This window comes from Pseudomonas sp. Tav-5-1A (assembly GCF_055755055.1).
In genome coordinates, this window is sequence record NZ_CM146901.1 from 4620497 (window position 1) to 4671854 (window position 51358).

General features: G+C 61.0%; 72 protein-coding genes and 2 tRNA genes (2 of these 74 cut by a window edge). 24 read left to right on the forward strand and 50 right to left on the reverse strand.

Translation table 11 applies throughout. The features are described from left to right. The 18 genes from AC0J42_RS20920 to AC0J42_RS21005 all read right to left on the reverse strand — a co-directional run. On the reverse strand, positions 1-296 hold the 5' portion of the coding sequence (locus AC0J42_RS20920) for a hypothetical protein (RefSeq protein ID WP_473003529.1). Its footprint begins 79 nt before the window's first position; the window shows 296 of its 375 coding nt (coding positions 1-296); it begins with the start codon at positions 294-296; its stop codon lies beyond the left edge, outside the window. Next, positions 293-751 (reverse strand): structural protein P5, encoded by a 459-nt coding sequence (locus AC0J42_RS20925; protein ID WP_473003530.1) that lies wholly within the window; start codon positions 749-751, stop codon positions 293-295. Before AC0J42_RS20925 ends, AC0J42_RS20920 begins: the two co-directional genes overlap by 4 nt. A gap of 61 nt (positions 752-812) precedes the next feature. Beyond that, on the reverse strand, positions 813-1028 hold the full coding sequence (locus AC0J42_RS20930; RefSeq protein WP_473003531.1) for a hypothetical protein: 216 nt from the start codon (positions 1026-1028) through the stop codon (positions 813-815). Positions 1029-1102: 74 nt separating this feature from the next. Continuing rightward, positions 1103-1378, reverse strand: a complete 276-nt coding sequence (locus AC0J42_RS20935) for a tail fiber assembly protein (protein ID WP_473003532.1) — start codon at positions 1376-1378, stop codon at positions 1103-1105. Continuing rightward, a complete protein-coding gene (locus AC0J42_RS20940) occupies positions 1375-1692 on the reverse strand; it encodes a hypothetical protein (protein ID WP_473003533.1) in 318 nt (105 codons plus the stop codon). Before AC0J42_RS20940 ends, AC0J42_RS20935 begins: the two co-directional genes overlap by 4 nt. Beyond that, complete coding sequence (locus tag AC0J42_RS20945; RefSeq protein WP_473003534.1) at positions 1692-2240, reverse strand: hypothetical protein; 549 nt, start codon at positions 2238-2240, stop codon at positions 1692-1694. The genes AC0J42_RS20940 and AC0J42_RS20945 overlap by 1 nt, the downstream gene beginning before the upstream one ends. Before the next feature lie 9 nt (positions 2241-2249). Continuing rightward, positions 2250-2933 carry a hypothetical protein gene (locus tag AC0J42_RS20950; RefSeq protein WP_473003536.1) on the reverse strand — a complete coding sequence of 228 codons (684 nt, stop codon included), beginning with the start codon at positions 2931-2933 and terminating at the stop codon, positions 2250-2252. After that, on the reverse strand, positions 2933-3268 hold the full coding sequence (locus tag AC0J42_RS20955) for a hypothetical protein (protein ID WP_473003538.1): 336 nt from the start codon (positions 3266-3268) through the stop codon (positions 2933-2935). The genes AC0J42_RS20950 and AC0J42_RS20955 overlap by 1 nt, the downstream gene beginning before the upstream one ends. Then, the gene (gpJ, locus tag AC0J42_RS20960; RefSeq protein ID WP_473003540.1) at positions 3265-9057 is read right to left on the reverse strand and encodes a TipJ family phage tail tip protein; all 5793 of its coding nucleotides are present in this window, start codon (positions 9055-9057) and stop codon (positions 3265-3267) included. Before gpJ ends, AC0J42_RS20955 begins: the two co-directional genes overlap by 4 nt. Positions 9058-9066: 9 nt before the next feature. Further along, positions 9067-9681: a tail assembly protein gene (locus AC0J42_RS20965; protein ID WP_473003541.1), complete on the reverse strand. Its 615-nt coding sequence runs from the start codon at positions 9679-9681 to the stop codon at positions 9067-9069. After that, positions 9674-10444: a C40 family peptidase gene (locus AC0J42_RS20970; protein WP_473003542.1), complete on the reverse strand. Its 771-nt coding sequence runs from the start codon at positions 10442-10444 to the stop codon at positions 9674-9676. The genes AC0J42_RS20965 and AC0J42_RS20970 overlap by 8 nt, the downstream gene beginning before the upstream one ends. 8 nt (positions 10445-10452) lie before the next feature. Continuing rightward, positions 10453-11151, reverse strand: a complete 699-nt coding sequence (locus tag AC0J42_RS20975; protein ID WP_473003544.1) for a phage minor tail protein L — start codon at positions 11149-11151, stop codon at positions 10453-10455. Beyond that, entirely contained in the window at positions 11151-11489 is a 339-nt protein-coding gene (locus AC0J42_RS20980) for a phage tail protein (RefSeq protein ID WP_473003547.1), read from the reverse strand. The genes AC0J42_RS20975 and AC0J42_RS20980 overlap by 1 nt, the downstream gene beginning before the upstream one ends. Beyond that, positions 11489-14854, reverse strand: a complete 3366-nt coding sequence (locus tag AC0J42_RS20985) for a phage tail tape measure protein (RefSeq protein ID WP_473003549.1) — start codon at positions 14852-14854, stop codon at positions 11489-11491. The genes AC0J42_RS20980 and AC0J42_RS20985 overlap by 1 nt, the downstream gene beginning before the upstream one ends. Positions 14855-14864: 10 nt before the next feature. Beyond that, positions 14865-15086, reverse strand: coding sequence for a DUF1799 domain-containing protein (locus tag AC0J42_RS20990; RefSeq protein WP_473003551.1), 222 nt, complete (start codon positions 15084-15086; stop codon positions 14865-14867). 89 nt (positions 15087-15175) lie between these two features. Next, a complete protein-coding gene (locus AC0J42_RS20995) occupies positions 15176-15565 on the reverse strand; it encodes a phage tail assembly chaperone (RefSeq protein WP_473003554.1) in 390 nt (129 codons plus the stop codon). Positions 15566-15574: 9 nt separating this feature from the next. Next, entirely contained in the window at positions 15575-16225 is a 651-nt protein-coding gene (locus AC0J42_RS21000; protein WP_473003556.1) for a phage tail protein, read from the reverse strand. Positions 16226-16292: 67 nt separating this feature from the next. Next, positions 16293-16703, reverse strand: coding sequence for a phage tail terminator-like protein (locus tag AC0J42_RS21005; protein WP_473003557.1), 411 nt, complete (start codon positions 16701-16703; stop codon positions 16293-16295). A gap of 110 nt (positions 16704-16813) precedes the next feature. Here AC0J42_RS21005 and AC0J42_RS21010 point away from each other — a divergent pair, with 110 nt between their 5' ends. After that, the gene (locus AC0J42_RS21010; protein ID WP_455923273.1) at positions 16814-17353 is read left to right on the forward strand and encodes an NUMOD4 domain-containing protein; all 540 of its coding nucleotides are present in this window, start codon (positions 16814-16816) and stop codon (positions 17351-17353) included. Here the strand turns inward: AC0J42_RS21010 and AC0J42_RS21015 are convergent. The 13 genes from AC0J42_RS21015 to AC0J42_RS21075 form a co-directional block, all read right to left on the reverse strand. Continuing rightward, on the reverse strand, positions 17350-18006 hold the full coding sequence (locus AC0J42_RS21015) for a hypothetical protein (RefSeq protein ID WP_473003559.1): 657 nt from the start codon (positions 18004-18006) through the stop codon (positions 17350-17352). The genes AC0J42_RS21010 and AC0J42_RS21015 overlap by 4 nt on opposite strands. A gap of 1 nt (position 18007) precedes the next feature. Continuing rightward, positions 18008-18397, reverse strand: a complete 390-nt coding sequence (locus AC0J42_RS21020; RefSeq protein ID WP_473003560.1) for a hypothetical protein — start codon at positions 18395-18397, stop codon at positions 18008-18010. A gap of 2 nt (positions 18398-18399) precedes the next feature. Continuing rightward, positions 18400-18777 (reverse strand): hypothetical protein, encoded by a 378-nt coding sequence (locus tag AC0J42_RS21025; protein WP_473003562.1) that lies wholly within the window; start codon positions 18775-18777, stop codon positions 18400-18402. A gap of 10 nt (positions 18778-18787) precedes the next feature. Further along, on the reverse strand, positions 18788-19225 hold the full coding sequence (locus tag AC0J42_RS21030; protein WP_473003564.1) for a HeH/LEM domain-containing protein: 438 nt from the start codon (positions 19223-19225) through the stop codon (positions 18788-18790). Between the two features lie 47 nt (positions 19226-19272). Beyond that, complete coding sequence (locus AC0J42_RS21035; protein ID WP_473003566.1) at positions 19273-20256, reverse strand: major capsid protein; 984 nt, start codon at positions 20254-20256, stop codon at positions 19273-19275. A 3-nt stretch (positions 20257-20259) separates the two neighbouring features. Then, complete coding sequence (locus AC0J42_RS21040) at positions 20260-21033, reverse strand: hypothetical protein (RefSeq protein ID WP_473003568.1); 774 nt, start codon at positions 21031-21033, stop codon at positions 20260-20262. A gap of 85 nt (positions 21034-21118) precedes the next feature. After that, a complete protein-coding gene (locus AC0J42_RS21045; protein WP_473003569.1) occupies positions 21119-21385 on the reverse strand; it encodes a hypothetical protein in 267 nt (88 codons plus the stop codon). Between the two features lie 72 nt (positions 21386-21457). After that, positions 21458-21943, reverse strand: a complete 486-nt coding sequence (locus AC0J42_RS21050; protein WP_473003570.1) for a DnaT-like ssDNA-binding protein — start codon at positions 21941-21943, stop codon at positions 21458-21460. Positions 21944-21967: 24 nt separating this feature from the next. Beyond that, on the reverse strand, positions 21968-23065 hold the full coding sequence (locus tag AC0J42_RS21055; protein ID WP_473003572.1) for a minor capsid protein: 1098 nt from the start codon (positions 23063-23065) through the stop codon (positions 21968-21970). Further along, the gene (locus AC0J42_RS21060; RefSeq protein ID WP_473003573.1) at positions 23001-24446 is read right to left on the reverse strand and encodes a DUF4055 domain-containing protein; all 1446 of its coding nucleotides are present in this window, start codon (positions 24444-24446) and stop codon (positions 23001-23003) included. The genes AC0J42_RS21055 and AC0J42_RS21060 overlap by 65 nt, the downstream gene beginning before the upstream one ends. Next, positions 24446-25771, reverse strand: a complete 1326-nt coding sequence (locus AC0J42_RS21065) for a phage terminase large subunit family protein (RefSeq protein ID WP_473003574.1) — start codon at positions 25769-25771, stop codon at positions 24446-24448. The genes AC0J42_RS21060 and AC0J42_RS21065 overlap by 1 nt, the downstream gene beginning before the upstream one ends. Further along, positions 25746-26222 carry a DUF2280 domain-containing protein gene (locus AC0J42_RS21070; protein ID WP_473003576.1) on the reverse strand — a complete coding sequence of 159 codons (477 nt, stop codon included), beginning with the start codon at positions 26220-26222 and terminating at the stop codon, positions 25746-25748. Before AC0J42_RS21070 ends, AC0J42_RS21065 begins: the two co-directional genes overlap by 26 nt. Positions 26223-26255: 33 nt before the next feature. Beyond that, positions 26256-26864: a putative metallopeptidase gene (locus AC0J42_RS21075; protein ID WP_473003577.1), complete on the reverse strand. Its 609-nt coding sequence runs from the start codon at positions 26862-26864 to the stop codon at positions 26256-26258. Between the two features lie 160 nt (positions 26865-27024). On the opposite strand from AC0J42_RS21075, the gene AC0J42_RS21080 reads away from it, so the two are divergent. Beyond that, complete coding sequence (locus AC0J42_RS21080; protein ID WP_473003579.1) at positions 27025-27495, forward strand: hypothetical protein; 471 nt, start codon at positions 27025-27027, stop codon at positions 27493-27495. A gap of 213 nt (positions 27496-27708) precedes the next feature. Here the strand turns inward: AC0J42_RS21080 and AC0J42_RS21085 are convergent, their stop codons facing one another. The 15 genes from AC0J42_RS21085 to AC0J42_RS21155 all read right to left on the reverse strand — a co-directional run bounded on the left by AC0J42_RS21085 (position 27709) and on the right by AC0J42_RS21155 (position 35200). After that, the gene (locus tag AC0J42_RS21085; protein ID WP_473003582.1) at positions 27709-27915 is read right to left on the reverse strand and encodes a hypothetical protein; all 207 of its coding nucleotides are present in this window, start codon (positions 27913-27915) and stop codon (positions 27709-27711) included. Then, positions 27912-28199: a hypothetical protein gene (locus AC0J42_RS21090; RefSeq protein WP_455923291.1), complete on the reverse strand. Its 288-nt coding sequence runs from the start codon at positions 28197-28199 to the stop codon at positions 27912-27914. Before AC0J42_RS21090 ends, AC0J42_RS21085 begins: the two co-directional genes overlap by 4 nt. After that, positions 28196-28510 carry a peptidase M48, Ste24p gene (locus AC0J42_RS21095; protein ID WP_455923292.1) on the reverse strand — a complete coding sequence of 105 codons (315 nt, stop codon included), beginning with the start codon at positions 28508-28510 and terminating at the stop codon, positions 28196-28198. The genes AC0J42_RS21090 and AC0J42_RS21095 overlap by 4 nt, the downstream gene beginning before the upstream one ends. A gap of 45 nt (positions 28511-28555) precedes the next feature. Then, positions 28556-28631 (reverse strand) — tRNA-Met (locus tag AC0J42_RS21100). Between the two features lie 102 nt (positions 28632-28733). Then, on the reverse strand, positions 28734-29033 hold the full coding sequence (locus AC0J42_RS21105) for a hypothetical protein (RefSeq protein ID WP_473003584.1): 300 nt from the start codon (positions 29031-29033) through the stop codon (positions 28734-28736). A gap of 55 nt (positions 29034-29088) precedes the next feature. Beyond that, positions 29089-29164: transfer RNA gene (locus AC0J42_RS21110), tRNA-Thr, on the reverse strand. Between the two features lie 359 nt (positions 29165-29523). Beyond that, positions 29524-29724, reverse strand: coding sequence for a hypothetical protein (locus AC0J42_RS21115; protein ID WP_473003586.1), 201 nt, complete (start codon positions 29722-29724; stop codon positions 29524-29526). 387 nt (positions 29725-30111) lie between these two features. Continuing rightward, on the reverse strand, positions 30112-30714 hold the full coding sequence (locus AC0J42_RS21120; RefSeq protein ID WP_473003587.1) for a hypothetical protein: 603 nt from the start codon (positions 30712-30714) through the stop codon (positions 30112-30114). Beyond that, positions 30711-31286, reverse strand: a complete 576-nt coding sequence (locus AC0J42_RS21125) for a recombination protein NinG (protein WP_473006889.1) — start codon at positions 31284-31286, stop codon at positions 30711-30713. Before AC0J42_RS21125 ends, AC0J42_RS21120 begins: the two co-directional genes overlap by 4 nt. Beyond that, positions 31286-31705: a recombination protein NinB gene (locus AC0J42_RS21130; RefSeq protein WP_455923297.1), complete on the reverse strand. Its 420-nt coding sequence runs from the start codon at positions 31703-31705 to the stop codon at positions 31286-31288. Before AC0J42_RS21130 ends, AC0J42_RS21125 begins: the two co-directional genes overlap by 1 nt. Positions 31706-31707: 2 nt before the next feature. After that, on the reverse strand, positions 31708-32223 hold the full coding sequence (locus tag AC0J42_RS21135; protein WP_473003588.1) for a hypothetical protein: 516 nt from the start codon (positions 32221-32223) through the stop codon (positions 31708-31710). After that, a complete protein-coding gene (locus tag AC0J42_RS21140) occupies positions 32220-33008 on the reverse strand; it encodes a hypothetical protein (RefSeq protein ID WP_473003590.1) in 789 nt (262 codons plus the stop codon). Before AC0J42_RS21140 ends, AC0J42_RS21135 begins: the two co-directional genes overlap by 4 nt. Continuing rightward, the gene (locus AC0J42_RS21145; RefSeq protein WP_473003591.1) at positions 32998-33900 is read right to left on the reverse strand and encodes a helix-turn-helix domain-containing protein; all 903 of its coding nucleotides are present in this window, start codon (positions 33898-33900) and stop codon (positions 32998-33000) included. Before AC0J42_RS21145 ends, AC0J42_RS21140 begins: the two co-directional genes overlap by 11 nt. Then, entirely contained in the window at positions 33897-34715 is an 819-nt protein-coding gene (locus AC0J42_RS21150) for a phage antirepressor KilAC domain-containing protein (RefSeq protein WP_473003592.1), read from the reverse strand. Before AC0J42_RS21150 ends, AC0J42_RS21145 begins: the two co-directional genes overlap by 4 nt. Before the next feature lie 62 nt (positions 34716-34777). Then, positions 34778-35200, reverse strand: coding sequence for a phage regulatory CII family protein (locus AC0J42_RS21155; protein ID WP_473003594.1), 423 nt, complete (start codon positions 35198-35200; stop codon positions 34778-34780). A gap of 86 nt (positions 35201-35286) precedes the next feature. Here AC0J42_RS21155 and AC0J42_RS21160 point away from each other — a divergent pair, with 86 nt between their 5' ends. After that, positions 35287-35502 carry a hypothetical protein gene (locus AC0J42_RS21160; RefSeq protein WP_473003596.1) on the forward strand — a complete coding sequence of 72 codons (216 nt, stop codon included), beginning with the start codon at positions 35287-35289 and terminating at the stop codon, positions 35500-35502. On the opposite strand, the gene AC0J42_RS21165 is transcribed toward AC0J42_RS21160, so the two are convergent. Further along, positions 35499-35711: a Cro/CI family transcriptional regulator gene (locus AC0J42_RS21165; RefSeq protein ID WP_473003597.1), complete on the reverse strand. Its 213-nt coding sequence runs from the start codon at positions 35709-35711 to the stop codon at positions 35499-35501. The two genes, AC0J42_RS21160 and AC0J42_RS21165, sit on opposite strands and share 4 nt — an antisense overlap. 51 nt (positions 35712-35762) lie before the next feature. Between AC0J42_RS21165 and AC0J42_RS21170 the strand changes: the two genes are divergently transcribed. The 17 genes from AC0J42_RS21170 to AC0J42_RS21250 all read left to right on the forward strand — a co-directional run bounded on the left by AC0J42_RS21170 (position 35763) and on the right by AC0J42_RS21250 (position 45656). Next, positions 35763-36458, forward strand: coding sequence for a LexA family protein (locus AC0J42_RS21170; protein ID WP_473003599.1), 696 nt, complete (start codon positions 35763-35765; stop codon positions 36456-36458). A gap of 247 nt (positions 36459-36705) precedes the next feature. Further along, a complete protein-coding gene (locus AC0J42_RS21175) occupies positions 36706-36915 on the forward strand; it encodes a hypothetical protein (RefSeq protein ID WP_473003601.1) in 210 nt (69 codons plus the stop codon). 45 nt (positions 36916-36960) lie between these two features. Further along, entirely contained in the window at positions 36961-37473 is a 513-nt protein-coding gene (locus AC0J42_RS21180) for a BRCT domain-containing protein (protein ID WP_473003603.1), read from the forward strand. Between the two features lie 58 nt (positions 37474-37531). Further along, positions 37532-38113: a hypothetical protein gene (locus tag AC0J42_RS21185; RefSeq protein WP_473003605.1), complete on the forward strand. Its 582-nt coding sequence runs from the start codon at positions 37532-37534 to the stop codon at positions 38111-38113. A gap of 167 nt (positions 38114-38280) precedes the next feature. Continuing rightward, positions 38281-38532: a DUF1654 domain-containing protein gene (locus AC0J42_RS21190; protein ID WP_473003608.1), complete on the forward strand. Its 252-nt coding sequence runs from the start codon at positions 38281-38283 to the stop codon at positions 38530-38532. A gap of 654 nt (positions 38533-39186) precedes the next feature. Further along, positions 39187-39366: a hypothetical protein gene (locus AC0J42_RS21195; protein WP_473003610.1), complete on the forward strand. Its 180-nt coding sequence runs from the start codon at positions 39187-39189 to the stop codon at positions 39364-39366. Between the two features lie 61 nt (positions 39367-39427). Further along, positions 39428-39601: a hypothetical protein gene (locus tag AC0J42_RS21200; RefSeq protein WP_473003613.1), complete on the forward strand. Its 174-nt coding sequence runs from the start codon at positions 39428-39430 to the stop codon at positions 39599-39601. A gap of 416 nt (positions 39602-40017) precedes the next feature. Then, entirely contained in the window at positions 40018-40296 is a 279-nt protein-coding gene (locus AC0J42_RS21205) for a hypothetical protein (protein ID WP_473003615.1), read from the forward strand. Then, positions 40293-40496, forward strand: coding sequence for a hypothetical protein (locus AC0J42_RS21210; RefSeq protein WP_473003617.1), 204 nt, complete (start codon positions 40293-40295; stop codon positions 40494-40496). Before AC0J42_RS21205 ends, AC0J42_RS21210 begins: the two co-directional genes overlap by 4 nt. Further along, complete coding sequence (locus AC0J42_RS21215; RefSeq protein WP_473003620.1) at positions 40493-40687, forward strand: hypothetical protein; 195 nt, start codon at positions 40493-40495, stop codon at positions 40685-40687. Before AC0J42_RS21210 ends, AC0J42_RS21215 begins: the two co-directional genes overlap by 4 nt. Next, the gene (locus AC0J42_RS21220) at positions 40684-41055 is read left to right on the forward strand and encodes a hypothetical protein (RefSeq protein WP_473003621.1); all 372 of its coding nucleotides are present in this window, start codon (positions 40684-40686) and stop codon (positions 41053-41055) included. The genes AC0J42_RS21215 and AC0J42_RS21220 overlap by 4 nt, the downstream gene beginning before the upstream one ends. A 228-nt stretch (positions 41056-41283) precedes the next feature. Then, on the forward strand, positions 41284-42093 hold the full coding sequence (bet, locus tag AC0J42_RS21225; RefSeq protein WP_473006890.1) for a phage recombination protein Bet: 810 nt from the start codon (positions 41284-41286) through the stop codon (positions 42091-42093). Next, complete coding sequence (locus AC0J42_RS21230; protein WP_473003623.1) at positions 42090-43715, forward strand: YqaJ viral recombinase family protein; 1626 nt, start codon at positions 42090-42092, stop codon at positions 43713-43715. Before bet ends, AC0J42_RS21230 begins: the two co-directional genes overlap by 4 nt. Then, the gene (locus AC0J42_RS21235; protein ID WP_473003625.1) at positions 43712-44227 is read left to right on the forward strand and encodes a hypothetical protein; all 516 of its coding nucleotides are present in this window, start codon (positions 43712-43714) and stop codon (positions 44225-44227) included. The genes AC0J42_RS21230 and AC0J42_RS21235 overlap by 4 nt, the downstream gene beginning before the upstream one ends. Then, positions 44224-44439 (forward strand): hypothetical protein, encoded by a 216-nt coding sequence (locus tag AC0J42_RS21240; RefSeq protein WP_473003627.1) that lies wholly within the window; start codon positions 44224-44226, stop codon positions 44437-44439. Before AC0J42_RS21235 ends, AC0J42_RS21240 begins: the two co-directional genes overlap by 4 nt. A 27-nt stretch (positions 44440-44466) precedes the next feature. Beyond that, a complete protein-coding gene (locus AC0J42_RS21245) occupies positions 44467-44814 on the forward strand; it encodes a hypothetical protein (RefSeq protein WP_473003628.1) in 348 nt (115 codons plus the stop codon). A 26-nt stretch (positions 44815-44840) separates the two neighbouring features. Continuing rightward, the gene (locus AC0J42_RS21250; RefSeq protein ID WP_473003629.1) at positions 44841-45656 is read left to right on the forward strand and encodes a DUF2303 family protein; all 816 of its coding nucleotides are present in this window, start codon (positions 44841-44843) and stop codon (positions 45654-45656) included. Positions 45657-45698: 42 nt separating this feature from the next. Here the strand turns inward: AC0J42_RS21250 and AC0J42_RS21255 are convergent, their stop codons facing one another. Continuing rightward, entirely contained in the window at positions 45699-46484 is a 786-nt protein-coding gene (locus tag AC0J42_RS21255; protein ID WP_473003631.1) for a toll/interleukin-1 receptor domain-containing protein, read from the reverse strand. Positions 46485-47892: 1408 nt separating this feature from the next. Between AC0J42_RS21255 and AC0J42_RS21260 the strand changes: the two genes are divergently transcribed. Further along, a complete protein-coding gene (locus AC0J42_RS21260) occupies positions 47893-48843 on the forward strand; it encodes a phosphoadenosine phosphosulfate reductase domain-containing protein (protein ID WP_473003632.1) in 951 nt (316 codons plus the stop codon). 28 nt (positions 48844-48871) lie between these two features. Here the strand turns inward: AC0J42_RS21260 and AC0J42_RS21265 are convergent, their stop codons facing one another. Beyond that, entirely contained in the window at positions 48872-49423 is a 552-nt protein-coding gene (locus AC0J42_RS21265; RefSeq protein WP_473003634.1) for a hypothetical protein, read from the reverse strand. 50 nt (positions 49424-49473) lie between these two features. Between AC0J42_RS21265 and AC0J42_RS21270 the strand changes: the two genes are divergently transcribed. Next, on the forward strand, positions 49474-50397 hold the full coding sequence (locus tag AC0J42_RS21270) for a DNA cytosine methyltransferase (protein ID WP_473003636.1): 924 nt from the start codon (positions 49474-49476) through the stop codon (positions 50395-50397). Between the two features lie 3 nt (positions 50398-50400). On the opposite strand, the gene AC0J42_RS21275 is transcribed toward AC0J42_RS21270, so the two are convergent. After that, on the reverse strand, positions 50401-50652 hold the full coding sequence (locus AC0J42_RS21275) for a hypothetical protein (protein WP_473003638.1): 252 nt from the start codon (positions 50650-50652) through the stop codon (positions 50401-50403). 129 nt (positions 50653-50781) lie between these two features. On the opposite strand from AC0J42_RS21275, the gene AC0J42_RS21280 reads away from it, so the two are divergent. Both AC0J42_RS21280 and AC0J42_RS21285 read left to right on the forward strand, forming a co-directional pair. Beyond that, the gene (locus AC0J42_RS21280) at positions 50782-51183 is read left to right on the forward strand and encodes a hypothetical protein (RefSeq protein WP_473003639.1); all 402 of its coding nucleotides are present in this window, start codon (positions 50782-50784) and stop codon (positions 51181-51183) included. Next, positions 51180-51358: the 5' portion of a hypothetical protein gene (locus AC0J42_RS21285; RefSeq protein ID WP_473003640.1), read on the forward strand. It continues 58 nt past the right edge of the window; only the first 179 of its 237 coding nucleotides appear in the window; the start codon lies at positions 51180-51182; its stop codon lies off the right edge, out of view. Before AC0J42_RS21280 ends, AC0J42_RS21285 begins: the two co-directional genes overlap by 4 nt.

The window sequence follows — 51358 nt, forward strand, 5'->3', positions numbered from 1 at the left end:
TTCGCCTCGCTGTAGTCGCCCTGGGCCTGCTGCTTGGCGGCGGCCACGGCCTGGGCGGCTTCGGTCGCGCGGTCCTTGGCTTGCTGCACCAGGTCGCCCAGCTTCTGGCCCTGCTCCTGGGTGAGCTGCACCAGGTTGTCCCGCGCAACCACGCAGGTGGTGGTCTGGCCGTTAGCCACGTCCAGCAAGGGCCGGTAGTGCCCGGCGGCCAGCCACACCCCGCCCCCGGCGCCCAGCGCCAGCAGCAACAACGCGACCAGGCCGACGCCCAGCACCTTCAACTGCGCGGGCGTCATGCCAGCGCCCTGCGCACGCCATCCTCGACCTGCGCCTGGGTGTACGGCATGTAGCCGTTCTCCTCGCAAATGATGCCGGTAACCAGCCCCAGCAGCGTCTTGAAGTCGCTCAGCACCAGCGGCGCGCCAGGCAGCACCACCATCCGCTTGGCCACGGCCGCTATGTACGCGGCGGTGTTGTTCTCGTTGCCCGGCGCCCAGCGGCTGATGACCTCGGTCACCGTGTCGATACCGGCTTTGCCGACGCCGGGCATGCCGTCCTTGCCCCGATAGGCCAGCACCAGCTTGCCGATGGCGCGGATGCCGTTCTCGGCGCAGTCGAACACGGCGAAGCGCGGGGCCGGCACGCCGGCGCTTTTGGGCTCCAGGCCGATCTGGCCCTGCCAGGCGTTGCGCGGGTTGTAGTCGATGTTCCCAGGGTTGTTGTTGCGGACGCCGCGGGGGATGGCTGGCATTTACTTTGCTCCAGACGAAAAAAAGCCCGCTCAAGCGCGGGCATGGGTAGAGGTGCCTGGATCAGGCAGCCGGGGCAGGCTCGGTGTCCGGCACCGGCGTTGCGGTGATGGTCACCTCGGCGCTGTAGGTGTTGAGCAGCTGAGCGGTGCGCACGGTCGCCTGGGGCTGGGCTGCCAGGACCTCTCGAGCTTTGGCGTCTGCCTCCTCGGCGGTTGCGAAGGTCTGCTGGTTGGCCGGGTCAAAAGCGTTGGCCGAGTTGATGACGATGAAGGGCATGGGGGATCTCCGGTTTCAGAATTTTGGCAAAAATAAACCCGCTCGATGGCGGGTGGGCTTTCCCTAAATAGCGATCAAGCGGGGGCAGCGGGCCAATCGACTTTGGTGGGATACCCAGCCTGAGCGGGCACCTTACTGAGCAGCACCCGGTATTTCTTCCAGTCCTTCAGCAGCGCCACCTCCTCGTCCGTGGCCTGGTCGGTGTCGACGGCATCCTGCAGATCGGACACGGCCTGGTCGGCGATCCCGCGTAGGCGCGCCACTTCTGCCGTAGTAATTGCCACCTGTAGGTCAAGCGCGGCCGCGTCCTTCATCGCCTTGGTGATCAGCTGGCTCCAGTCGATGTTCATTGCTCGATGGCCTCCTCAGGCAGAGGTTGGGGCAGCGCCACGGGGCCGTCTGCGCTCACGATGATGGGTACCGGAAACGCCTGCTCCTGGCTGTAGTTCGCCGGTAGCGGCAGGATTAAGGTAAGGCTCAATTCTCCATTGGTGCGGTCCACGTCGCCGGCGAACCAACCGGAGGTGATGGCCGACGCCGGGAGCGTATCCCCTTCCTGAACCTGAGACAGGTCAAACTGCTCACCGTTGATGGTCAGCACGTCACCATTGCAGATGAGCTCGAGGCTGTCCTCACGGCGTTGGGGTGATAAGCGAATAATCATCAGAACCATCTCCCATGGGCGACATAGGAAATTGTCGCGGTGGCCGTCGAAAGGCATGACGCCGCCCGTACCCCACCGCCGGACGCCGTCAGCGTGTTGTCGCTAATCGCCCAGCAGGGATTGCCCGATGCCGAGTTCACCCCGAAGGTCACGTAGGGCACCGCAGCAAAGGCCACGGGGAACGTGAAGGCCCACACCCCACTCATGTAGATCGGCGCTGCGAGTGAGGCGGACGTGGTGTAGGCGGCCGGCATCACGCCCATGCAAATCATGGTGCCGTCGGCAAACTTCGCGTAGCGCCCATTGACGTTGCTGCCCGACTCAATGAGCGCGCCGGTGGGCACGCCGCTGGCCTGGCTCACAGAGCCCAGGATATTCGATCGAGCGAAGCCCCGCGCCACAGGGATGACGGAGGGCAGCGTGTCCCCGCCGAGCCAGGCATACAACTCGGCAAGGGACAGGTTGATTTTGTTGAAGGCCGTGGTGGCGGCCTCGCCTTTCTTGCCGTTCGATTGAACGGTGGTCAGGTCGATAACTTGTCTGGCCATGCAGACTCCTTAGACATTGATCTTGGCGAACAGGGCTGGAAGGTAGAAGGCGGTGGGGTTTGACGTACCGGTCAATACGGTCTTCATGGTGCTGCCGCTGAAGTCCCATACGTTTTTGATGATCCGCCCCGCCGTTGAGCCGTTTGCCATCTTCATGGAGAAGTTGTTGACCAGCATGTACTCGTTGGCTGGATACGTGGTGGGCACGGTATAGAGGTTGTCGTAGGCGCCGTTTGCGCTGTTGGGAGTGGAGCTCACGAAAGTCCAGTTTTGCAGCGCTCGGGTGAAGACTGCACAGGGTGTGCCCGAGTCGAAGATCAGCGCCCCGGTTTCGTCCCACAGCCGCATCCCGAATGACGCCAGCGGCTTGGCCTGAAAGGCGGCCGCGAAGTACTTTCCGTTGGGCTGGGCGTAGTTGACGTCAATGGTGCGTAGGTAGAAGCCAGTCCACGCGCCCGACGCGCCGTACGGCTGCACCATGCTGATACTGGCCGGAACCGACGAATTGTCGGGCCGGCAGAAGATCAGCGGCGGCTCCTGGGTGGTGATCACCACGGGGAATGTGGTCACCGAACCCAGGCCCGACTCCTGCGTGGGCGCGTAACGCCCGCTGCAGATGACGCATAGCCGGGCGTAGACCGAATCCAACACCACGGTGTTGCTGTTGTTGGTGAACTCGACTCCGTAGCCCATCAGGAAAACCTTATGACCAGCAGGCGCTGGTTCCCGGAATTGCGTGACGCCGTGCTGGCGGCGTACCCGCGGTTGTAGTTGTAGACCTTCACCTGGTCGGTGAGCAGCTCGGTCTCGTACTGGAAGGCCAGCAGCGCGTCGTTGTCGTAGGCACCCACGGGGATGCACACGGCGACGGCATTAGCCGTAGTCACCCCGGGCACCGAAAACGTCCTGGTTGCCTGTGTCGTCTCCGTGAAGTTGACCAGGGTCGAATACACCACCCGCATGGTGAACGAGGTCTCATCGATCTGGAGCGCACCGTCGGCGCCCCAGATCCGCATTCCAAAACTCATGCGTCCAAATTCCCCCACTGGTAGCGTTTGATCCCGGAGGCGTCAAAAACCTTGCCGCCGGCCCCGTTGATGACCTGCCGGCCGCCCCCACCTAGCGCCGAGTTGATCTCGAACGTCCCGTCGAAATACAGCCTCCACCCCGTAGAGCCAGCAACGAAGTTGTTGGACTGGATGTAGTTGCCGATCTTGGCGTTGGTGATGGTGCCGTCCTGGATGAAGGTCGAGTTGAGGTAGTTGACCCCACCCGAAATGATGAACGGATAGGTCAACGTCCCGTCCCCTTTGGGGCTGGAAAACGAGATCTGGTCGGCCTGAAAGATGATGTTGCTCTGCAGCTTCCCTGCCACGTTCTCGATACCCGCACCGATACCTGCGACCACATACTGGCCCTGGGCATTGACCTGCAGCTTCACCGCCCACATGGCCGAGGCCTTGCCGTCCGCCGTTACCTGCGCCTGGCTCACCTGCTGCACAGCCGCGTTAGTGTCATTGACCTGGGCCTGCACCGTGTCCACCTTGCGCGATACCGCACCAGTGGCGTCGGCCAGCACCGACTGCACCGTGACAGTACCGGCGTAGACAGTGTTCTCGCCCACGTTCCAGTCATCGTCACCCGTGTAGTCCGGGGTGATCTGCACAAACAGGCCGTCCGTGCGCTGCGCCTGGGCGGTAATGGCCGCCTCGGTGCTGGTAACCCGGGTGTCGATGGAACTGATCGCCGCCGCCTGCCCGGTGTTGACGCCTTCGGCATCGGTTACCCGATTCGTCAGGTTAGTCAGCGCCGTGCCCTGGCTGGTGATCGTGCTGCCCTGCTGCGTCACCGTCGATGTCAGCGCTTGCAACGCGCTGCTATCGGCTTTCGAGGCCAGCGAGTTGGTGAGCTGGGTGATGCTGCTCCCCTGGCTGGTGATCGTCCCCTCGGCAGTGGTCACCCGCGCATCCAGCGCAGAGGTAGCCGAAGCGTTGGCCACGGCCTGGTCGTAGCTGGCTCCGATAACAAACGCCGAAGGCTCGGTAGCATTGTTCACCACCGGCTCGACCATGATGCGGTCGAACCACACCACCCGCCCGTTTACCGCCGACCGGTTGAGCTGAATGCTCAACTGGCACTGGTTGCCCGAGTAGGTCGCTGCGTTCGACACGTCCATCACCACCGAATAGCGCGCCCAGGTATCCGTCAAGGTGACCAGGGTGGCCGGGCCGGTGTTGAAGGACGTGCCGTCGGCGTTCAACACGCGCAGGTAGCTCGCGATCTGGTGACCGGCCACACTGGCTTTCGCCCAGTACGACACGATGTATTTCTGGGCCTTGAACGACATGTTGCAGGCCGCTGCTGTCAGTGCAGCCCCAAAGGTCACCGTGGTGCCGGTGGTGTTCGTCGAGGTGAACTTGAGCGCGTAGCCACGCATCGCCAGCGCATCCGCCTCGGTGGCCACCGTGAAGGTACCCGTGGTCAGCGGCGCGGGAGGCGTTGGGCCAAACACCGTGTATTCCGCCGGCAGCAGGTTGATGCCGCTGGCACCAAGCGTGCCAACCGCCGCCTGGACGCTGGTCAGCGAGTTGCCCTGCGCGGTGATGGTGCTGCCCTGCTGAGTCACCGTGTTGGTCAGCGCCGAGACGCTGTCGGCGCTGGCCTTGGTGTTGGCCACGGCCAGGGCATTGGCAGCCGCTGCAGCGGCGTCCGTCGCCACCTTGTCGGTCACCGCGGCCCACGCGCTGCCGTTCCACCGCTTGGGCGTGTTCGCGCCACCGGTGATGTCAATCCACAGGTTCTGCGCCAACTGGTCAGCGGCGGCCGGCGTATCGGCCTGTACCAGCACCTTGCCCTTGGAGCCAGCCAGGGTCGCCGCGTTGGTCGCCGCAGTCTGCGCGGCCGCCACATTGCTGTTGGTGGTCGTCAGGCTGTTGCCCAGCGAAACGATCTGGCTCGACTGGCTGGTGTTCACCCCTTCCGCCGCCGTTACCCGAGCATCCAGGCTCGAAGTCGCGGAGGCGTTGGCCACGCTCTGGTCGTAGCTGCTTCCCGGAACGAACGCCGATGGCTCAACCACGCCGTTGACGACCGGTTCAACCATGATGCGGTCCAGCCACACGGTGCGGTTGGCCACTCCAGAGCGGTTCATCTGGAAGGACAGCTGCATCTTGGAGCCGGTGAACGTGGTGGTGTTGCTCATATCCACCACCACCGAGTACCGCGCCCAGGTATCCGTCAGCGTCACCAAGGCAGCCGGGCCAGTGACCAGTGTGACGCCGTCAGCCTGCACCTCGCGGAAGAACTGCGCCACCTGGTGGCCGGACACGCTGGCCTTGGCCCAGTAGGAGACTATGTACTTCTGGTTTTTGAACGACATGTTGCAGCCGTCCACCGTTGCGCCGGTGCTGAAGTGCACGGCCAAGGTGCTGGTGGTTGTCGTCCAGTCCAGCTTCAGGGCATAGCCACGCAGCGCCACCGCATCAGCAACGGCCGTTACCGTGAAATTCGTGCCGGCCAGTGTCGGCAGCGTGGCGCTGTAGACGGAGTATTCCCCCGGCAGCAGGTTCACACCGCTAGCCCCCAGGCCATTGACTGCTGCGGTCAGGTTGGTGACCGCCGTCGACTGCGAGGTCAGTGTCCCCTCGGCCGCCGTCACGCGCCCAGCCAGGCTGTTGAGCGCCGTGGTGCTGGCTTTCGTCGCCAAGCCGGATGTGGTGCTGTTGACGCTGTTCTCCAGCGACGTGACGCGGTTGCCCTGGCTGGTGAGGCTGCCTTCGGACGAGGTAACGCGGGTCGTCAAGGCATCCAGCGCTGATGCGTCAGCCTTCCCGGACAGCGAGTTCTGCAGGCCAGTGATGGCCGTGCCCTGGCTGGTGTTCACCCCCTCAATGCTGGTGATCTTGCTTTCAGCAGTGGTGACGCGCGCGGCCAGGCCGTTCGAATCGCTGACGATCTGACCCACGTCCAGCCAGTAGGTGCTGTTCGGCGGCGCCTTGGCACCAGTGGTGTCGGCCGGCACCGCGATCTTGGCCTGGTACAGACGGCCATCCTTGCGGGTGGACGCGCCAGCGGCATAGGCCTCGTCCGCCTGGTACTCGGCGGCATCAATGATGTCGTTGACCTGCTGGTTGAGCTCGGCGACCTGAGCGTTGATCTCCAACACCTGTCCGTTCACAGCGTCGAGTTGATCGCTCACGGCCTGGACCTGGTCCGTGGCGGCCTGTTTCGCCTCCTCCACACGGCTGTTGACCGAGCCTGGCAGGCTGGCCGGGCCAGAGATCAGGTCAATCTGGTCGTTGATCTCCTTCGACAGCTCGGTTTCGCTGATCTGACCACCGAGCATTTCAAGGATAGGGCCCGCATCCGAACTAGACTGGCCGAGCACACCATTCCCATCTGGAAAGAACGCACCAATGTTTCCCGTCCGGTCCACCAGCCGGGCCCAGAAGAAGAATCGAGCGCCCGACTGCAGGCTTTGCATCGTGTAGTCGGCCTGCGGGTAAGCCAGGTCGCTCAATTTGGTTGCGTCGGCAAGGGAAGTATTGGGGCTGTACCACAGCTCCGTACGCTGGGTGTCCTCGGCACCGTCTGGGAAGGTCCACGCCAGACCAATACCAAAGATCTGGCTGGTGGCCGTGAGGGATGTGACCGCCGGCGGGAGGCCGACCTTACCCTGGAGCAGGGTCGGCTCCGAATAACCCCATAACGAGCTGTTGCCGCTGACGCCTACAGCAGAAACCCTGACCGTGTATGTACCGGTGTAGATGCCGGTCACTTCAATCCCGTTGGTGTAAGTAGCGCCGGCGTAGATCCAATCGCCGGAATCGCGCCGCCACCAGACGTTGTAACTGGCTGCCCCCTTGGACTGGTCCCAAGTGACCCGCATGGTGCTAACAGTCAGGCCTTGTTTTACCGCTTCGTAGGTGCCCAGCTGAATGTTGGTGGGCACCGCCTGAATTGCGCTCGGCAAGATAGTGGTAGGGGGATAGACGATCTTGGCGCCGCTGTCGATCGCGGCGAATTTGCTCGCATTGTGCTGCACCGCCACGATGTCGTACTGCAGCTTGTCGTCGCCGAAATTCTCGGCCACGGTCAGGATGCGGTAGACCTCGGGCACCAGCTGCGCGGTCTCGATGGCATAGATCGATTCTGCCACGGGTACGCCACTGAAGGCCTGGGTGACCGAGATCACACGGCCCGCCACGGACCGGACAACACGGGTCTGCGCCGTGCCGTTGGGCAGGATAATGACCAGCGTGTCGCCGGCGGCAACCTGCACGTCCGTATCCAGTGTGACCGTGTTGGTGGTGGCCGCTTTGATTCGGCCGCCGATTGGCCGGCCCGCGAAGTTCTCGTCGGCAACGCGCACGATCTGACCCGGGCGAGCAATGGTGCCGTCCAGTCCCACGCTGAAGCTGATCGTGTCGGTTTCCAGCTGGTTCGTCAGGATGGTGTATTGACCCAGGCGCTGGGCCTGGCCCTGCGACACGCACCCAAACGCCGTGATCGAGGTGTCGCGGATGCCATAGCGCGCCAGCGACTTCTGGTCCTGCACGTACTCGGTGCGCACGTTGCCGAAGTTATCGCGGTCACTCCAGGCCACCTTGCAGACGCTGTAGCGGGTCGAGCCGCTCGAGCCCGCACGGCTGAACTTGCCATTCACCACGTTGCCGTTGGTGTAGGTGTACACCGGATCTGCCGGCATATCCGCAGATACCACTACTTCGCTGGCAGCGTAATAGCTCATGCCCCGGAAGATGCTGGCCATGTCCTGCAGCACGCTCAGCGCATCATTCTGCGACTGCAGGTACAGGTTGCAAGTGAACCGCGGTTCGGTGCCACCCTTGCCATCGCTGACCAGCACGTCGCAGTACTGGGCGATCTGGTACAGGCCCCATTTGTCCACTTGGGAGTCGGTGATGTAGCGGCCCAGACCATAGCGATCATTGAGCACCAGGTCGCGGTAGATCCAGGCCGGGTTATCCGTCCAGGCGAGCTTGAAGGTGCCGTCCCAGTTGCCGCTGTAGGATCGGGTCGACGGTTCGTAGTTGCTCGGTACCTGGATGATCCGGCCGCGGATGCGGTAAGCCCTCTCGGGAATGGCCGAAAACTGGCTGGCATCGACCTTTACGCCCACCAGTGCGGTGTAGGGATACTGCAGCTTTGCGTCGATGACCTCGGTGTAGCTGATGACCGTGGTGGTGGCCACGATGCTGGAGCTGGTGGAGTCAGGGGTGATGCGGCGCACTCGAATCTGCCAACCCATGGTGGCCTTCGGCAGTTCGATCCGGTGCGAGCGTTGGTAGCCGCTGGTGGTCTTACCGACGAAACTGGTGCTGAGCACCGTGGTGTAGTCGCCGCCGTCAGTAGCCAGGTCAACCGCGTACTCGACGGTGTAGCCCACGGTGTCGCCATCACTTTCGGTCTGGTAGAGGCTGGAGGCGCCCAGGCGGATTCGCACCGCCGATAGCTGGATGTTGCTCAGACCCTGTGTCCAGGCCTGGGAAGCCTTCAGCTCAATGCCTACCGAGGTCTCGGCCTCCACGGCCGGGAAGCCCGAGATGTAGTCCTGCTCGGCCTCGCCGGTGCGCTGCTCCCAGGTCACGCCCGTGAAGTTCAGGCTGCCGTCGGCGTTGGCCAGCGGCGTCTGGTCGAAGTAGATCGACTGTGCACCGTTGACCAGGCCCACGATGGGCCCCTCGCTGATGGCGTCCAGAATGTTCGCGTAGCTGGTGTTGATCAGGCTGTCGGGGCTTTCTACAGGCGTGTGAGTGCTGGAGCTCCCCTTGGAGCCCTGAATGGAGAGCGACGACATGGTTTCCCCTTACTGCTCGTCTTCCGCGACGATGCCGGTAGAAATGTTGGCGGAACCCACGGTCATCTCGCCGTAGCACAGCGAGACCGGGTTGCCTTGGGTGACGGTGTTCTTGATGCCGGAGAAGTTGTAGCTGGGCTGGTTGTTGGCGGCTTCGCTGCTGTCGATGCCAGCCGTGGTGCCGGTAATCATCTGGGCCACCCCTCCGATGGCCAGCGAGAGACCGACCGTACCGACAATGCCCCATCCGGCCCCGCCGATGGCCAGCCCGCCGGCCAGCCCCAAGCCGCCAGTGGCGATGGTGGCAGCAGCAATCAACGCGATGCCCAACGCCACCTGCAGCACGCCGCCGCTTTTCGAGCCCTGCACGATCGGGGCAATCCGGATATCGCTATCGCTGGGTGGCTCATGCAGCTGGTCGAGCCCCAGGTTCCGCTTGCCGTAGAACACCGCAAACACCAGGCCCATGTCCTTGGACTCGGTCATGAAGCGATTGAAGTCCGCGTGGATCACGCCCAAGGCTCGAATGGCCTCCTTGGCAGAGCCCACCGCCAGACGGTGCACGCGCCCGAACCTGGCGCCGAGCTGGCCGTACAGACGGATGGTGCGAATTCGCTCAGCCATGAGGGGAGTCCTTGTGTCGCATGAAATAGCGGGCCGCGTCACGCCAGTAGCCGCCGAATGGATCACGCTTGGAATCGCGGCCGTACAGGTGGTGAAGAATCCCGCCGGGCACCGGGTGGTGGTGCGGCTCACTGGCCAGCCTACCGTCGGCGAGATAGACGCCTGCGTGGTTGGCCATGTCCGACTTCACCTGCATGACGATCAGGTCGCCCTGGCGCAGGGCGTGCGGGTCAATGGCATAGAAGCCCGCCCGCTCGAAGTTGTCGGCGTACAGGTCCTGCCCACGGTCCCACCAGCCGTCCTCGCGCTCAAAGTCCATCAGCGTGATTCCCAGCTCCCGCTGGTAGTAGTCGCGCACCAGCGTGTAGCAGTCGAGCACACCATGATGAAACGGGCGGCCCACCAGCGGCGCCTGGTAACCGGTGGGCAAGTGCACCAAGTGAGAAACCGGCTCACCGCCGCGCACCTCGACGATCAGCCACGGGAGCCCAGTCGCTTCCATCGACACCCGGTCGGCACCGCTGAGCCTGGCCGACTGGCCGGGATGGCTGTGCACGACGGCTAGCACCTCGCCCCGGTCCTCGCAGGCGGCCCAATCCTCAGCAGTGATGCGGAAATCCATTTCGGGCTTGGCCGCCGCATTCGCCAGCGGAACAAACGTGACGCCGCCGGCGGCGTCAATGATCAGCCCGCAGCATTCCTTTGGCAGCGAACTCTTGGCATGGCCGTAAATCGCCGCGAGCGTTTCCTGGCTAATATCCACGCGCCACCTCAGTTTCCGGCGCTGGGGAACGACCCGTAGCGCAGTTGGTTGTTTTCGCCGAACCGCAGCTTGCAGCCCGTCAGGGTTCCGGAGCACATGTCCTGGGCTGGGTCATCGGTCGGCTGATCGTCATCGGTGAAATAGCCCGGCCCTGTGTAGGCGCAATAGACGCCGCGGTAGCCGCCGATGCTCAGCCACTGGCAGCAGTTGGCGACGATCTGGCGCCCCGGCAGCTTTCGGTCGGTCGCGATGAGCGGCGACTTGAGCACGAACACGGCCAGCTCATCATCGGCTGACTGTTTCTGGTCGATGGTGTAGAGATCGTCAGCGAAGTACTCGGTCGGGTCAGCCTCGAGGTTGCCCTCAGGGAAGTTCACCGCATCCATGTACCGACCCAAGGTCCGGTGCCGCACCAGCTTTGCGTCCACCAGGTCCTGGTAGGTGCTGCACAGCGCGGTGATGAAGCCCGAGACGTTGCCCACGGACAGCGTCGGGTTAGTCTGCTGCCCTTCCCCGGTCATGCCCATACCTTCAACCTTGATGGGCCAGGGCGAGTACTCGACGCCCTGCCAGGTGATCGTCCCTACCCGGGTGTAGCCGTGGAAGTAGTAAACGTCGCCGGAGAGCGCCGTCAGGTCCAGCTCGAAAAGCTCGACATACAGGCCGGCCTCCAGCTTCTGGATATCCTCGAAAATGCTTTCGGCCATCAGGTCACCTGGAAGGTCTGTTCGAATGTTGCAGTCAGCACCCAAGCGCCGCCACCCTGATCGGTCGGCTTGTACGAGCTGCAGGTGAAGAAGAGATTGCCGTCAAAAGGTGTGGACCAGATGAAGGCCTTGTAGCCCTTCTGGGCCCTGAGAAAAGCCAGGATTTGGGCGATCCTGGCTTTCTTGCCAGTGAACGTCAGATCCCATGACTGGGTTTCGTTGTTGATACCGTCCCCGGCGCGCTGGGTGTATCCGTTCCCGAACTGCGCAGAACGAACGCGCTGGGAAAACGTACCAGGCGCAGCCTTGTCGGGGCGCCAAGCGAAGGTATCGGCCATCAGCCCCTCCCATTGATTGCTTTTCGGATGTTGCCTTGAGGGCTGAGCGATTTGGCTTCGAGCTGCTTGTACTTCTGCTCGACGAAGGCGCCAATCTCGGTACCGAACGCCTGCAGGCCGTCAGTGTTGCTGCTGACCTGGGTATTCCCATTACTCTCGATGGAGATGTGAACTTGCGGAGCATTCGATGCTGACGCCGAGGCATTGGACGCCCTGATACCGGCCCCGCCGCCAGTGGCCACCGGGGTCACGTAGCCGCCGTCGGCGTAGCCGCGGGCATTCAGGCCCACCAGGTAGTCCTTCATGCCAGGCTGATCGACGACCTCCTTGCGGATGACCACCTCACCGCCGTGCACCACACCAGCCGGATCGAACTTTCCGCCCGGTCCGGTGTAGCCACCATCCGAATAAGTCGAGGACAGCCAACTCGAATAAGCGGAGCCGGTGTAGCCCGCTGTCGTTGCGCCGGCCGCTGCAGACCCGCCGCCGCTGAAAATCCCGCCCAGCAGGCCGCTGAGGCCGCTGCCCGCCACCCCGGAGAACACACTGGACGCGGCTGCTTGCAACTCCATCTTCGCCAACATCTTCAGGAAGCTCACCGCAACGTCACCGAAGCTTTCATCAGCCCCGAAGGCCCAATCCACCATTGAGTCTGTCAGGCCGTCGAAAAGCGAGGTGAATGCGGTTTTCATTTGGCCGGCGACGTTTTGGGCGTTGTCCAGGTAGTTGGCCCATGCCGCAGAAGCCCCGGCCGTCCAATCTCCCTGCGCCGCCGTCATGTCGTCGTAATTCTTGATTGCCGTGTCGTGCAGGTCCTGCTGAGTCTTGTTCAGCGCAGCCAGCTTCTGGTTGTATTCATCCAAGCTCATGCCGCGCGAGCCATCGCCGTATTGGTTGGCCAGTTGCAGCTTTTGCTCGTTGATCTTGTCGTCGATGCCGTTCTGCTGGTCGGTCAGCGATTTCTCGCGATCGCCCTGGCCCAGGCCGGCGGCTACACGCTGCCCTTGCAGGCGCAAAGTAGCGACCTGCTGCTCAAGCGCATCCGTGTAGGTTTTGACCGCCTGGGTTTCCTTGCGAAGTCGCCCCTGCTCGTTGGTAGACAACACCTCCAGCTCGCTGTCTACGTCCTTCTGCACCTTGGCCATGCTGGCCCGGGCGTCGGCGATCTTTTGGTCAAGTTGGATGCGCTGTGCTGCGGTCGTGGTCGACTTGTCGCGCACTGACTCCAGCGCAGTGATTTCCGCTTGGTAGGCGGCGGTGACCTCGTCCTTCTCATTGCCCAGGATTGCCGCGCGCTTAATCGAGTAGTCCTCTTGGGAGATCAAGCCAGCCTTCTGGGCTGCATCCAGCTGCTTGAAGGCGTTGGTGTACTCGTCCTGAATCGCCTTGAGGTTGTTCTGCGCTGTGTTGAATGCAGTCAGGTCAACGGCGGTCGCAGCGGTCTTGGGGTCCTTGTTCTTGTCCTTGATGTTCTGGACGCCAGTCGCGACGGCACTGGCCTGAACCAGCGGAGACGTCGGGTCTACCTTGCGGATCTTCTCGATGTTCTGGAGATACTCCTTGATCTCCTTGTTGCGCTTTTGCTCGGCAGTGAGGTTCGAATCGTTGAGCGCCTTGACCTTCTCCGATGCAGTGATGGCTGCCGCCTGATTCTGGGCATCCAGCCCTCGAGCAGCAACAATGGCGTCCTGCGTGGCTTTCTGGTCGGTCAGGTACTGCAGCTCAAGCTTTGAATTCACCAGCTTTTGCTTGTTGTCCGTATCGTCCGGATCAGCGTTGACCGCGCTTTGAGCTGCAGCGACTTTCTGCTGTAGAGCGGCAATGCGGTCAGCGATCGGGTCTTCGCGCCCGACGTTTTTCAGTGCGTCAAGGGTTCTGCTCGCCTCAGTGCTTACAGCTTTCCAGCCACGCTCCCAAAGCGAAAGGCTCTCCGTGACTTCGTGAGACCGGGTCTTGATTGTGTCGACGTAGTTGTCAGTCAGCAGTTTCGCGGCGCCAATGGTGTCGCCCTGCTCTTTCAGGGCCACAATCTGGGCGTAAACCGATTCGGTCAGGAAGTGATACTGGTCGTTGAGGTCCTTGGCTGCGGCAACCGGGTCTTTCGCGATCTTGACGAATTCGGCGATGGTCTCATCAACAGCCTTGCCGGTGGTTTCCTGCATCTCCAGCGCGGCTTCGGTGATGCCCTTGAAGCTCTGCCCCGCGATGTCACCCTTGGACGCGAGCTGTGCGAGGATCGCTGCGGCCTGGCCGGTGGTGCCGACGGTTGCGCCAACCTGCTTTGCCATCGCGCCCAGGGCGTCAGCGCTGACCCCAGCGTAGCTGCCGGTCAGGATGAGCGACTTATTAAACTCATCCGCCTCATCCGCGCCCTTCTCATAAGCGACGACCAAGCCAGCAACGCCAGCAACCACCAACGCGATCGGCGCAGCCACAGCAGCCAACCGTAGCGCAGAGGCGCCAGCGTTGGTGCCGATTTCCAGGATGTTATGGGCTGCTACCCGGATGTTACCTTCGGCGAGGGCATTGCCGAGCTGCAGGACGTTCTCCCGAGCGCCTTTCGTGCCCAAGGCCAGACTGTCCAGCGGGCCCTTCGACTTGTCGCCCTCGTCATTGAAGCCCTTCAGCTTGGCCCGGGCGACGTCGATGTCTGCCGAGTAAGCCTTGAAATCTTCGTCGGCCAGCAGGCCCTGCTTATTGAATTTCGCCAGTTGCTCCTGCTGGTCGTCCAATTTCTGGAGCGCTGCCACGGCCGGGTTGATCTTGGCGAGCAGCGCCTGAAGTCCTTCAGCTTGAACGCCGGTGGCAGCCGCAGCCTTCTTGGCCTCCTCCGCCAAGCGGGACTCAGTCGCCAGCAGCGCCTGGCCGCGAGCATTGATGATCGCCTGCTCTGCCGCCCAGTCCTTGGCAGCAGAGCCACCGGTTTCCATGGCCGAAGCCGAACCATTGACGCTTGCCGCAAGGCTCTTGTGGTACTCGCTGGCTTCCAGAGATGCCTTCGCCATAGCAGTAAGCCTGGCCATGGCATCGTCGGACGTGCTGGCAACGCCGGCCTCGGCGATGGCCAGTTCGTTGGCTGCGATCGCGGTTTTCGTAAAGCCAGTGGACACATCGGCCAGGGTTTTGCCCACGGTTACCATCAACTGCGCCGTGGTGTCCTGTTTAGCGTTGAGCGCCTGCAACTCCTTAACGATCTGCTGGGTATTCGACGTGAGCGAGCTCAACGCCTTCTCCCAAGCAGTGCCCATCGTCTTCGCCGAGTTTTCAGCCCCCGCGCCCGCGTCCGTCAGTTTATCGAGGTCGGTCGTCGCCTTGACGACATCGCCTGAATCAACCGCAATCCCGAGTTCGGCGATGTTTGTCATGGCGGCTCCGTTATTCCTTGCCTTCAGCCATGCAGGCCAAGGCTTCTGCCTCCATTACTCGGAGGTCGTGAAAAATGCTGCGGCGCTGCACGGAGGGGATGGCCATCAGGCGCATCACCGCCGGCAGTGCGCCGTAATCCAGGCCGGTAGCGCCGCATGCGCCCGTGCGCCACTGGGTGGACATGGCGTCGAAGACCGTGAAGGAGCCCCAAACATCGGCTAGCACCTCCACTGAGTCCTCGTAGTCGCCAGGTTCAAAGCCGAAAGCCTCCAGTTCATCCTCAGTGGCTTCTGGCTCATATAGCGCTCGGGCTACGGCCCTCAGTTTCCCTCGCGGGCTGCCCGGAACGCCGCTTGGTAAGCATCAATGACGGCCTTGCCTGCACCTACAGAGGTCCGCAGCAAAGCCCGAATGGCGTCGTCGTCGAAGGCGTCATCGAAGCCCCAGCCCACAACCAAGTCCTTCACCTGGTCGAATTCCAGAGCCATCTGGGAGTTGGTGACATCAACGAGTGTCAAATCAGCGCCCTTGGCCTTAAAAGACTCTTGGTCCCTGTCAGAGCGCTTCTGCCAGCCGGTGTACAGTTCGGCCAGTTCGGCGCGGTCGCGGTACTTGAATTCGAACGGGACCAGTACTGCTTCGCCACCCACTCGCGGAATCGCGACATTCGCCTTGAACGTGGGGTCCTGGGCTATCTTGAAAGTCGTCATGGGCTTCCCTTAGGCAGCGTTGTAGCGGGTCGGGCGCGAGGCGAACGACAGCGTGATGGTGCGGGTCATGATGTTGTTGCGGCTCAGCGTCGGCGTGGCAGTGATCGACACATACGCGTAGTAGTAGATCTTCGAGCCGCCTGGCAGGTTTGCGCGGATCAGGCGCGGCTCCTTGTCCTCGTCTGCTTCTTCGACGATGGCTACGAAATCCTTGGACGGGTCATCGGCCACGGGTAGGGTCATGCTGCTGGCCGACTTGGTGGTCGGCAGTTGACGGTCGTCCTCGTCCTCGAGGAAGCCGTAGGTGAGGAACTGCTGCTCGCCGCCGTTGGCCGCAGGCTCGGTGATCTGGGCGATCTGGGTCCAGTCGGTGGCCACCTGAAAACTTCCCGCACCAGAACCAGCCGGGAAGCTGCTCACGTTGATGGTATTGATATTCTCCAGGGAGAAGGTGTCATCGGCCGCCGCAATGACCCGCGCGGGGCGACCGTTGAGCTTTGCCCACCCGGAACTGACCACCAACACATCGCCATTGGCCAAGCCGTTATCGGCTGCGGTGGCGACAGCGGGATTGGCGTTGCTGATCGCGGTGAAGGGCTTAGCGGCGCCAAGGGTGCCGGCGATTTCAAACGTGGTCCCGTTGGGGATTTTGACGCTCATGGGGTTTTCCTCATGTGAAAACGAAAAAACCCGCACAGGGCGGGTTCAGGGTTGCCCAACGGGCGGGTTACTCGGTGTCAGCGCGGTACTGGAATGAGGCCGGGACGCTGTAGGTGGTGTCGCCGACGATGCCGGTGCCGGGATCGACTGGGGTCATCACCGTCACGGTGAAGTCGCCCTGGCTGAGCCGCAGGTAAATGGGGAAGATCGCAGCGAGATCATCCACCAGGCTCTCAGCCGCGCCCGGGCCATTCCCGGCCGGCGTCACCACGTTGACCTGGAACAGGCCGGTGTACAGCTTGTGATCACCGGCCAGGGTATTGCTGTCGGTACCCGCTGGCAGCGTGAATGCCGCCAGGTAGGTCTCATCATTGGCAGGATCAAAGCTCACATTCTGATAGGCCACCCGCAGGCCCTGCCCTGCTGCCCACGCGGCCAGCCGCTGCTCGTAGATGGATCGGATGGTTTTGTGGGACATCAAAGACCCCTGTAAAGTTGAGGCGTACAGCTAGGGTGAACCCGAAGAGCCGATTAATCACCGACCTGCTGCGCTCTTCAAGTGATTACTACTCTGTGATGGAGATAGACATGCATGAAATCTGGAAACAGGTTCTCGGCTATGAGGATTACTACGAGGTTTCAAACCTCGGGCGGGTGCGCTCGCTAGATCGCCACACCACCGACCGAATAGGTCGTCCTTTTGTTCGCTATGGAAAAATTCTCTTCCTGAACACCGAACATAATGGCTATAGAAGCGTGAGGCTTTGTGTCGAGACCAAGCACCGGACCTTCAAAGTCCATCGCCTGGTAGCGTTCGCATTCTTGCCCTCTCCTGATGAAGGCGACCAGATAAATCATATCAACGGAGTCAAGGATGATAATCGCCCAGAGAATCTGGAATGGGTGACTGCTGCGGGCAACGCTCAGCATGCTTTCGCCAACGGCCTTGGAAGGGACAGCCAGGGGGCAGCGAACACCCGTGCGGTCCTAACAGAGGATGATGTTCGCACAATCCGCTTGCTGAGTGCCGACGGACAGACGACAGCCTCTATTGCGCGGCACTACCAGGTTAGTGAGACAGCAATCAGGTCGATAATCCGCCGTCGCAACTGGGCCCACGTAGCTTAAACTTGATTTTTTTGCACAGCCTCAAGAACTATCTGCTGGAACCTCGCAAGCGTCACACGGACCATTCCGCTGGGTGCTTGCGTACTGTGTCCAAATTCCAAAGCGATGGCATAGGGCAGGCTGTTGGTAATGTAGGCCGTCTGGCCCGCCTGGAACTCAATGGCGCCATTGCGGATGCGAGCCATGGACTTGGCACCGCTCGGGTCCACTTCTTCCGTGGTCGAGTCGTCCGGCGCGCCGATGCTGAACATCCAGTTGCCCCGGAAGCGGCCGCCGATGTAGTCCTTGCCGGCCACCAGGCCGTTCACGCTGAAGTTCTGGTCGCGCTCGGTCTTGGTCAGAGGCTTGGCGTACTTCACGCCCTTGCGCAGCTTGCCAGCCTTCGTGAAGTTGCTGTCGTCGAGGTTGATCAGCGTATTGCGGATAGTGACCTTGTAGTCGTAGTCGTCGGCGGCTCGTTTGTTCTTCGCCTGGTGCGCAACGTTTGCAGCCCAGATCTCCGGGTTGCCCACGGGCGACATCATGATCACGCTGCTGCCGACCTCAATGACGATCTCGCGCAGGGTGGCGTCGATGGCCTCCTGTGCCTGCGCGGCGAAGGCCTGGATCTGGGCGGCGAAACTACCGCTTTTGCCTGCGTACTTCGAGGCCATGCTATTTCCTCAGCTGAAGTGTCCAGGTCGCACCGGCTGGGTCCTGACCGACGTCCAGCACCCGCTTGCCTCCAATGACGTCTCCCACCATAGGCTGGGCCAGGTCCAGAGTTGCCGCGCCGCCGACGGTGCTCAGCAACTCGTTCTGCAGCACCAGCAGCTTCTCATCCGTGCCGAGGACGCGGGAGCCGTCAATTTCCTTGGCCAAGTAGCTGCCAAACACCCCACGCCCGGCGTACGTCGTGGTCGTGCTGGCCGGCTTACCGGTGGCAGGGTCGTATGCGCCGATTACAGTGCGCGTTCCTGCCACGGGCTTCACAGCATCGGCCAGGCCGTCCGCATCGTCGAAGGCCTCAGCCAGGTCGGCCTGAATGTCATCACGCATGCCCATGGCTACACCTTCTTGAGCATGAAGACGCCCGGCCGCTTGATCCAGGGCTCCAGCAGCGCCAGGGCGAAGTTCTCGCCTTGTGTGAGATCAGTCGAGCCAGCGACGTAGGTTTTGCTGACGGATGTGCCGGCCTGCGCCGAAACCGTCGTGCTCTGGACTTCCTTTTTGGTGTTCTTGTAGAGGTTGCCCGCGGCGGCGACCTTCGCCACCTGGGCGCCGGCCGTCTTGATCTCGGTCGGAACCGGATCGGGGACAACCCGCTTAATCTTGGCTGTGAGCCAAGCGTTGGCCATGGCCACAGCAAGGACCGTATCACCGGTGCCAGCCCAGTCAGGACCGAGCTGGGCATCGACATCGGCCACGGTGATGAAGTCGGTCATGTGCAGATCCTTATTCCTTCGGCACCAGGGCCTGCAGGTCTTCTTTCTTGGCCGACGCATCGAATTCGATGCCTTTGGCGGCCAGCCAAGCCTTCAGGTCTGGTACGGTCATCTTCAGCGGATCGGTCTCGGGGGGAGTCGCCTGGGCTGCTATCGCAGCGGCGATCTCATCAGTCGTGCTGCGCGATGCGTAGCCTTCGGGTGGGTAGGCGCTGGCCTGATAGCCTGCAGCGACGTATTCAGCCACGGTTGGACCGTCCAAGCGCAGGCCATCATCACCCACAGCGCTGACCTTGATACCGGCCCGCTTGTAGGCGTCGATGATGTTGGGGTTGTCGCCCTGAACCAGCACCTCGGTAGCCGAGCCAATGACGCCGAAGAACTCGCTGAGCAGGCGGTAGCACGTACCGGACTCAGTGCCCGGCGCGTCGGTATAGATGACTTTCATGGTTCACCTCGAAATGGCCCGGCGCCCCGAAAGGCGCCAGGCGGGGATCAGCCGCCGACTGGAGCGGTGCCGCTGATGACAGCCGCGAACGGCACCTGCTTGCGGTCGAAGACCCGGGTCCAGTTTGCCGCAGCGGCGTACTGAGTAGCGGTCGGGCTTTGGTTCAGGACGTTGCTGCCAGTCCAGCTGAAGCCAGCAGGCTGCAGGATGTAGGTCTTGCGCTCCCACAGCACTTCAGCGCCACCGCCGTTACCGCCGTCAGGCTTGCGCTGCAGCTCTTCCGGGGTGTGCGGGCTGCCGACACCGTAGCCGAACGCGCCCTGGCCGAAGAACACCGACAGGAACTTGCCAGCGCTGTAGGTCAGGCCGTCGTCCATGAACACTGGCTTGCCCAGGTAGGTCGCCAGGATGATCTTGCCGTCCGAGTCCCGCAGGTACTCGATCATGTCCTGCTTGACCATCTGGTTCATCACCGCCGAGTGCACGCCGATCGCGCTGAACTGGTCGGCGGCGTCGCCAGCGGTAAACGCGGCGTCCTGGAAGGCAGTCGCGCTGATGCTCGCACCGGCGTCCACAACCATGTCGCCGGCGTTGTTGGCGATGTTCGAAGCAATGATGCCGCGCGCGGAGCCCAGCAGGTAACGCTGCCACTGGCGGGTCCAGTAGGTGCCGAAGCGGTTGCGCACCTGCTGCATTGGCTCGGAATTGGCCAGTTCGGCAGTCAGGTCGGCCACGCCATAGCCCTTGTTGAGGAACAAGGTGCGGGCGCGCATGGTGCCCTGGGTGACCTTGCCGACGGCGCCCAGGTCGTCCGGGTCGTCGTTGGAAACGTTGGGCGCCTCGTCGGCGTCCAGGTCTTGCCAGTAGGAGACCTCGGCGGTGCCTTGGCCGTTGTTGGCGACAGCATCCAGCACCGGCGAGCGGGTGATGATGCCGGATTCGTAAACCGCGGTGCGCTCAGGGGAGTTCACCGGATCGAGGCTTGCGTAGTAGTCGGCGACAAAGATGTCCGACAGTTGGGTGGTTGGCATGGATTAGGTTCCTTTGGTGGCCATGAGTTTTTTGAACGCCTCGGGGTTGTCGCGGGCCAGCGCGGCGCGCTCGGTCTCCGTGTACTCGCCCCATTTCTTCGTGGCCTTGCCACCGTTGTCGCCGGTCGGACCGGCACCCGAAGCCCTTGGCCACAGGTGAGTTGCAGTTTCACGCAGCGATTCCGCCCATTCGAGCGGGGACAGAGGCGACTTGCCGTCCTTGCCGTAGATGACCTCGCCATCACGGTCGGTAGCGATCGCCTCGCCGTCTTCGCTGAGCTTGAAGGTGCCCCGGGCGCGCAGGATGATGTCCTCGGCAGCCTCGGGGAGCGCGCCGGCCTTGAGGGCGGCAGCGCGGATGGAGTCGGCCAGTACCTTGTCGCTGTACTTGGCAGCGAAGGCCTCAGCCTTGTCGGCGCGGCCCTTCTCGGCGGCCAGTTGCTTGTCGTAGTCCCCGCGCAGGCGCTCGGTACGGCGGGTGATGACCTCGTCCAGCTTGCCCTCGGCAATCAGCTTGGTTTCTTCGTCCTGGCCGACCTTGACCAGCAGGCCCTTCACAGCGTCGATATCCAGGCCTTCGAATTGCCCTTTCAGCTTGTCCAGTTCGGTTTTGATGGTGCGGTTGGAGCCCAGCAGTTCGGTGTTCTTGGCCTTCAGACCAGTCACTTCCTTGTCCAGGTACTCCTGCACGCTGCCGCCCAGCGCCGCCTGGAGGGCTGCGGTTTGGGTGGCGTCAAGGGTGAGGCCAGCGGCGGCCGGGTCGAATTCAAATGGCATGGATATCCCCTGGGGATTGGTTGGCCCACCTTGCGGGCATAAAAAAACCCCGGCATGGCCGAGGTTATGTGATTCGAGGTTTGTGCTATCGCTGGATTTTGAAGTGCATGAGCCAACCGGCAGGATTGGTGCCGATCTGGTCGGCCTTGATGCTGGAGGCCCATGGATAAATCGTCTGTAGCCGGGGAATCGCCAGCTCAATGATCTCCTGCTTCATCGATTCGTTAATGTCGCCGGGCTCCATCTCGCGCAGATCAACGATGGCGAATAGCACCGATGCACCAGGATCATCTTCGGCTACCGGGTGCTCTGCCAGCTCTGAATCCAAGTACTGCTTTGCGGTCTTCGCCATTGATGATCACTCCAGTTGCGGGGCTCACAATGTGCCACGTCCTGGAGAATGCTGAAACCGCAGGGCTTCGGTTTAAGCCCTGACGATCTGAAGCCCACGCATCACCAGGTAGTCAGCAAGCTGCGTGCGGCTCGCCACCCACAGCGGCGGGTGGTTGCGATGTGCCGCCGTGCTGCGCGTGAGCGGGACGGACTTCTTGCCGTCGAAGCCGTGGGTAGGCTCAACCAGCACGATGCCATGGGCCTCGGCGTAAAGCTCGATGGCCAACATCACCTGTCCATGGCGAATGCCATACGGGATAAGGCTTTTGCTCAGGAACTCACCGGCCAGCACTATCCCGTCGCGGGGCCAGGCCAGCGGCTGATTGGCTGAGGCAGGAGCGCCCTTCCAGCGCATGGCATCCATGGCTCGGGCCGCCCTCAGGAGGTAGTCGACCTGGCCGGCCTCATCGGGAGGCACCGGAAACCCGTAGTACTCTCCATGGAAGCGAAGCGATCCAGCATCCGCGTAACTGTTCGCTGCCGGATCTGTGCCCTGCCCGTGCTCGACGATAATCATGGCGCGCCCTTTGATGTGGGGCGGTCAGTTTACACCAGCCTTACGGAACATTTCAGGCTCGAGCTTTTTCAGCTCCTCCAGCGTCAAGGGCTGGAACTTGCTGTCCAGTTGCAGCATGGCGAACTTCTCTGGCGTCAGGCCGCCGTCCCGGAACAGCTTGCCGCGCACAGGCCCCAAAGCCGCGTCTTGGAAGCTCGCGGGCTGGATCGCAAGCCAGTCGTAATAGCCAAGCCCTGCATCGACCTGACCACCGCCGCTGTCCCCTACCGAAGCCCGCGTAGCGCCTTTCGAGAAGGTGGCCGTCAGCCTGGTGGTGGGCACGGTGGTTGACCGGCAGTTGATGTGCGCCGGCGGTAGCGGCCCCTTGCCCAACTCGAACACCCGGCCATCCAACCCCTTGCACTGGGCGCTGGTCTTGCGGTCTAGCGTCGATACCCAGCGATAGCCAGGCACCACGTCCTTGTTCGCCTTCAGCGTCTCCATCCGCGCCGTGGTGGCCACATGCTGGATGGCTGTCTGGACGACCGAGCGGGCGTTGCGGTTGCTCACTGCGAGGATGCCGTCGTTGAAGTTCTGGTCTGCCGTGCCGCGAATCGCCTTCACGATCTCGGCGTTGGTCTGGCCCTGGCCGTAGCCCAGGCGGATGGCGTTGGTAACCCGCATCGTCTCCGAACGGGTCCACCCACTCAGGAATGGCTTCAGCAGCTTGCCGCCGTCCAGGCCGGTCACCTGCAGCGGATAGGAGAACACCGCAGCGCGGATGACCGCATTAGTGGGCACCACCGCATCGACCGACAGCGCATTGCTCAGGCTGCTGCCCTCAAACGTCGCTTCGTACTGGGCGATATCGAGCAGGTCGGCCTGCACCACATCGCTGTAGTCCTTGTAGATGGCCAGCAGCTTGCCGTCCACTCGCGCCAGGAACTCCTCCAGCCTCTGCCGGCTGTAGGTGGTCAGCTCCTTGCGGGTCAGCTGATCGCGCACCACGGTGTCGATCTTGCGCAGGTACCGCTCGAACTTCTTCACCTCGCCGGCCTTCAACCGCTCGAGCATGACGCTATGCCGCGTTGTTTGCTCCAGCAGCTGGCTGTCCGGGCTGTCCTGTTGGGGTGTCGCCGCCATCGTCTTTGTCCAGGTTCAGGCCGCGCCCGGCGTCGGTTTCATCACCGACCAGGGTGGCTTCCTCGTCGTAGGCCCGCTCCGGCAGCTTCCCGGTGGTCAGGTACTGCCAATAAGTGTCCCAACTGATGCCGCCGGCGGCCACTGCCTTCTGCAGCTCGGCCAGCACCTGGGCATCCACGTCAGGGATGATGAATTCCGGCTTGACTGTGAAAGTCACGTCGTCCGGGTTGTAGCCCGTCCACTCGGCGGCGTACCGCAGGCCCTGCTCGATGGCGGAGGCAACGGTGATAACAATGCTGTGCAGGGTGGCATGCTGGTCGTTCTGGCGGGTCTTGCGGGCCTCGCCTGACTCAGTACCGGAGGCATCCATCACCTTGGCACCGGCCTCCAGCGCGGCGTTCTTCTGGTCATCCATGGCCTGGCGGACCGCCTCAATGCCCGCCCCCTGGAACTCTAGGTAGCCGCAGGATCCGCTGCGACCCAGGTCCCAGGCGGCCGATGGGCCGGTGACGCTCAGTTCGACGCTATCGTCCAGCCCGGACACCCACGGCTGCGGGTGGCTGGTCTGGTGCAGGGCGGTGAAGTAATCAGCGCTGAGCTGGTAGCTCTTGAGTGCCGCCCGGGCCATGGTCAGTAGCGGTACCTCGTCGACGCCTGGGGAGTTGTCGGTGGAGCCGCAGTAGATCACCGGCAGGTATTCGAGGCCGCGCACCAGCTGGTTGTCGTTGTTCACAGTACCCAAGGGCCGTAGCTCCTCGAGCACCTCACCTTCCTCGCCCATTACCGCGCTGTAGCACACGCCGTCAAGCAGCTTGAACACCCGGTAGACACGCTTGCAGTCGTGGTCGTATTCGTCTTCCTGATTGTCGCGGAACTCCACGAATACCGACAGGGTGAGATCCTGCCGGCCGCCCATGGAGCCGACCTTCCAGTTGATCGCGTTGCGGGTGGCGTAGGTCGAGAAGTACGGCTTGCCGCTGTCGTCGATGTTCACCACCAGCGGTACCCGGCCGTGGGAAATGGCCTGGCGCACCATGCGGAAGAACAGCTGATTCAGGCCGAAGCCGTCAGCCGTGGCGTTTTCCTCCAGGCCCTGCATGCCGGAGGGCAGTTTGATTTCGGGGATCAACCGGGAGACCAGGCCCATCATCGAGCGGAGCGCGTCGCGCACCCAGTGCTCGTACTGGGCCCGATCGCGGTAGTTCGCATAGAGGTAGGCGTTGCCCTGCCCGTCCAGCTTCTCGGCCTCCACCATGCCGCTGGGCTTTGGCAGGTTGACCGCATTGCGCTTGATCGCGCACTCGCCCTCAAGCGCGTCGTCCATCATCAGCCACTCGGGCAGATGGGCGTCGTAGTCTGGGCTTGTCGATTGCACTGGCATCAGGCCAATCCTCCAATACGGCGCGCGCCGGCAGTTTGAGACTTGATCGGGTAGCGCTTGGCAATGAAGTAGCCAGCAGCGTCGTTCATGTGGTCGTGGCCCTTCTTCGGGTCCTTGTCCGGCTCGCCCTTGTCCGTGTAGGTCTGGCGCTCCAAGCAGAGCGTGAGCTGCGGGCATTGGTCGATGTTGACCTTCAGGCGGCGCTCGCCGTAGCTGTTCAGCAGGATGGCGTTGAGGGCGTTCACGCGGTCTTTGACGCTGGGGTTCATCGAGTCGACCACCACCGTGAAACCCGCCTTCTTGAGCAGGGACAGGTCCGATTCACTCGCGTTCTTGCTGCTGGTGTTCTGGCCGCTGGCATCCGGGTAGACAGCCACGGCATGGCCGGGAAAGCGTGCCTTGATCTTCTCGATCATCTCCGGCGTATCGCGCACGGCGTGGAACTCATCCAGGGCCATCGGCAAGTCGTCGCGCACCACGTAGACCACGGAGCTCATCTTCATGACGTTGAAGTCCATGCCAATATGCAGTGCCTCGCCGGGCTTGATGCGCTCAGTGGTGCGGCATTCGTCGCGGTTGAAGGTGTAGTAGACGACGCCCGCATAGTTCTCGAAGCTGGCCTCGTACTCCTGGCGAAACGTGCGCGGGTCCATCTTGCGGCGCGCCGCGTCCAGTTCTTCGGCGGGGACGTTGCCGCCGTCAAGCGAGGTGTAGAGCCAGCTCTTGTGGTCGGGCTCATGGCCGGGCCGGCCATCCTGAAAAGTGTCGTAGCAATGGTTGAAGCCCTTCGGGGTGCCGATTCGCAGTGCATGACCGCCTTTACGCGTATCACCGCTAGGTAGCGTGTACTGGCAGGTCGAGAGCATCGGCCGCAGGACTTCCTCCCAAGCCTCCCACGGACAGTCGGCCCATTCGTCCACCAGGACAAAGAACAGGCCGGAGCCGCGCAAGTTGTCGTAATTGTCGAGCCCCACTACGCGCATGACGTGACCAGACTTCAGAGTGATCGAGCATTCCGTCTCGTTCGGCCTGGTCGCGCGCCAAGCTTCAGGGATCGCCTGCTTCAAGCGGCGCCAAAACACACGCTTGGCCTGCTTGAAGGTCGGCGCACCGTACCAAATTTCATCCTCGACGCTTACGCCCCACTCCGCAGCCAACCTGGCCGCGCGGCGCATCTCTGCCTTGCCGAGGAAGGTCTTGCCGAACCGCCGGCCACACACGGCATCGCGAAATCGAGCCTCAGGCTGGAAGCCCCAAACGTAGATGTTCGCCTGCTTCGGCGTCAGCTTTACCGGCGGGTCATAGGTACGGGGTAGACGGGACATTCTCATCAGGCTCCAGGGTGTACTCAGCGATCGCGTGCGGCTGATCAGCCTGGGAGCCAAGGGGCTTGTCGGGTTCGAGGCGGCGATTCACGTATACGTCGCCCACCTCTTTGGCTGCCTGCTCCAGTAGCTGGGCAGTCAGCGCCATGTTCTTCATGTTCTCGGCCTTCTCGGCCATGCGCCCCAACGTACGAAGGCGGAACGCGCGGTTGGCAATGGGAATATCGGCTGTCTCTTCACGAAAGCGCTTTCGCGCTGCATGGAACAGCTCCACCCACTTCTTGCCTAGGCCCTGCCCGGCAAACTTCGTTGGGTCGTGCGACTCGCACTGCTGGCGGCTAATTTCGATGCCGAACTCTGTCTTGACCGCGGCGACCACCTGGGATGGCGTATCGAAGCAGGCCAGAGCCTGCACAATGAAGGCCTTTACCTCGCTTCGTAGCACTGCCATAGAGGCCTCATCCGTCAAAACCTGTCATGGGAATCAGGCCGACTTGAGCAGACAGGTTCCGCAGGCCCTCGAAATGTTCAATTTGCCCACCTCAGCGGGTTTGCTTGCAGCGTCGACCATGGCCTGAACGTCTGGGCTCGCACCATAGCGGCGGACGACGCCGACGAACTCTTCAACGTCGTGGCCCTGCAGCTTCAGTTTGGGATAGCCGTCCTTGGTGAAGGCTGGTGCACCGTATTGATCGGTCGCCTGGGCGATGTGATAGAGCTCATGCTCCACCAGCGCGCAGAACTCAGCATCGCTGCACTGCGAACAGTAGTCGGCAGCCAGGGTGATGATGAAGGTCGGCACGTCGCCAAACCAATCACGCATCTGCTGCTCCATGCGCGCTTTCTGCCAGCCACCCGCCCTGAAGGCGACCTGCTCGGCCTGGCCAAGCACAGTACGCCCGGATTTCTCGAAGCAGGACGATGCCCACATCACTCGAATGTCGGCATCGATGAGATGTGCATGATCCGGGTTATGGATACGGCCATCCTCAGCAAGAATCTCGTCTTGGAGCCAGGCCCAAACCTCTGGAGCAGGCACGATCCGCGGATTTATATCGTCGTTCATGCTGGACGATGGGTGCGGTCTGTCCATACGACGTCCTGCTCCTGCGATAGGGAATACGCCCCGGCATACCAATGATTCAACAAAAGGATCGGTTCTTTTGAACCACTACGCTTTGTCCGCAGATCTGGGTTGCTCCATAATTCGCCATCCCCCTTTTCTTCTGGGCATAACATAGCAGGGAGCGCACATGCGTAAGCCATCCGAAAAATCCAGTGAAGCTCGTGAAAAAGCGATTGCACGAGTAAACGCCGCCAACGAACGTGAAAAAGACAAATCTGTTATGGCTGCCATCGGTTGGAGCTGTGTAGGGCTGGTACTGTCTGGTTTGTCGTTCTACATATTTCTCGACAAGGACCCAAACATACTCGGGGGTCTTATATTAGGTGCAGTTGCCCTTGCGTGCTTCTTCGGGGCCTACTGCTTCGCGACGTGGCAACCAGCTCGATGTGGCTCCTGCGGTGAGCCGACTGTACAGCTTGTAGATCGTCAGGAATCATTTCTCGGCATCCGTACGAAATACCTCCAAGAGCGGAATAGCGTAACCGGAAATGTTGAGGAAAGACCCTACACAGTCACTGATATCGAAGTGTTCGAGAAATGGTCTTGTGTCAGTTGCAGCGCCAAGTGGAGCCATCGCTACCAATCAACTCGCGAGTAAATGGCGCACCTTCTTCAGTTTTTTGGTAACACCGATATTGGCCATGCTTAGCATCGCACTGGCCTGCGTGGCAGTGGCGCAGTGCAACAGCACCACGCTCAAACTTTGAGCTAGGCCAGCCGCTTTTGCATCAGCCGCCGTCTGGTTGGAGTGATCATGGCATCCGGGTCAGTGCGCCACGCAACGCTACCTACCATTTCGTGGCGCGGCAGATCAGGCTGCTTTCTGAGCCAGGGCGACCAGGTTGTCCCACTTGGCCTCGACGTCGTGGCCCAGGGCAACCAGCAGCGCTTTCAGCAGCTCGGTGTCGGTGGTGGTTGCGGGGATGGTGGTAACTTCAGGGGTTGGATCAGCCATGACTGGCTCCTTCTTGGTGATGAGCCCGGCAACCCAGGCGCGGATGGCTTTCAGAATGTTCATCGTGTGCTCGCCTTGCGCCGCTCCTGGCCGCGCCATTCGAAGATGTGATGACGACGCGCCCAGGCGTACATGACGATGCCCGCATGCAGCGACACCTCAGCAGGGTGCGAGACGTGGCCGCGCAGCTGGGCAGCCAGCAACGCAAAGGCGCTCACCGCCACCAGGTAGAACGACACCGCCAGCAGGGGCTGTTCGAAGGGATGCACCCGACGCAGGTAATCCATGGCGGCCAGGATGACCAGGCTGCAAAGGACGGCGTCGACTGCGCTCAAGATGGTGTTCATGGTCCGGCACCTCTGAAAGGCCCGATCTGCCCAGCAAGTGCCTTGAGGCCAGGGATGATGTTCATCGCCAGCAGGCCGATCAGGAAGGCCACCCCATTTTGTGAGTCTGCATCAGTCGGCAGCTTGAAGTAGGCAACGACGAGCTGGGTGGTGAAGATCGCGGACACGAACCCCGTCACCACCGCCGCGGCTGCCTGCTTACGAGTCAGTCCACGGAGAAACGTGAGAGATAGGACGGCGCCGGCGAATCCAGCCAGCGCAACACCGTACTTCGCCAACAGTGCTCCTGTGGCAGTAGTGGCTGGCTCCATTGGAAACTCCGGAATGCGATAGGCCCTCGACAGGGCTCTGAAATATGGTTGCGAGAGATGGATTCGAACCACCGACCTGCGGGCTATGAGCCCACCGAGCTGACCGCTGCTCTACCACGCAATGTGTTGCGAATGACTCTGGGAAATCGCCCAAACAGACGATTTCCTCTGCCTCACTCAAAAAGCCCGGCACTTGGTCCGGGCTTTTCTTTTCCAGGCGCAATCAGCAGGGTGCGAGGCCGTAGCTCTCGGGCAACGGTTTGGCCGAGGCCATCACGAAGTGGTTGCTGGATGCGCGCAGGTTCGACTTCAGGGCTTCACCGGTGCTTTCGCCACCCGTTCGCCATTGGGCCAGGGTCAGCTGCAGACGGGTCGCCTGGGCGCCATACAGATCACCGACAGAGGCCAGCACGCGGGCCACAGCAAAAGCCGGTCGGTCGACAGTCAGCACATCAGCAAACGCGGACGAGCCGAAGCAGGCACACAGCGCCAAGGCGCAGTACTTGAGGTATCGCATCATCATGGGAGGCTCCAGAAGGGAAAGGTCCGCATGTGCGGGCATTTGGCGTTGGTTGAACTGGTGCCGCCACGAGGATTCGAACCCCGGGCCATTCGCTTACAAGGCGACTGCTCTACCGCTGGAGCTATGGCGGCGAATAGGTCAGCCCCCGATGCACTCCCAGCTCGGAGCAATGGGTGTGGAGGGGCTGAAAACGAAAAAGCCCAGCGCTATGCTGGGCCTTGAAATAGGTGCGCGGTCTCTCCCGCCGTCCGCCAAAGACCTCACCAGCGCCGACGCCCCAATGCATCGGTCTCGCCAGTTCGGTCACGCGCAGTCCCCGAGGTAGCAACGGAAGGGGCTCGCGGGCTGCCGGTGTTTTTCCGTGTCACGGCACTACCGGCTGATCCGTGTCCAGGCGCTCCCTTTCGGGCCACCCTGGCTGTGGTGCGCTACAAAAATCGCGGCATAAAAAAACCCGGCGGGCGGCCGGGCTCTAAAATCAATTTCGCCTCTAGGGCTCAGGATGTTCGCTTGAAACAGAATTGGTGGCGTCCACGTCGGCCATATCCTCGTCGACAGGCGCTTCGTCATCCGTGGCAAGCGGGACTTCAGGCTTATCCCCTTTCGGGCCATGAGCTGTTTCGTTATCCGCGCTTCCCCCAATACCCTGCTGCTGGGATATGTTGCCTGGGGCCTTCTCGTTAATTTCCATGGTCACCTCCGCTTTACGCGTGGATGTACGCGTCTACTTGGGACGCAGCGCGGAAAACAGAGTGCCCAGCGATAGACGAACGGCGGACACAAAAAAGCCCGATGCGATGATCGGGCTCATTGAGTTTGCCAAAGGCAAAACTTTAAACATGGCTAAATGATGCCGCCAGCCGTGCGGGAAGTCAACCCTCTGTAAGTACGAAAAAATGTTGCGATGGCACCTGGTGGTCTCTCCCCAGATATTCCACCGGGATACCGATGAATTCTCCGCGTTGGAACTCAGGGCTGGAGTGGATGGCGTTTACAGCTTGTTCGGACCATAACTGGAGTTTGAGAACTCGCTTTCCTTCGCCTTGCAGCCTCGCAATTTCGTCCAAGACTTGCTCTTTCACGCTGCTTCCCTCATTTGATAAATGATCGCCGCGACAGGGCTCAAAGCCATCCTATCAATATCTTCACAGCACTCAAAAGCTCGCTGCACAAACGGCTCCCAGTCGCGCGCCCAGGCGCATGACTCCAGGCGGCAACCCATCTCCGAGTACAGCCAGGCCCGAAACTTCTGCGGGCTGGCCAGCGGGTCAGCGTTGGCCGATTGCCCGCCCTGATGCATGTACTGATATCGGCGCATCACGCCCTTCACCACGTACTCCAGTTTCTCGCGCTTGGCCGCGGTCATGCGCGGGGACTTGGCCACCACCAGGTTGAAGACGACCTCCTCCGCTGCCTCTCGGATATCGTCAGCGCGGCGGCGGTCGGGCCTTGGGGCGTACATGAAGTCGCCAAATACGCGCACCTCCGGGGAGAGCTTGGCGATCGCCGATTGAATCCAGCCGGCCAAGGCGCCGTGGGCGGCAGAATTGGCGGTCACGCCGCGATCCGTGGTCTGCACCGCGGTGCCCAGCAGGCACTGCTGTTCTAACCCAGAAAGTCCGCCACGGGTTTCGTTGTAGGTGCAGTCGTGCCAGGCCAACCGCGCAGAATTGATCTTCATGCTGCTTCCCCCTTCAGGGCGCGAATCTTCGCCCGGTACTCGGCCTTGATCGCCTTCAAGTCTTCAATGGTGTAACGCTTGGGCTCATGCGGCCCTTCAAGCCACTCAACCTTGGCGGGGCCGATGCGGCCCACCAGGGTGATGCGGTAATTCACGATGTCGCCGGATTTGTGGTTGTTGCAGGGCGCGCACTGCTTGTGCACGTTCAGCGGCTCAAAGCGCAGCTCTGGGTTGGCGCCGACGGTGCGATAGTGCCCTGCGTGGTACTGGCCTTCGTGGTGCCGGCCGCAGCTCACGCACGGCAGGTTTGCGTCACGCAGCCGGATCCACTCGTTGAAGACCTGCTGAGCTTCGCGCAGGTGATCGGCCCGTGACTTGACCCGCTCCTTCGCCGCGCGCAGCTCCTTGCGGCCGATCTCGGCGAGCGACCTGCGCGCCTTCGCCTGGTTCACGTCCTTGGTGGCCAGCGCGCAGGCGGGGCTGCATACGGCTTGGCCCAGGCGCTGCGGGATGAACTTCGCCGCGCAGTCAGCGTTGCGGCACTTCTTGGCCTTTGGCTGTTTGGCTGCGATCACGAATAGCGCCCTCCCCAGTGATCCTTGGCTGTCCAGCGCACCTGGTGCTCGCCGCCGAATGCCTCGATCCAGTCCAGAAGCTCGGCGCATTGCTTCACGCTGAGCTTCGAGGTGCGCTCGTAGACGACGTCGAAGCCGTGCCCGTCGAGCGCCGGTATCATCTGCGGGCGCTCGCCGGCCTCACGCAGCCAGGCTGCCGTCAGCAGGCGCTTCCAGATCAGCACGTCCCACTTCTTGCCGGCGTGCTCGACCTGGTTGGCGATATCGGTCAGCCGGGCGTGAAGCAGCTTGTTCTGTTCCCCGCTGCGGTCCAGGTCCTTGATGATGATCTGCTTCGGCTTTGAGAAGTCCGTGCCGTCCAGGAAGCCGTTCAGTCGGCTTGTATCGTCACGGCTGTGCATCACGATTTCGGCCATGGCTACGCACCCCCAATGCTTTTCAGGATCGACTGGAGCTGCTTCAGCTTCTCCAGCGATTCGGCATTACCTTCACGCTCGGCTTCGACCGAGAGCGCGACTTCCTCGATGCGGCCGGCCAACTTGCGCAGGCGGTTGCCGAGCTCGTCTGCCAAGCTGACGACCTCGCCCGACAGCAAAGCCAGCGCATCCAGGGCGCCGACCTGCGGCTTCTTGATCGACACGGCGGTGTCATTGGCTACTTTCGGCATAGCCGGCTCCTTCTTGGATTTTGGGGAAAACGCATCACGCTGAAACTTGCCGCCGACCGGCTCACGAATGATCCCGGCCTCCTTGAGCTCGCCCAGGGCGCGGCGCACCGCATAGCTCGACACGGTGGTGGAGTTCGCAGCCATAGCGGCAGAGTGGATGTCGTGGGTGCTCCAGCTGTCCTGGATTGGGACGTGCTGGAACACCTTGCGGGCGATTGACGATTGGCCGGCCAGCAGCTGCGCGACGCGGGATTCAGACATGGTCATGCAGCACCCCGCTCAGATTTCAATTCAGCGAGCGCGACACGGAGCTTGCGCTTACGCAGGTAGGTATCGACCCGGTCAGCCTGGGCCTTCTTGCGCCGAGCTTTCTCGGCTGCGGCTTTGCCCTTCTTGATCTCAGCCCGAACCGCTTCAAGCTTTTGGCTGATGCCTGGCGAGGCCGGGCGAACATCGCCATTGAGGAGGCCAGCGATAGCCAGGCCGTCCTGGGTGATCGCCGTCGGTGCAATCGCCATGTCTTCCAGGTAAAGCGCCGCCCGCTCAGGCGGCATGAGATTCAGGCGCACGGCGGTTTCAATCGCCACGGCGCGGCCTTGTGGGTCTTGGCCGAGCGACACAGACCAGTTCACTGCTTTGGCCTCGGTACGCGCCAGGGTAACCAGACGCTCGTAGGCGCTCATGAACGCCATCCGGGCACCCACCTTGTCCCGGGCCTCGAAGATCGCGGCTGCAGCGTTCATGGCTGCACGGATCTCCTCGGTAAGCACCACGGTCTCGCGCTCGTCGAACGCAGCCATGGCGATCCCCCATGCCTCATCCTTGCCTGGCCGGCCATCCGCCGCCTGAGCGTGCTTCAGGATGGCCGAGACAGTCAGACGCCCGCCTTCCATGCGGCAGTTGCGCAGGGCTGCAGTCAGCGCGGGCTCGTCGTGGTCGCGCAGGTCTTCGACCATGAGCAGGGCTGCCGCCTGGGTGAGTTGCTGCCCCATCGCCTCTGCCGTCGCGAACAGAGCGAGCAGCAGGCGGTCTTGCTGATCGTCATTCAGCATGGCCGGCTGCCCTCTTCGCTCGCAGCGCTTCCAGCGCCTGCTCGGCAGCGCTGAAATTGGCCTGGGTCTGTTCGATCTGGCGGGCAGTGGTCCCGGTCATCTGGCGATTGGTGACCCATTGGGTGTGATAAGCCTCGGCGTTCTGGAGCAGGTCGCCCAGGCTGTGCAGACGGTTGACCAGCTTGCTGTCGTTGATCCTGACGAAGTAAGCGGCGACGTGGTGGGCAACGTCGATGCCGAGCCGGTCTACCAGCTGGCCAATCTGGCCGCCAGCCTTGGCGTTCCAAACCGGCCAAGCCCCGTGACGGCTGCGGTACGCCATGGCGTAGTTGGCCCAGGCCTTGAAGGTTTTGCAGGACTGGTCTTTCGGGCCAGGCATATCGGCGGGGATTTCGCAGCGAGGTTGCTGCGGGACGAATTGGACAATCTGCCCGGTCGCGACCGAGGCGCCAGCCTGGGGCGCAGTTGGTTCAGTGACCGGTTCATTGACCGATTCAAAAGAGTGACTGGTTCTGGGTGAATCTGCTGCACTACCCCCTGGTGCAGGAGATTCACTAGGGGGTGAACCAGTAGCACTACCCTGGTGAATCTCTTTCACTACCCCTGGTGCAGGAGGTGCACCACCATCCAAGGTCAGGTAGTACACGTTGGAGGAATTACCCTTCGGGCCGCCTTTCCGGATTTCTTTGCGAAGCAGGCCAGATGCGCACAGAGCGGCGATATGGCTCATAACCGAGCGCTTGCTGATTTCGCACTGATCAGCGATGTGCTGATACGACGGCCAGCACTCGCCCAGGTCGCTGGCGTTGTCGGCCAGCTTGATCAGGACCAGCTTGCGGAGGGGATTGCCGACGCGAAGCTTCATCGCGGCAACCATAAGACCCATACTCATGGAGCGCTCCGAATATTCAGGTTGTACTGAGCCCACAGGCCAGCCACCCAGGTCACGCCCTTCGGGGTAAATTTGGTCTGGTTGAAGGCGTGACCGCTTTCGCTGGTGCCGGTCTTCACGTCAAAGCGGCCGGCGTCGATGTGGCCGCTGTAGGCCTGCCACTCGCCGCCCATGCGGTACATGATCTTTTTGTCGATCAGGAACTCACGGAAGCGAGCCTCATTGGCCCCAAGGAGCTTGGCGGTTTGGCGGAAGCCCTTCAGGCCGGTGGAGTCGACGTATTTGTCGACGAATTCAACCTTCGGAGCTGCGCTGGCCAGAGCTTGGTTGGCGGCCTGCTGAAGTTCGAACTGCTCGGCCCAGGCACGAGCAGCGGCTGCAGGATTGGAGAAATCAGGTAGCGTGGCCAGAACCCGAGGCCTGAGCTGCTCCTCCAGGTTTGTGAGATGGTCGTACACCGCTGCTTGAAGCTCATAGCTATACGACATGGCCATCAAGCACGACTCACGCTTTGGGAACACGTAGGAGGGATTAGCTTTGCCATTTGAGGCGATGTAGTAGGAGGAAAACTTTCCTGCTACCAAATCCTTCACCTTGATCACTTTCGGCACTTTTTTGAGGAAGTCCGAATGCTCGACCTTGGCGAATTCCTTTGATGGAAACTTAGCGCCGGAGGCCATCGCCTGGTCTTCACGGTGGCGATTAATGAAATCGACCAGCTCCAGGCTGGTCATCGAAATGGCCCGCGCCACGTTTTCGTAACTGCCGTTTCGTGGCGCGGGCTGGGTATTGATCGCTTGGTTCTGTGTGTGCATACTTACCTCACTCGTTACAGCATCAAGCCGGGCCGCAATCCCGGCTTTTTTGTGTCCGAAATTCAGGCTGCCTTAACCGAAGCAGCCATCACGTCCAGGCTCTGGCGTACGTGGTCGATCTCGACCTTGATCTGCGCCTTCTCGAAAGAGCTGACGTGGTTGTCCTCCAGCGCGCTATGCACTGCGATGGTCAGGTCGGCCACTTCTTTTCCAACATTGATCAGCGAGGCCGTTAGCGCCTGCGGCTGGGGAGCGGCACGAGCGACCAGGCTGAAACCGAACGCATCCGCCAGGGCCGCCAGCGGGCGCATATCGCCGGTGTGCAACAGGACGCCGAACAGGTGCTCGATAGTCAGGTGGTGCGCTTCGTTGTCGGGGTTGGCACGCTGCAGCAGGCCCACATGGGGAACGCCCATCTTTGCCGCCAGCGCTTTGGCTTCGTTGTCGAGAACAGCGGCCTGGCAAGCCCTCAGGAAATCTTCCATTCGTAAAACCTCACTTCTGTTTCCGTGGTGGCCTTGGGCCTACTCGCCGAAAATGTGCCTACTGAAACTGATCAGGGGTGTGTCCCATGACCGAGCAATACGAACTGAAGGGCGAGATCGCCGCCCTCTGCTGCTTCATGGCCGCCGTAGCGTCCATCCTTCCGTTGTCTTGCCAGCTCAGGCTGTGGCCGGCGTTCGAGCAGCGCGCAGAGGCGATGCGGAAGCGATTGGGGCCTGAGGTGCTGCGAGGCTTCGAGGAAGCGACGGTGTCGCTCAGTTCGAAGCGCCAGGGTGGCGGTTAAGCGGCGCTTGCCGCAGGTTGCCGAGCAGCGCAAAGCTCCTTGGCGGTGATGGCCCCGCCGGTCAGCTCTTCCGCCTTGAAAGCTTTCTGAGCGCTCATGGAGTGAATCCCGGAGACCCAGTACGAAACGGCTGCTTGCGTGCAGCCCAGCGCCAACGCTGTTTTGGTTTGCCCGCCGAAGAAGTCAACGAGCCGTTCGATAGGGGTCATGATGAGCCCTCCTGATAAGCACGCTTATATCGTAAGTAGAAGGACACTTATTTGCAAGCGCATAAGGTGACTTATAAATTGTCGGGCATGAAAACACTTGCCGAACGCATCAAAATCGCCCGCCAGCACGCCAAGCTGACTCAAAAAGCTTTGGCGTCGAAGGTGGGTGTTGAGCAGCCTGTGATCTCCCAGTTGGAGACCGGGAAGAACCTGCAGAGCGCGCATCTTCCGAAGATCGCCCACGTATGCGGCGTGAGCGCCATATGGCTGTCGGATGAGATTGGGCCGATGGTGGCCGGAGAGCCTGCGACTGATGCCAACGTGACCATGGCCACCCAGCCGAACATGATGTTCCGATACCCGGTGATTAGCTGGGTAGAGGCTGGCGATTGGTCAGAGGCTGTCGAGCCATATCCGCCGGGCTTCGGGGATGCCTACGAGCTATCCGACTATGACTCAAAGGGCCAGGCTTTCTGGCTGAAAGTCCGCGGCGACTCTATGACCGCGCCGACCGGCACTAGCATTCCAGAGGGGATGATGATCCTGGTGGACACCGAGGCTGATATCCAGCCAGGCAAGCTGGTAGTGGCCAAGCTGCCGGCCAGCAACGAGGCCACGTTCAAGAAGCTGGTGGAGGATGGTGGCGTACGCTATCTGCGCCCACTGAACCCGGACTACAAGATGATCGAGTGCGGGGAAGAGTGCCGAATCATTGGTGTGGCCGTAAGAGTCATGGGAAAGCTGTAAAAAACACAGGGAGCTGCCAAGGATGGAGGAAAGTGCAATTGCACCCCCATGGGATTCGGCGGGACTTATTCAACACTTCAAGTTCGTTGCGACAATGCAGTTGCGCACGCCGCTACGCATACTGCAGCGCCACAATGACACCCATTGGGATAGATCCTCGCCACCGCCTCGCCTGGTTACTGCAGCTTGGCAAGGCATTTGGATTCCATGCACACGGCTTTCTGGCCTGTTCGACCATGGTGCTACGATGGCATCTGAGATCGGCCAGATTCCAGCGAGCGGCGGAGATTTTCTACGATTTCTCCTTCTGGTCCGGGGCGCTGCAGAAGGAGCCGCTACGAAGAAATATGCAGCAGCTTTGGAGGTCGCCACCCGCGCGGAATGGGCGCAGATAGCCGACAAGTTGGGAGGCCCCAAGGCTTTGGCGATGCGCCTGACCAAAGCAAAGGCTGGCTAAGCGGTAACAGGATAAAGCCGGAAGGCTATTGCGAAGGAGCGAAAAATGACAGTCGTTCGATTCAGCTATCGAGATGCAAAAGGCGAGGTCACTGAGCGTGAGCTGGTGCAATGGTCGGAGAATTCTATCTATCTCCAAGGAAGATCACCATCCGATACCTTCCCAAAAACCTACCGTAAAGACCGGATCATCGAATTTTTGTTTGGCGCTGACCTTTTGCTTCATGACGCGGCACCACCAGCGCCGGAGATGCGCCCAAAACCAAGCGCCATCGAAGTCTCGCCAGTAGCCTCAAAAGATTATGTGCCCGCTCCTGCAGTACTGACCCAGAATCAGATACTTTTTACTGGCTTCGCTGCCTCGCTGCGCGCCGAACTGGAAGAAAAGGCTGCGGCCCATGGACTTAAAGTGATGAAAACGGCCGGCAAGACCCTGACCTTCCTTTGCTACGGGGAGAATGCCGGGCCAACTAAGGTTGAGAAGGCTCAACGAGCTGGCGCTTTCATCATTGACTCGGATCAATTTCTTCACCTGGTTCAAACAGGCGAATTGCCCTAACCCATCAATGAATGGCGATTGCATCAGAATTTTTCTTCACAGATAAGGAGGTAGGCCAGTGCGAGGCTTCGGCACGATAGTTCTCATTGTTGGCATTATTTGGGTAGTTGTCGCCGCCAGCTCAGATGTGTCAGTAGCAACTGGTATGGGTGGGCGCGTGAACAATCTTGGCCTGATGGCGGATCGCTCGAATCACACCACGATCGGGGGCATCATCGCCATCGCGGGCCTGCTGATGGTAATCTTTGGCGGCAAGAAGTCTAACCCCGCCAGCGCCATACCCGTCGCCCAGGATGACGCGCGCCCCTGCCCCCTCTGCGCAGAGCCTATCAAGCATGCCGCAATCCGTTGCAAGCATTGCGGCGCCGAGGTGGAGGCTGCGGAGCGCGAGCTCGAGCCCCAGTTCCGGTTTGGCTGGGTGGCCAGGGTTATTTGTTCGGACCAAGAGGCACGGGATCGCGCGACACGGAAAATCAATGGTGCTGGACTTCCAGTGGTTGAAATGCTAAAGGTCGGCGGCATTGGAGCTGGAGCGTTCGCCAAGAAGTCAGACGCCCAACAAGCTGCTCAGATCCTTGAGCAGATCGGAATGAAGACGACCGTGATGTATCGCGACAGCACAAGCGGCGATTACGCTTGAGCTGACCAACTAAATGGATGCCCGCCTAGCGCGGGCATTTTTTTGCCTTTTTTACATGTAACTGTATGAAAGGTTTACACATCCATGCGGATGGATCCCTTCTCCTATTGCCAAAATGTTTCAGTCAAAATACTGTATGCACATACAGTCATTACATGGAGGCTGACATGAATCAATCCCTATCCCCTACCCTGCCTAATCCAGATTCCTACGAACGCCTAGGCCGTCGCGTCCAGCGCGTGATCTCTGACCCTAAGGTTCAGAAGGTCCAAGTCGTGACCGTTACGCGCCTTGCTGGGGAGAGCCCTGATGATTGGCGCCGCCTGATGGATGAGATCTCGCAAACCGCTGGCATCCGAGTACACCAGGGGGAGGATGGCAGTGCCAGGATAGGTTGGCGAGAGTACTTCGACGCTTAAAGAAAGCCCGCCACCGAGCGGGCTTTTTTATCACCACGATAAAATTTTATAAGCATGCTTATTGACGGCCATAGATAAGCAGGCTTATATTTACCTCAACGCCAGCGACAAGGGCGCCAGGGACTCAAGAGTCCTGCCGCTCTTTAACAGCCAGCGCAACAAATCCAACAGACCGCATTGCCTCTACCGGCGACCGGCGATCAGACAGCCCCGAAAGGCTGCCCACGACAGGGAGAACCCTGTACGGCTGACGAAGGTGAAACGCCTAAACCGAGAGAACGACCCGGGCATGCAATGCGCCCCGCCACCCTGGCGGTAATGAGGGGAGACACCGATTCGAATTAGCGCCCCGAGCTTCGGCATTGAGGGGCGACGGACCTCATGCACCCTGCCCCACACAGCCGGGCAAACGAGCTGCAGCGTGCATGTTGTAAGGACCTGCGATCCATGGCGAACAGATTCTGATTGACGCCACAGGGAGGAAGCTCACCGCCCAAACCAACGACGACTCACGGCCTGCAATCAGCAGCGGGCACGGGGCGGCGCCAGTGCCGAGGACTGGATGACAGCCGGGAATAGACCGGCACCCGATTTCACTGGCAGCCCTTCTCGCGAGGGGTTGACGGGAAATCATCCCAAAGAAGGAAACGCAGCATGAGCAACTTCAGCGCCGGCCAGACAGTGGTCATCACCAACCCGCGCGGCACCGAGAAGGCGGGTAAGTACGTAGGAACGCAGGACCTGGGCAGTCGCCGAGGTGGCGGCCTGTACCTGGTGGTTGATGTAGAGGGCAAACAGCTCCGGGCCCGCCCGAGCAAAGTGCGGGCCGCCTGACGGCGATTTACTGAAGCGCCTGGGCGACCGGGCGCTTTGGAAATCCACCGGGAGAAACACCATGTACCTGATGATTTTTGAAGACGGCGAGATGAAGTCTGCTGAGGAAGTTGGCAGTGACGATCTGAACGCGGCTGACAGCGGCTGCATTGACCTGGTGGACATCACCGACCCGCACAATCCCACGCGCTACATCAGCGGCGAGTGGCTTGCGGTTGAGGATGTGAACGACTGATTAGCCCGTAGGCATTCGCAAGAGTGCCCATCGGTAGAGCGCCTGAGTACCGTCGGCCAGCGCGAGAGCAACGGCCTGGCAAACGTCATGCAGGCGCTCTACCGATGCATATGAATGCGCAGGCTGATGCGCAAGTGTAAGACCTGATGGTAGGCGGGAATGGCTGGACGAAACATTGTTGAGTAAGCGCCCAATAGTCCAGCGCCAAGGCCAAGAAACAGGGACCGAAACCTTCGCCCCGGTGAAACTCCGGTGTCAACTAGGTTCCTGATAGTCATGCCGGGATCAGCTCCGGTCATCTGCATCACCCCTTCCCTTTCTAGACCGCATTGGCAGGTGCCAGGCCACCATTCACGGTGGGTTTGGTCACCCGCGCCTGGTATCTGACCAATGCGGTCCACGCCCTGGAGGCGAGCATGAGCTACGAGATTATCGTGGAGGAATATGTCCTCCAGGTTGAAATCACACACCTTGAAAACCTCCCAGCCCGACCTGGTACCTGGGACAGCGATTGGGACTGCCAAGGCAGTCGTGAGCTGGAATTCAAGATTACCTCGGCCGCTACCTACAACAACGACGGCAAGCGCGTCGTGGTGACGGATGTGAGCTTGGTCGCCAAGTTTCATGCATCCGCGATTGAGACTGCTCTTTGGCATGAAATCGATAGCCTCGAACGGCGCCGGAGAGTGGCGTGAGCCGCGCGGCCAAGGCTGAGCGCTTCATCAACAAGATCCTCAGCGAATATCCCAATTCGATATACCCGGCCATGACCGAGGCCGCGGCCCAATCCGCTATCGAGCTCGCCTATCACCTGGGCGATATCGGTGACAAAAGCTACGACGACTTCAACCAACGTCTGCGGCGGATGACCGACCGCAAAGGAGTTGCGGCATGAGTACAGCACCAGTCAGAACGCTGATCGACGAACAGCTCGACGATATCGAGCGCCGCATCGCCATCCTGGGCTTCGGCCTGCCCTTCAACGAGGTCATCGGGCAGCCGCGGGAGAAGCGCGTGTGCGATCTGAAGCGCCGCCTGGCGCCCAGTATGAAAGGCCGCCGGATTGCTGTGAGGGTTCGGCCGTGAGCTTCTACGAGGATAACGTCGACGATGGCAGCCACTGCATGTCTTGCTGCCAGCCCATCGGTGATAGCTGCGGCTACCCACGGGCTTGTGGTGAGTGCGGCGGTGAATCTGAAGGGGCAAACGCTCAAGGGCACAAAAAGCGCGTGAAAGCCAAGGCCATGGCCCGATTTCAAGCATGGCTGGGCAATACCGGCATCGAGCACACGAAGCACAACAACGGCTTCCATGTCGTGCTCAGGCTTCCCGATGGTCGCATGATCGACTGCTGGCCCAGCACCCGGAAGTGGCAGTTGCGCGGGCAGAAGATCAGCCGTAGCGGGCAAGCGCTTCACGAGCTGGTGCGCCAATCGCTGAGGCCGTGGTCATGACCGCCCGCCAGCGCGCCAAGCGCATCGCCTTCTGGCGCGGCTCCTTCATCACCCTGACTCTGTGCACGCTCTGGCTGATCGCCAGCGCCTACGCAGACCGCATTGCTTCGTGAGGTGACCATGATCGCCCTCCTCTGGTTCTGCTACGCCTACAACGTCAAGTAACCCCCTTCCCCTATCTATCGCAGCGCCCCGCATGGAGCGCGAGGATTTGCCGTGAGCGCATTAATCAAGCAGGCCGAGCATCTGCCGGCCGTATCCGAAGAAACGCTGGTCCAGGTGCTCAGCGGCAGCCTCTACCCTGGCGCCGCGCACAACTCTGTCGTCATGGTGCTGGCCTACTGCAAGGCCGCCCAGCTCGACCCGATGCTGAAGCCGGTGCACATCGTTCCTATCTACCAGAAAGGTCGCGGGATGATCGACACGGTGATGCCTGGCATCGGCCTGTATCGCATCCAGGCTGCACGCACCGGCCAGTACGCCGGGATCAGCGAGCCTGAATACGGCCCTCCAATCACCGCGACCCTGGGCGGCGTCGAGGTCACTTACCCCGAGTGGTGCCGAGTGACCGTGAAGCGCCAGATGAGCAATGGCCTGGTCGCCGAGTACACCGCCAACGAGCGGTGGCTGGAGAACTACGCCACGTCCAGCAAGGACACTGCAGCGCCCAACGCCATGTGGAAGAAACGTTCCTACGCCCAACTCGCGAAGTGCGCCGAGGCCCAGGCGCTGCGCAAGGCTTTCCCAGAAGTCGGATCGGCGCCTACCGCCGACGAGATGGAAGGCAAGGTCTTCGACGAGGGGCCACGCGAGGTGCAGGCGCAGCGCCAGCCAGATCCGGCGCCGGAGCCTGACCCACTTGAGGCCTACCCGGACGCAAAGCTGCAGGAAAACATCCCGAAATGGCGGGTCGCAGTCGAGGCCGGACGGTCTTCGCCTGAGCACCTCATCGCCACCATCAGCAGCAAGTATTCGCTCACACCTGAGCAAATCAACGCTATCAACCAGCTCAAGCCCATTGAAGGGGAAGCCGCATGAAAATTCACAACGTGACCCAGGGCTCGGCGGAATGGCACGCCCTGCGCGCCAGCTACAACACCGCCTCAGAGGCCCCGGCCATGATGGGCGCGTCGAAGTACCAGTCGCGCACTGAGCTGCTGAATGCCAAGAAAACCGGCATCGTGCCGGATGTCACCGCCCAGCAGCAGCGAATCTTCGACCGTGGCCACGCCACCGAAGCGCTGGCCCGCCCGCTGGCCGAGGCGCTCATCGGCGAAGACTTGTTCCCTATCGTGGCCACCGAAGGCAGCCTGCTGGCCTCCATGGACGGCGCGACGATGCTTGGCGAAACACTGTTCGAGCACAAGCTGTGGAATGAAGGCCTGGTCACCCAGGTGCGCGCCGGCGAGCTGGAGCCCCACTACTACTGGCAGCTCGAGCAGCAATTGCTGGTCGGTGCGGCAGAGCGTGTGATCTTTGTCTGCTCGGACGGTACCCCGGAAAACTTCGTTCACATGGAATACCGAGCTGTTCCGGGCCGCGCCGAGCAATTGATTGAGGGATGGAAGCAGTTCGAACAGGATCTCGCCAACCACCAGGTCGTAGAGGTAGTTGCAGAGGTCGTCGGCACGGCGCCGGAAAGCCTTCCAGCGCTGCGCATCGAAGTAACCGGCATGGTTACCGCCAGCAACCTCGAGCAGTTCAAGGCGCACTCCCTGGCCGTAATCGGCGCCATCAACACCGATCTGCAGACCGACCAGCACTTCGCTGACGCGGACAAGACGGTCAAATGGTGCGGGGAAGCAGAATCACGGCTGGCTGCCGCGAAGCAGCATGCGCTCAGCCAAACTGAGTCGATTGACCTGCTGTTCCGCACCATCGACCAGATCAGCGAGCAAGTCCGAGCCAAGCGCCTGGAGCTCGAAAAGCTGGTCAAGGCCCGCAAGGTCGCCATCCGCGACGAGATCGTGATTACCGCGGCAAAGGCCCTGCACGAGCACATCGAGAAGATCAACGGCTCGTTTGCCGGCAAGGTACGCATGCCAGCAGTGCCGGCTGACTTCGCCGGCGTCATCAAGGGTAAGAAGGGCATCAAAGGCCTGCGCGACGCAGCAGACACCGAACTGGCCCGCGCCAAGATCGAGGCCAGCCAGATTGGCGACAGCATCCGCGCCAATCTGCAGAGCCTGGACACGCTGGCGAAAGACCACCTGTTCCTGTTCAACGACGTCCAGCAACTGGTCATGAAGGCCAATGACGACCTGGGCGCTCTGATCAAAGTGCGCATCGGCGAGCACCAGAAGGCTGAAGAAGCGCGGCTGGAAAAGCAACGCGAGGCGATTCGGCAGGAAGAGGCAGCGAAGCTCGCTGCTGCAGCGGTGGCTGCAACGCCTGCGCCTACGCCGGCAGTCGTACCGGACCCGGTCAAGCCGGCGACCTCGTCAGTGCGCCAGGTCGCGCCGTCGCCGAAGGTAGCACCGAAGCTAACAAAGCTCGAAGCCCGGGTAACCGACTTGGAAGCGTTGGTGCAGGCCGTTGCGGCCGGCCAAGTGCCCATCGCCGTACTGACCGTCAACTGGGGTGCTCTCGACGCCATCGTGGAGGCGAAAGGCGCCGAGTTCAGCATGCCGGGGGTAACCCTGGAGCAGGTGGCCGCATGATCAGTCTCGAACTCAACAGCGTCCGCGCAAAGGACGCCGACCGCGCCTGGCTTGCCAAACTGATGGCGCAGAACGAAGCCAAGGTCGTCCAGGTGCTGCCGGTGGATAGCCGCAGCACCGACATCGACACCGCCTTCAACGGGCGCACTCAGGCCGGGAAGAGCATTGCGCTCTGCCCCTCCCTGGAGGCCAAGGTAGCGGCCAGCGCCGAATCCATGACCATCACCGAGGCAGTGCACGCCTTCCACCTAAGCGTGAAGGACCTGGAGCGCATGGCGGCCCGGGGCGGCTTCAAGTTCAAGCGCGGGTACACCACCAACCCTTCCTACAAGGATGGCGACAAGGCCCTGGTGGAACGCATCTGCGCGCTGAGGGATGTGGGCCTCAATAGGGCCCAGGCCCGTAACCAGATCGGCATGAGCTACGAGAAATTCCACCGCCTGCTCAGCGAGTACGCCATCAACTTCCCCAAGGTGCCCCTGGGCCAGCGAAACAAGAAGGTGAAGGCGTGAACAGGCGCGAGGACATCGACCCCGTGTACTACGAGGGTCGATCGGGCCGCCAGGACCACACCAGCAAATACGCCTGCCCGTTCGGCTACCTGACCCGCAAGTGGGCCTGGTGGACTGCGGGCTGGAACGACATGGACATGGAATTACAGCTTGAAGCCCAAGAACAGAGCGCAGCAACGGCGGCGCACGATGCAGATTCACTTGCCGCCTAGCGACCTCAAACCTCAGGAGCAACCACAATGCCTACCCCTACCGACACCGCCGAATTTTTGGAAGAACTGAACGGCGGCGCTTTCGCCAGCCAGATCGGGCATGCCCTGTCCGAAGTCGCAGCCGGGGTCGTCGACCACGGCAAGGCCGGCAAACTTGTAATCACCTTGGACTTCAGTCAAATCGGTGAATCCAGCCAAGTGAAGATCAAGCACAAGCTCGACTACAAGGTGCCCACCAAGCGTGGCACCCGTAGCGAGAACACTACCCTGGATACGCCGATGCACGTCGGCGCCGGCGGCAAGATCTCGCTGTTCGCCGAGAAGCACGACCAGTTATTCACCCGCGAGCAAGCCCCCATCGTTCCGCGCACTTGAACCCTCCCCGCACAAGGATCTGACGCATGTCCCTGACCAAAGAAGCTATCCAACTGATCACCGACACCGCACTTGAGGCGTCCGGCAAGCAGCTCAACACCCAGACTCCAACCGTGGTGCTGCCTGAGAGCTGCCAGGTGGTCAACCTGGAGAAGTGGCAGGCCGGCCGCAGCCGCTTCCGTGGCATCTACTCCACTCACTCGCTCGCCGACTTCAGCGCCTACGTTGCGGCCCGGGCTATCCCCGCCGCCAAAGGCTTCATCGACCAGGACGAAATGACCTGCACCCTGCTGTTCAACTTGGGCGATGACGCCAACCCCGGCCACGCGGATGACCGCGCAGTGCTGAAATTGAAGCCATCGGCTGGCTACAAGGCGGCCCAGGCCATCGGCGGCCGTGCGATGTCGCAGAAAGAGCTGAGCGACTGGATCGAGGATTGGCACCAGTACCTGACGCCGGTCGACGATGCCGGCAACCCGGTGGCGGTGGCCAAGGCCATCGCTGCTGTGCGCACCATCACCATCAAGGCCACCAGCGAGTCGGAAACGAACGTCACCGAGACCAGCGCCAGCCGTAGCGCGATGGACCAGATCGAAGCGCGCAGCAAGGAAACCCTGCCTGCGGCCCTGCTCTTCAACGTGATCCCGTTCGAAGGCTTAACCGAGCAGCAGATCCAGCTGCGCGTGTCGGTGATCACCAGCGGCTCACAACCGGTGTTGAAGCTGCGCTGGCTGGGTGAGGAAGTTCAGCGGGAAGACATCGCGCAGGAGTTCAAGACGGTGCTGCAGACGCAGATCGGTAGTAGCGCCGCCTTAGCCCTTGGTGCCTTTGACCCAAAATAAAAACGGAGGCGCCCCGATATTTCGGGGCGACACCCCTATTAATTAAGGTGCGTTCCCGTACCCATCGGTGAATGAGGTCGATATCACTTCTATCGGAGCCTCCGACACAAAAGTCAAGTAATAACTCACCCCTTTTTTTAAGTCCGGGCCAGTAAACGACCTATGAAAATTTTTCCCATCAGAGCTGTTACTCGTATTATTTAGCGTCAAACCATATACCGCTGGCACCCTAAGATCTCCGGAAGCTCCGATTCGTTCTGTGACACCTTGATAACCAGTCGTAACAACTTGGACAGACGCTCCGGATATCGGCGAAAGATTGCTCGTAAACTCTAGCACTAGCTGATATAGGCCATCACTGCCGAGCCCGAGGTCGTGAGCATTAACCACGGCGTTGGAATACGGCTCAAGCTTGCGGGTTTTGGGTTTGGCCAAAATCCCTGAAATTAGCTCGTCGCACGCTTCATCGAATTTTTTGTTAGTGAAATCCGCGTAAAGTCTTTCCCGAAGGAAAAACGGAACCTTGCAAGGTTCAAATAACACGGGAATCACAAAGTTTGTCCCAAGCCCCTTCTCTTGCGCGATATCCATGACAAGCCCGCCATTAAGTTCCTTTTCAACCCAGGGCGATTCTATAGACGCAGTAGAGAGAAAGATTACTAATCTATCTGAACTTTCCACCCCTTCAGAGATTTTTTTAATTAACGAGTCACCTGGAACCATCTCCCATTCATCCAGCCAGACGGTAAATCCTTTTGACTCTAAGTACTTTCCCACATGCCGAACATTGGGCTTATCTTTTCCGGTGTGGCTTAGAAAAATTTTCATAACGCTCCTTGTTCCGGCCCCATGCCGGTCACCTGATATAACCCACCACCAATCAAATTGCCACCATCCGGCCACGGAGGGCGGCGCAGTCAAGTGGGGCGGTCTATCACCTGGCGCGCCTGGGCCTTGATGGCGGTCACTGCATCAGCTTTCAACTTCCAGGGCCCCTCGACAACGGCGATCCGGCGCTCTTCACCAGATGCAGTAGAAAGCCACGCTTGGGCCCTTTCCACAGACTCATCGTGCCCTATTACGTACGCAAACCGGACCCTCGCCTTCCCGTAGGTAAAGAGGTTAGGTTGATCTTTATCAGGCACAAAATCCATTGATTGAGCTCCCGGAGCCGGCGATTGGAAAAAGGCATTACGCGCATGAAGTGGCTTTGATTTTCACCACGAGGAGATTAGGGGTCTTCGCTCCCTCGGGCGCATGGTCCGAGATAGCCGCGACAATCTCCCCACGAATCGTAGAGCCTGCAGCCAGCGCTACATCGAGAAGCCCGTAGCCAGCGGGTTCACGCAAGTACTGGTATTGGCCTTCTCGGAGGACCAGCTTGTAAATGCCTGTGTCTTCGGTGCTCTCAAGAAACACAGGGACGTCGCTCTGCAAGATGTCGTACGCGACCAATCCAGAGCCATCACCCACTGTCAGCCTAGTGATTATGACAGGACTCATTCCCCACCTCCTTGATAGGCCCGCGCCGTTCGATATCTATAGTAGGTGGAGCACCAAAACGCCATCATCCTTTCGAATGGTCCGCGCTCAGGGTTGCACAGAGTCTAGCCCGGCCTTGTTTGTGGATGAGCCCTACAAGACTTTGCCCCCGAAGGCATGCAGCGCTCGCTATGAGGCAACCGCACCAGCTCAACACATGGGGTAACTGAAAAAAGTTCCTCACTACGTACTCAAGGACACCTGGGCCATACAGCGAAGCCAGAACAAAGGTGCCTCCCAATGGGATGGCGCAGAGGCAAAGCAGGCCCGCCCCGACGATGCTGAGTATTTCCGCTGCGACTGTCGCCGGTTTTAGCATCAGCAATCCACCATGGCAGCCAACTGCGCACCGACTTGGTAGCACGAACCGGTCACCGCCGGGGCACCGAAACGCTATTGATAAGCGCGTACCAGATTCGCAGGGCTTCCACTTGTCGCAAATTGGCCGATACGCCGCCGGGCGTCGAAGATCTACCGGCCAGCGCAAATTTGGATGACTCCATGATCGTCGATACGACGTCTGCGGATGCCGCCGTTAGCTGTTGCTGGAATTCCTCAGGCGTTCTCATCGGATGATCCTTGGGTGGCAATCCTTCAGGTTGCGCGCAATTAGATACATCCGCAAACAATCATCAATCGCCACCCCGGCCAGCCATCGGCAGGCGGGCGGCTGCCTAGACGCAAGGACCAACGAATGGCCGAGCACAACATCGTCAGCATTAGCGGCGGTAAAGATAGTACGGCCACATTGTTGGTCGCCCGTGAGCTGGAGGTGCCAAACCTCAGCGCTGTATTTGCCGATACCGGTCATGAGCATCCCGCGACATATGACTACGTGCATTACCTGGCCGAAGCTACGGGCATCCCGATCCGCTGGGTGACGGCTGACTTCACGCGCCAGATCGCAGGCAAGCGCAAGTTCATCGAATCGAAGTGGCGCGAGAAGGGTGTGCCGGAGGCGGTGGTGCTCGGCGCGCTAGAAGTTCTGCATCCGACGGGCAACCCCTTCCTAGACATGTGCCTGTGGAAAGGTCGGTTTCCCAGCACCAAAGCCCGCTTCTGCACGGACGAACTTAAGCGCAATCCGATCATTGAAGAGGTGTTCATGCCCCTGATGGACGGAACGAACCTGGTGCTATCGTGGCAGGGCGTCCGAGCGGATGAGTCGTTAAACCGGCGCTACCTGCCCGAGTGCGACGAGGTTGGGGCCGGCCTGTTCAATTACCGCCCCATCCTCAAATGGCCAGTATCGGCTGTGTTCGAAGCGCATCGAGCCGCAGGTATCGAGCCAAATCCACTTTACCTGCAGGGCTGCAATCGTGTTGGCTGCATGCCCTGCATCATGTGCGCCAAGGATGAGTTGCGCGAGATTGCCATCAGGTGGCCCGCGGAGGTCGATCGGGTTCGCGAGTGGGAGCGCCTGGTAAGCATTGCAAGCAAGCGCGGCGCCGCCACGTTCTTCGCCACGGTGACCGATCCCACCGTCAGCCCAACGGACATAGTGAGCGCAGTAACGCATGGCATAGACCGTATAGTCGAGTGGAGTAACACAGCGCGTGGCGGTCGGCAGTTCGATATGGTCGACTTGATCGCCCGCACAGACAGCCAAGGAAAGTGCTCCTCCGCTTACGGGCTTTGTGAATAACCCTCCCTCCTCTTTATCGCCAACAAAGTTAAGCATCTGCGGAGTAACTTCTGAGGCCATTGCCCATGAACATGTTTCCTTCATGCATATAGCCACTGCCGTCATCGATGCCAAAAGCCAGCGAATTTTGTGCGAGGATTTCCCTCAACTTACGCAAATCGGCAGGCTCAGTCGGCAGTTTTATCAGGACTGACCGTACATGCGGGTCTGATGGGTCTGACGAGGAATTTAGATACTCAAAGCCAGCTAGCGATTGTAACAAGCGATCATGACCGCCCACCTTACGGTTACGGAGACGATGCTCGACTTCAATAGTAAAGGCGACTGCATAGCTAGTACGCTCCAGATCCGGAGTTGGGGCGTCCTCCCAATGATCATGGGGGCCACTATCAATCCAGTACGGACCACTTCCAAACCATGCTGGCTGACTCTCTGCCAGCAAAGCGACGTCGTAAGCAGACTTTACGGTAGAGGCAATCTCTAGCGTGTGCGATCCCATGCTGATGACCAGCATGCCGGTAGCAGCAAGCCATTTGAGATGGCTCACGAACTCATCAAACGACTGACAAAATTTGCGCATCCTTCGCCCTCCCTTCCGTCAGTCCTGAATATATCCAACTGGGGATCTTCATGACCACAGCAATCGATCTGTTCGCCGGCCTCGGCGGATGGTCTACTGGCGCCCGCGCAGCGGGCGTCGACGTTCTCTGGGCTGCCAACCACTGGCCCGAGGCCGTGAAGTGGCACGCCGCCAATCACCCCGCCACCGACCACGTGTGCCAGGACCTGCACCAAGCGCGCTGGGAGCAGGTGCCAGCGCACGACCTGCTGCTGGCATCGCCTTGCTGCCAGGGGCACTCGAAGGCGCGCGGGAAGGCATCGGGAAACCCACAGCACGATTCGTCCCGCTCCACCGCCTGGGCCGTTGTGTCGGCGCTTGAGTACCACCGGCCGGCGGGCGGGGTGGTGGAGAACGTCCCAGAGTTCGTGAGCTGGGCCCTCTACCCGGCCTGGCTGCAGGCGGTTCAGGCGCTGGGCTACCAGGTCGCCCCACACATCATCGATTGCGCGGACCTGGGCGTGCCCCAGCACCGGGTGCGCCTGTTCCTGGTGCTGACCCGCAGCCGGGCACCGTTGATGCTGGAGCTGCACCGGCGCCAGCACGTGCCCGCCGCCAGTTTCCTCGACTTTACCGCGGGCAAGTGGTCGCCCATCGAGAAGCCAGGCCGGGCCGCTGCAACCCTGGCGCGCGTGGCCAACGGCCGGGCCGGATTCGGCGAAGAGTTCATCATGCCCTATTACGGCAAGGGCTCGGGCCTCACCGGTCGGTGTACCAGCCGCCCCATCGGAACCATCACCACGCTCGACCGCTGGGCCCTGGTGCGCGGTGGCGAAATGCGGATGCTCAGCGCCAGCGAAGCCCTGGCCGCCCAGAGCTTCCCGGCCAGCACCCTGCGGCCGGACAACCACCGGCTGACCATGCACATGGCTGGCAATGCGGTTCCGCCGCTGGCCGGCCAGCGCATCCTCGAAGCCATGATGGCCGCCGCGTGAGCCTCAAATATCCTGCCGGATCGAATAGAGGACGTTATTCGCGTCGTCAGGAATCAGCCACTCTTTCCCAACCGAGTAAATCTTCCCGACCAGCTCTGAGTTAGCCGCATACAGCCCGTCATCGATGATCTGAAAGCGCGGGACACCTTTTTCATCAACAACGACCCCATCAGCCTGAATCGGACCTACGGCTGGGGCCACGGGCCATCGACCTGCATAGAGCGTAAAACTGTGTTTTTTGAATTCTTCGATCATCCCCAATTCTCCACCTGGCTAAAGCGTCAACTGTAGTCGATGCCGGCGCGGGCCGACCAAAACCTCAAGGGGTACAAATGTACTCCCTACCTATCACAGCCTGCTGCGGCAGGCGCAGAGGACAGATAGATGAACCACCACCCTGACGACCAGGCGGAAATCGACCGCCTCCACTCAGCATTCATCACCGAGGACGAGCCCAACAACGAGCAGGTGATGGCCTTCCAGGATGCGAGCTACGCGCTGGGCCTGAAGCGGGGCCAGGCCCATGAGGCGGCCCTGCAGCAGCGCCTGAACGAAGCAGATCAGCACCTGGATAACGCCACAGCAGTCCTGCGCGCCGTCTACAACCGGGGCCACGTCAGCCACTATGGCATGACCAAAATTGAAGACTTCTTCAGCCAACTGACTAAGGACGGCTCGGAGGTGTGTGCGAAGTGCCGCGGCAAGGGGTCGTTTCTGATAAGCACCGTCTGCGGACAGGCTCGAAAGGCCTGCGGCTGCACTGATAGCCCGGAGGTGGGATCATGAGCAAGCCAAAAGTGCGCGCCAAAACCGGCGCCCAGGTCACCTTGACAGTGGAGCTGACCAACCTGGGGTCTTGGGGGCCTAGCTGCACCATCGACCAGGTTTGTCGGCAGGCCCAATCTGCTGCGCTCAATAGGATGCTTAGCGCATTCAATGACCCAAAGGTTGGAAGTATTCG

Excerpts from the sequence above, each read along its gene's own strand:
- AC0J42_RS21175 (WP_473003601.1), top strand. The coding sequence starts at position 36,706 with ATGGCATCTGAGATCGGCCAGATTCCAGCGAGCGGCGGAGATTTTCTA.
- AC0J42_RS21255 (WP_473003631.1), bottom strand. The coding sequence starts at position 46,484 with ATGAAAATTTTTCTAAGCCACACCGGAAAAGATAAGCCCAATGTTCGG.
- AC0J42_RS21115 (WP_473003586.1), bottom strand. The coding sequence starts at position 29,724 with ATGGAAATTAACGAGAAGGCCCCAGGCAACATATCCCAGCAGCAGGGT.
- AC0J42_RS21030 (WP_473003564.1), bottom strand. The coding sequence starts at position 19,225 with ATGAAAGTCATCTATACCGACGCGCCGGGCACTGAGTCCGGTACGTGC.
- AC0J42_RS21215 (WP_473003620.1), top strand. The coding sequence starts at position 40,493 with ATGAGTACAGCACCAGTCAGAACGCTGATCGACGAACAGCTCGACGAT.
- AC0J42_RS21040 (WP_473003568.1), bottom strand. The coding sequence starts at position 21,033 with ATGCCATTTGAATTCGACCCGGCCGCCGCTGGCCTCACCCTTGACGCC.
- AC0J42_RS21160 (WP_473003596.1), top strand. The coding sequence starts at position 35,287 with ATGACCGAGCAATACGAACTGAAGGGCGAGATCGCCGCCCTCTGCTGC.
- AC0J42_RS21235 (WP_473003625.1), top strand. The coding sequence starts at position 43,712 with ATGATCAGTCTCGAACTCAACAGCGTCCGCGCAAAGGACGCCGACCGC.
- AC0J42_RS21190 (WP_473003608.1), top strand. The coding sequence starts at position 38,281 with ATGAATCAATCCCTATCCCCTACCCTGCCTAATCCAGATTCCTACGAA.
- AC0J42_RS21120 (WP_473003587.1), bottom strand. The coding sequence starts at position 30,714 with ATGAAGATCAATTCTGCGCGGTTGGCCTGGCACGACTGCACCTACAAC.
- AC0J42_RS21050 (WP_473003570.1), bottom strand. The coding sequence starts at position 21,943 with ATGATTATCGTCGAGCACGGGCAGGGCACAGATCCGGCAGCGAACAGT.
- AC0J42_RS21280 (WP_473003639.1), top strand. The coding sequence starts at position 50,782 with ATGAACCACCACCCTGACGACCAGGCGGAAATCGACCGCCTCCACTCA.
- AC0J42_RS20975 (WP_473003544.1), bottom strand. The coding sequence starts at position 11,151 with ATGGCCGAAAGCATTTTCGAGGATATCCAGAAGCTGGAGGCCGGCCTG.
- AC0J42_RS21230 (WP_473003623.1), top strand. The coding sequence starts at position 42,090 with ATGAAAATTCACAACGTGACCCAGGGCTCGGCGGAATGGCACGCCCTG.
- AC0J42_RS21265 (WP_473003634.1), bottom strand. The coding sequence starts at position 49,423 with ATGCGCAAATTTTGTCAGTCGTTTGATGAGTTCGTGAGCCATCTCAAA.
- AC0J42_RS21035 (WP_473003566.1), bottom strand. The coding sequence starts at position 20,256 with ATGCCAACCACCCAACTGTCGGACATCTTTGTCGCCGACTACTACGCA.
- AC0J42_RS21025 (WP_473003562.1), bottom strand. The coding sequence starts at position 18,777 with ATGACCGACTTCATCACCGTGGCCGATGTCGATGCCCAGCTCGGTCCT.
- AC0J42_RS20955 (WP_473003538.1), bottom strand. The coding sequence starts at position 3,268 with ATGAGTTTTGGAATGCGGATCTGGGGCGCCGACGGTGCGCTCCAGATC.
- AC0J42_RS21140 (WP_473003590.1), bottom strand. The coding sequence starts at position 33,008 with ATGCTGAATGACGATCAGCAAGACCGCCTGCTGCTCGCTCTGTTCGCG.
- AC0J42_RS20940 (WP_473003533.1), bottom strand. The coding sequence starts at position 1,692 with ATGATTATTCGCTTATCACCCCAACGCCGTGAGGACAGCCTCGAGCTC.
- AC0J42_RS20935 (WP_473003532.1), bottom strand. The coding sequence starts at position 1,378 with ATGAACATCGACTGGAGCCAGCTGATCACCAAGGCGATGAAGGACGCG.
- AC0J42_RS21105 (WP_473003584.1), bottom strand. The coding sequence starts at position 29,033 with ATGATGATGCGATACCTCAAGTACTGCGCCTTGGCGCTGTGTGCCTGC.
- AC0J42_RS21250 (WP_473003629.1), top strand. The coding sequence starts at position 44,841 with ATGTCCCTGACCAAAGAAGCTATCCAACTGATCACCGACACCGCACTT.
- AC0J42_RS21275 (WP_473003638.1), bottom strand. The coding sequence starts at position 50,652 with ATGATCGAAGAATTCAAAAAACACAGTTTTACGCTCTATGCAGGTCGA.
- AC0J42_RS21095 (WP_455923292.1), bottom strand. The coding sequence starts at position 28,510 with ATGGAGCCAGCCACTACTGCCACAGGAGCACTGTTGGCGAAGTACGGT.
- AC0J42_RS20930 (WP_473003531.1), bottom strand. The coding sequence starts at position 1,028 with ATGCCCTTCATCGTCATCAACTCGGCCAACGCTTTTGACCCGGCCAAC.
- AC0J42_RS21145 (WP_473003591.1), bottom strand. The coding sequence starts at position 33,900 with ATGAGTATGGGTCTTATGGTTGCCGCGATGAAGCTTCGCGTCGGCAAT.
- AC0J42_RS21010 (WP_455923273.1), top strand. The coding sequence starts at position 16,814 with ATGCATGAAATCTGGAAACAGGTTCTCGGCTATGAGGATTACTACGAG.
- AC0J42_RS21150 (WP_473003592.1), bottom strand. The coding sequence starts at position 34,715 with ATGCACACACAGAACCAAGCGATCAATACCCAGCCCGCGCCACGAAAC.
- AC0J42_RS21080 (WP_473003579.1), top strand. The coding sequence starts at position 27,025 with ATGCGTAAGCCATCCGAAAAATCCAGTGAAGCTCGTGAAAAAGCGATT.
- AC0J42_RS21075 (WP_473003577.1), bottom strand. The coding sequence starts at position 26,864 with ATGGACAGACCGCACCCATCGTCCAGCATGAACGACGATATAAATCCG.
- AC0J42_RS21165 (WP_473003597.1), bottom strand. The coding sequence starts at position 35,711 with ATGACCCCTATCGAACGGCTCGTTGACTTCTTCGGCGGGCAAACCAAA.
- AC0J42_RS21000 (WP_473003556.1), bottom strand. The coding sequence starts at position 16,225 with ATGAGCGTCAAAATCCCCAACGGGACCACGTTTGAAATCGCCGGCACC.
- AC0J42_RS21085 (WP_473003582.1), bottom strand. The coding sequence starts at position 27,915 with ATGAACATTCTGAAAGCCATCCGCGCCTGGGTTGCCGGGCTCATCACC.
- AC0J42_RS21245 (WP_473003628.1), top strand. The coding sequence starts at position 44,467 with ATGCCTACCCCTACCGACACCGCCGAATTTTTGGAAGAACTGAACGGC.
- AC0J42_RS21260 (WP_473003632.1), top strand. The coding sequence starts at position 47,893 with ATGGCCGAGCACAACATCGTCAGCATTAGCGGCGGTAAAGATAGTACG.
- AC0J42_RS21060 (WP_473003573.1), bottom strand. The coding sequence starts at position 24,446 with ATGCCAGTGCAATCGACAAGCCCAGACTACGACGCCCATCTGCCCGAG.
- AC0J42_RS21195 (WP_473003610.1), top strand. The coding sequence starts at position 39,187 with ATGAGCAACTTCAGCGCCGGCCAGACAGTGGTCATCACCAACCCGCGC.
- gpJ (WP_473003540.1), bottom strand. The coding sequence starts at position 9,057 with ATGTCGTCGCTCTCCATTCAGGGCTCCAAGGGGAGCTCCAGCACTCAC.
- AC0J42_RS20985 (WP_473003549.1), bottom strand. The coding sequence starts at position 14,854 with ATGACAAACATCGCCGAACTCGGGATTGCGGTTGATTCAGGCGATGTC.
- AC0J42_RS21070 (WP_473003576.1), bottom strand. The coding sequence starts at position 26,222 with ATGGCAGTGCTACGAAGCGAGGTAAAGGCCTTCATTGTGCAGGCTCTG.
- AC0J42_RS21055 (WP_473003572.1), bottom strand. The coding sequence starts at position 23,065 with ATGGCGGCGACACCCCAACAGGACAGCCCGGACAGCCAGCTGCTGGAG.
- AC0J42_RS21015 (WP_473003559.1), bottom strand. The coding sequence starts at position 18,006 with ATGGCCTCGAAGTACGCAGGCAAAAGCGGTAGTTTCGCCGCCCAGATC.
- AC0J42_RS21065 (WP_473003574.1), bottom strand. The coding sequence starts at position 25,771 with ATGTCCCGTCTACCCCGTACCTATGACCCGCCGGTAAAGCTGACGCCG.
- AC0J42_RS21155 (WP_473003594.1), bottom strand. The coding sequence starts at position 35,200 with ATGGAAGATTTCCTGAGGGCTTGCCAGGCCGCTGTTCTCGACAACGAA.
- AC0J42_RS20995 (WP_473003554.1), bottom strand. The coding sequence starts at position 15,565 with ATGACGACTTTCAAGATAGCCCAGGACCCCACGTTCAAGGCGAATGTC.
- AC0J42_RS21045 (WP_473003569.1), bottom strand. The coding sequence starts at position 21,385 with ATGGCGAAGACCGCAAAGCAGTACTTGGATTCAGAGCTGGCAGAGCAC.
- AC0J42_RS20950 (WP_473003536.1), bottom strand. The coding sequence starts at position 2,933 with ATGGGCTACGGAGTCGAGTTCACCAACAACAGCAACACCGTGGTGTTG.
- AC0J42_RS21135 (WP_473003588.1), bottom strand. The coding sequence starts at position 32,223 with ATGACCATGTCTGAATCCCGCGTCGCGCAGCTGCTGGCCGGCCAATCG.
- AC0J42_RS21130 (WP_455923297.1), bottom strand. The coding sequence starts at position 31,705 with ATGGCCGAAATCGTGATGCACAGCCGTGACGATACAAGCCGACTGAAC.
- AC0J42_RS20965 (WP_473003541.1), bottom strand. The coding sequence starts at position 9,681 with ATGGCTGAGCGAATTCGCACCATCCGTCTGTACGGCCAGCTCGGCGCC.
- AC0J42_RS20980 (WP_473003547.1), bottom strand. The coding sequence starts at position 11,489 with ATGGCCGATACCTTCGCTTGGCGCCCCGACAAGGCTGCGCCTGGTACG.
- AC0J42_RS21205 (WP_473003615.1), top strand. The coding sequence starts at position 40,018 with ATGAGCTACGAGATTATCGTGGAGGAATATGTCCTCCAGGTTGAAATC.
- AC0J42_RS21020 (WP_473003560.1), bottom strand. The coding sequence starts at position 18,397 with ATGGGCATGCGTGATGACATTCAGGCCGACCTGGCTGAGGCCTTCGAC.
- AC0J42_RS20945 (WP_473003534.1), bottom strand. The coding sequence starts at position 2,240 with ATGGCCAGACAAGTTATCGACCTGACCACCGTTCAATCGAACGGCAAG.
- AC0J42_RS21270 (WP_473003636.1), top strand. The coding sequence starts at position 49,474 with ATGACCACAGCAATCGATCTGTTCGCCGGCCTCGGCGGATGGTCTACT.
- AC0J42_RS21090 (WP_455923291.1), bottom strand. The coding sequence starts at position 28,199 with ATGAACACCATCTTGAGCGCAGTCGACGCCGTCCTTTGCAGCCTGGTC.
- AC0J42_RS21005 (WP_473003557.1), bottom strand. The coding sequence starts at position 16,703 with ATGTCCCACAAAACCATCCGATCCATCTACGAGCAGCGGCTGGCCGCG.
- AC0J42_RS20925 (WP_473003530.1), bottom strand. The coding sequence starts at position 751 with ATGCCAGCCATCCCCCGCGGCGTCCGCAACAACAACCCTGGGAACATC.
- AC0J42_RS21180 (WP_473003603.1), top strand. The coding sequence starts at position 36,961 with ATGACAGTCGTTCGATTCAGCTATCGAGATGCAAAAGGCGAGGTCACT.
- AC0J42_RS21200 (WP_473003613.1), top strand. The coding sequence starts at position 39,428 with ATGTACCTGATGATTTTTGAAGACGGCGAGATGAAGTCTGCTGAGGAA.